A 52748-nucleotide genomic window follows, 5' to 3' on the forward strand; every position below is an offset into this window, starting at 1 on the left:
CCTGCCCGGCGTCGGTCAGGCGGACCGTGCGGCCGGACCGGTCGAGCAGTACCACGCCGAGGACCCGCTCGAGCTGCTTGATCTGCTGCGACAGCGTCGGCTGCGAGATGTGCAGGGACTGCGCGGCGCGGGTGAAGTTGCCGTGGTCGGCGACGGCCAGCAGATACCGGATGTGGCGCAGCTCCATCGACCAACTATAGGTCGCACCAATGGCACTGATGGGGACAGTGTCTTGGACACTATCGCTGCTGTTCGGCGTGGGGGAGGAGGCGCTGGTCCCGTTTCGGCGTTATGCCGAAACCGTCGGCCCGGCAACGTCGTTCACGTCACTGCCCACTCCACCCAGTGGCGATCCGCGGTGAAGACCACCGATGTCGAGTGGTGGTAGTTCCGGGCGTTGAGCTGGGCGTCGATATCGGCGCGGATGGCGTCGAAGGATTCGACGGTGCGTTCCGGCGTCCGGGGACCGAGGACGAAGGCGAGTTCCAGATCGAGGCGGCTGCCCACGGTGGAGGCGCGAACGAAGGATTCGGCGAAGCCGTGGGTGGTGCGGACGCGGTCGCACAGTCGCTCGACGTCGGTGACCACCGAGCGCGGGGCGGCCATGGTGAGAATTTCGCGAAAAGCGGAGCGGAACAACCGGATCGGGATCCAGAGATAAGCCAGGGACACGATGATCACGAGCGTGGGGTCGACGTAGCGGGCGATGTCGCCGCGACCGGCGGACTCCAATGCCACCGCCGCGCCGAATCCGGCCAGGGTGACCAGGCTGAAGGCCGCATCGCCGCCCCATTCGGCGGCCTCGGCCCGCACCAGTCCCGGACCGGAGCGTGCGGCCCGCCACAGCACCAGCGCCACCAGCACACTGAGCAGTGACGCGGTGATCGCGTACGCCAGCGCGGAGACCGCCGACACGGCCCGGCCGCCGTGCAGGATCTCGCGCACCGCGTTCACAGATCCGTAGACACACAGCCCGCCCAGCGCGGTCGAGCGCACCACGATGACGACCGGCTCCCAGGTCTCGCGCCCCCACGGATACGACGCGTCGGCCCCCTTCGCGACGGTCCGCTGCGCCGCCACCGACACCGCCGAAAGTGCAATGCCCACAAGCGAATACAGTCCGTCGAACACGATCATCTGCGATCCCGCGGCCAGCCCCCACGCCAGCGAGACCACCACGAACACCACCGAGGCCCACATCGAGAACACGAGCGCGCGCATGCGCTCACGCTACGACCCGGCCGTCGCCGACGGACCGATTCCGCCCGTGAACCGGTGGGTGTCGCGGCCCGCGTTCGTTCGCCGAGGGCCGTGTTGACCGAGTGTTGTTAGCCGCCTAATGTTTGTCGATAGGCGGCTAACGATTAGGGGTAGGAATGATACTGGTGACCGGCGCGACCGGACATATCGGCCGAGAGCTCGTGGCGCGGCTCGACAGCGCGGGTGCGGCGATGCGCCTGTTCGTGCGCGATCCGGCTCGCGCCGTCGACCTCCCGGCCTCCGCCGAACGTGTGGCCGGCGACCTGGCCGATCCGGCGGCGTTGCGAGCGGCGTGCGAGGGGATCGACTCGCTGTTCCTGCTCGTTCCGGGGCTGGCGGTGGAGCCCGCGCGGCATGCGGTGGCGGCGGCGCGGCGAGCGGGGGTGCGACATCTGGTCCTGGTGTCGTCGTACAACGTGCTGGGCGATCCGATGCCGGCCATGGGGCGCTGGCACCACGAACGCGAGGAAATCGTCGGTGCCTCGGGCATTTCCGCGACGATCCTGCGTCCCGGCGGATTCATGACCAATGCCCTCGAGTGGGCGCCGGATATCCGCGCCGGCCGGCCCGTGTTCGATCCGACCGGCCCCGGCCGCTATGCGCCGATCGACCCCGCCGATATCGCGGCGGTGGCGGCGATCGCACTCACCGAGCCGGGGCACGACACCACCTACTGTCTTACCGGCGAGCAGACCTTCACCATCGGCGAGCAGGTCGAGGTGCTGGCCCGCGCGATCGGCCGGCCGATCCCGGTCCATACCGCCACGACGGCCGAGGAGGCCGTCCGGTCCCGCTATCCCCAGGGCGCGCCCCCGGCGCTCGCGGCAGCGATTCTGGAGGGATTCACGGTGATGCGCGCCGACACCGTCGGCCTGCGGACCGATACGGTACGGCGGCTGCTCGGCCGCGCACCGCGCACCTTCGCCGAATGGTGCGAGCGTCACTGCGACCAATTCCGCTGATACGCAGATATTTTCGCCGCGACGGACCCGCGAGCGCTATGACTGCGAGCTCGTTCGCGACCCCGAGGCGATCGGGCGCAGCCGTCCCCGCATCTCATTCGTGAGGACTGCCGCGGCATCGCGCAACGCCTCGATGAACGCCCGCGTCGCCGCCGAGGTCGCGGCGTTGCGCGCCGAGCTGTGGACGACGCGGGTGGGGCGCACCGCCTCCGGGTGATCGATCCGGAGCAACGCGATATTCGCGGGTACCGCCGGCTCCGCGATACCGGGCACGACGGTGATGCCCGAACCCGCCGCGACCAGACCCCATTTCGCGACCCAATCCCGCGCGACGAAGGCGATATCGGGTTCGTGCCGCGAATCGCGCCACGCGCCGAGCAGGGTGCTGCCGTGCTCGGTGCTGCCCGCGATCCAGCGCTCGCCGCGAAATTCCGCCGGCGCCGCACTGATCCGCCCGGCCAGCCGGTGGCTCGGCGCGACCGCGACCAGCAGCGGATCGTCGAGCAGCAATTCCACCTCCACATCGTCGGCGAGCGTGCCGGTTTCGGTGACGACGGCCAGGTCCAGCCGGCCGCGCGCCACCGCGGTGAGCAGCCGAGGACTGGTGCCCTCTCGCAGCGGCACCCGCGCCGACGTCGCCGCCACCGCTCTCGGCACCAGCGCCGCCATCGCGGTCGAGAACGCGCCGACACGCACGGTCGCGGGCGGGCCCGCGGTCAGGCGATCCAATTGCTCGCGGATGCTGTCGAATTCGGCCAAGACCGCTTCCGCGTGCCGGACCACGATCTGCCCGGCCGCGGTCGGGGCGGCGCCGCGAGCGTGCCGCTCGAACAGGGGATGCCCCGCCGCCTGCTCCATCAGCGAAATCTGCCGGGAGACCGCGGATTGGGTGTAGCCCAGCCGGTCCGCCGCGCCCGAGAACGAGCCGCAGCGGGCGGCTTCGCGGACGACACGCAAGCCGAGAACGGTGAACTCACCCATGCGAAATACTGATACCAGAGATGCGAGATCGTCGCTTGTCGCATAGGTCGGCCGTGTTTAGCGTCGGCTGAGTGAGTGTGAACGAGAACAGAGCGCTGCTGCAGAACATCTTCGAGCGGATGGCCGCCGGCGAGACCCGGGCGCTGAGCGATGCGATGGCCCCGGAGTTTCGCTGGACCTTTCCCGGGCACTGGTCGTGGTCGGGCAGTTGGGAGCCGAAAACGACTGCGGTACAGGGTCTTCTGCGTCCCCTGATGGCGCAGTTCACCGATTACCGAATCAGCGCGGACGCCGTTCACGCCGACGGTGATCGGGTGGTCGTGCAGGCCCACAGTGCGGCGACGACGATCCGCGGCGAGGCCTACGACCAGTACTACTGCTTCGTATTCCGGGTCGACGCCGGGCAGTTGCTCGAGGTGACCGAATACTGTGACACCGCATTGGTGGAGCGGGTTCTCGAACCGCTGCGGTGAGTACCGGACATCCCCCGAGAAGCCGGGCGACTCGGGGCCGTGACCACCATCGGCTGTTCAGGATCCGATCAACGCGTATATCGACGCCGGTGATCCCGACCCGCCCTCGGTGACGAATCCGCCCACGACGACGGTGAAGTCCCGAGCCGGCAGATCCGCCAGGTGGGCGAGGATTTCGAGGCTGAGGCGGTGTTCGCGGTACAACAGCTTCGATACCCGATAGCTGTCGTCGGTGCCGATATCGGGGCTGAAGGCGTCGGTGCCGAGGGCGCCGCGCCGGCCGAGTACGCCGTGGTCGAGCAGCCAGTGCACCGCCGCCACCGAGAACCCGGGGTGATGCATGCGGCCCTGCGCATCGACCGACGCGAAAGCGTCGGTGCCCCAGTATCTTTCCCAGCCGGTGCGCAGGAGGACAGCGGCCTCGGCGGGGAAGGGGCCGTGCCGTTGCTGCCATTCGAGCAGATCGTCGACCGTCACCGCGTAATCGCGATCGTGTTCGGCCCGCGCGCTGATATCGATCCGGACGCCGGGCAGGACGAAATCCTCGGGATCGAGCCGATCGGCCGTCGCCGCACCGGCGGTGAAGTGGGCCGGTGCGCCCCAATGGGTTCCGGTGTGTTCGCCGACGGTGACCGCCTGCAGGTGGAAGCCGTGGTCGTCGAGTGTGGCGATGGTGTCGATCCGCGGCGCGGGATCGCCGGGGAACACCGATACGACCTCGGCGGACAGTGGATGCGACAGGTTCCGCACGTCCGAATACGCCATCGGTTCGCCTCCCGGTGTGGCACTGCCCGGTCCTACGCCGCCCGCACGAGATCCCACAGTAGGCGGTTCCGCGCCGACGAGCGCCGGCGCGGAACCGGCCGAACTATCGCAGGTATACCGGAACCGAGATGTGCCCGTTGGAGATGAAACTGCCCAGCGGCTTCAGCTCGGACGGATCGACCGCGAGCCGCAGATCCGGGAAGCGTTCGAAGAGCGCCGGCAGCGCGATCGCGGCCTCCATCCGTGCCAGGGGAGCGCCCAGGCAGTGGTGCGCACCGTGGCCGAAGGCGAGGTGCTCCTTGTTCGCCCGATGGACGTCGAACTCGGCGGTGGTCTCGCCGTGCACCTTCGGATCGCGGCACGCCGCACCGTAGGAGGCGAGAATCGCCTCACCCTTCGGAATCCGGATCTCGCCGACCTCGATGTCCTCGACGGCATAGCGCAACGGCAGATGCGCGACCGGCGCCTGGTAGCGCAGCGTCTCCTCCACCAGCTCCGCCCACGGCACCCGGCCCTCGATCACATCGGCGCGCTGCTCCGGGTGGGTGAGCAGTGCCACGATGGCCTGATCGATCAGGTTGAGCGTGGTCTCGTGGCCGGCGTTGATCACCAGCATCAGGGTGTCGACGAGTTCGGTCTCCGAGAGCTGGGCGCCGTCCTCGTTGCGGGTCGCGATCAGCACACTGGTGATGTCGTCGCCCGGGTTCTCCCGGCGGAACGCCACCAATTCACCGATCAGCCGGCCCATTTCGATGAAGTTCGCCTGCGCCTGCTCCGGTGTGAACGAGGTGTCGAAGAAGCCGTCGACACAGGCGTGGATGGCCGAGTCCAGATGATCGGGCACCCCCAGCAGTTCGCTGATCACCCGGATCGGCACCGGGTAGGCGTAGTTCGGGCGCAGGTCCACGATCTCCCCGGGCGCGGTCGCGCTCAACCGCTCGAGCAGATCCGCCACGATCGCCTCGATCCGCGGGCGCATCGCGGTGGTGCGCCGGTGCGTGAACGCCGGCGCGACCAGTTTGCGCAGTCGCCGATGCTCGGTGCCATAGGCGGTGAACATGTTCTGCGCCGCCACCCACGGTTGCAGCGGCCACGACTCGTTGATGTCACCGTTGATATAGGCCGACCAGTGCCGGCGCGGATCCTTGGACACGCGCGGATCCGACAGCAGATTCTTCAACACGACCGCATCGGTCACCGACCAGGCCGGCACCCCGCCCGGCAACTCCACCAGCGCCACGGGACCGCGTTCCCGGATGCGCTCGTTCTCGGCGTGGATATCGGCGCCGGTCAGATCGAGCACCAGTGGTTCCTGCTTCATCGGAAGCTCCTTACAGCAAATTCAACGGAGGAGATGCGGGGAAGGTGACCGGTAGCGCTGCCATCGCACGGTGGAACGGGCCGGGGCGCCAGGTGATTTCGCTCGGCTCGATGGCCAGGCGCATCTCCGGCAGCGCGTCGAGCAGCTGGTCGATCGCGTCCTGCACCACCAGGTAGGCCACCGAACGGGCCGGGCAGGCGTGCGGTCCGGCGCTCCAGGCCAGATGCGAGCGGTTGCCGGTGCGGTCGCCGCCGGCGATGACCGGATCGTTGTTGCACGCGGACAGGCTGATGACCACCGGCTGATGCGCGGGCAGCCAGGCGTTGTCGATCAGGATGGGCTGGCGCGGATAGCTGATCGAGAAGTTCGCCATCGGCGGATCCTTGAACAACACCTCGTCCAGCGCGTCGCGGGTGGAGAGGCTGCCGCCGAGCATGCCGCCGCCGAACCGGTCGTCGGTGATCATCAGCAGCAGGGTGTTGGCGATCAGGTTCTGCTGGGGCTCGATGCCGGCGCCGTAGAAGCTGATCAGGTTGTAGAGCATCTCCTCGTCGCTGAGGTTGGCCGGGTGGTGGGCCAGCCGCGAGGTGACGTCGTCGCCGGGTTCGGCGCGGCGCAGGTGGATCAGCTCCATCAGCGCCTGGCTCAGATGTTCCATACCCCAGGCCGCGTTCACGGTGTCGAACAGCGCCGCCATACCGGTGGCCACGCGCTGACCCAGCTCGGCCGAACATCCCACCATGCGATTCAGCGATTCGAAGACCAGCGGGAAGGCATACTGCGACACCAGATCCGCCGATCCGGCCTCACAGAAGCTGTTGATCAGCGGGATCGCGATCTTCTCCACCGTGCTGTGCAGCGCGTGCAGGTCGATACCGTCGACGGCCGCCGTATAGGCCTGCCGGTAGCGCAGGTGGACGTTGCCCGCGTTGCGCAGCGCGTTCGGATACCACTGCATCATCGGCCGCACCGGGCAGTCCTCGGGAATCGTGTCCTGCCACGCCCGCGGGTCGGCGGGGAAGTGCTCGGGATCGTTGAGGATCCGCAACGCGGTGTGGTAGCCGATCACCAGCGTGGCCGGGACGCCGGGGGACAACTCGATCGGGACCAGCGAACCGTAGCGCCGGCGCATCTCCCGATACTTGGCGTGCGGATCGGCGGCGAATTCCGGTGTGTCCAGCAGGATCCGGGGGCCGTCGGTGTCGACCGGGGAACCCATGTGCTGGACCGGGCAGGTGGCGGGACCGCCCGCGCCGGGCAGTGCGGACAGTGCAGAACGTGGTGTGGTCAAAAGATGTGACTCCAGAGAATGAACTGTCGAGCGCGACGAAGAATTCCGCTGTCGGTATGGTCCTACCTGTCGGTATGGTCCTACAGCGTCACCCCACATCTGTTGTAGGACAAGAGGCTTGGTTAGCCGCCCGGCCGGACATCCGTAACCGGACTGTCGACCAGGGTAGCAGGAACGTGCCGAACTCTCTGTCCGTCTTCCACTCTCGGTTCGCCGGGGCGGACCGGGCCGGTGAACCACGGTGAAACACCTTGTGAGCGGGCATATTCACACCGGTTCCACCGAACTGTCGGTGTGATGTGCTTGCATACCAGCATGACGAGCACCGATCTGCTGGTAGACGCCTTCGGACGGATCAAGGAGAACGTGCATGGCGCGGTCGCCGGGCTCACCCAGGAGGAACTGGCCGCGCGGCTGGATCCGGGGGCCAATTCCATCGCCTGGCTGATCTGGCATCTGACCCGCGTGCAGGACGACCATGTCGCCGACGTGGCCGGCACCGAACAGGTGTGGACGGCGGCCGGCTGGGTTCGCCGCTTCGATCTGCCCTTCGACGAATCAGCGACCGGATACGGCGATGGTCCCGACGCGGTGGCGGCCCTCGACGGTGTTCCGGCCGAGTCGCTGCTGGGCTATCACGACGCCGTCCACGACCGCACCGTCGAGTACGTCCGCACTCTCACCGACGCCGACCTGCCGCGGATCGTCGACACCCGCTGGGATCCGCCGGTGACCCTCGGCGTGCGGCTGATCAGCGTGGTCGACGACGACATCCAGCATTCCGGGCAGGCGGCGTTCATCCGCGGGGTGCTGCTGCGCCGTCGCTAACGCCGGTGCAGGGTCACCGGAATCGCGGAGGGTGAGAGGACGAAGTCGCGGTTCGAGGCCCGCACGACGTAGGCCGGATCCGGCTCGGGTTGCCACCGGGCCAGCAGTGCCGCCGAGGCCAGCGTGATCTCCAGCAGCGCGAAATGATCGCCCAGGCAGCGCCGGCGACCGACGCCGAAGGACAGGTTCGCCTGCTTGTCGATCTCGCCGGTGCGGTCCGGCGACCAGCGGTCGGGATCGAAGGCCTCGGGATTCGGGAAGTGGCGCGGGTCGTGCTGGACCAGATACGGGCTGAACATGATGGCGGTGCCGTCGGGAATGGTGAGTCCACCGACGGTCACCGGCCCCGACGCGTTACCGGCGCTGATCCACGGCCCCCAGAACCGAAGAGTCTCCGAGACAACCTGTTTCAGGTAGGTGAGCTCGGCGATATGCTCCGCGCGCACCGGGCCGGCGCCCACCACCTCGTCGAGTTCGGCACGTATCCGCTCGGCGATATCGGGGCGCCGCATCACCTCGTGCCACAGCCAGCCGGTGAGCGAGGCCATCGACCCCACCCCACCGGCCAGCATCAGGATGGCCTCGTCGATGATGTGCTCGTCCGACAGTCGCGCGCCGGTCTCGGGATCGGTATGGCGGATCAACGCCGACACCACGTCGTTGAAATCCTCGTCGCGGCGGCGGTACTCGGCGATCGCGGCGCCGATCGCGGCACGCAGATGGTGTGCCTTGCGTTGCCAGCGTCGATTCGCGATCACCCGGAGGCGGCGGATCTGCGGCGGCAGCGCGGTGCGCAGAATGACCTGGCTCAGCAGCCACGGCACGTTGTCGCGAATCCGGCGGCGGGCCGTCTCGCTGAATTCGGCGGTGAACAACGTAGAGGACACCGTATCGAGGATCAGTCCGTGCGCCTCGTCCATCAGGTCGACCCGGCCACCGGCGGGCAGTGCGGCCGACCAGGTATCGGCCAATCCGGCCGCGGTGACCGTATATTCGGCGAGCCGGCTCTGCCGCAGCGCGGGCGCGATCATGCGCCGGCGCAGTTTGTGTTCGGCGCCGCGCAGCACGTTCACCGAACCGCCCGCCACATCGGCGATCGCTTCCCGCAGGTCGTCGCGATTCAGTTCCGCGTCGCCGAGGCCGACCTCGCGTACCAGCTCAGGAGTGGTGAGCACATAGCCGGTTTTGCGGCCGAACCGGATGCGCACGATCGGGCCGAGGTCGGCGAGCGAGGTCACGAAACCCGGTGCGTCGCGCAGCGCGCGCAGGCTGTGGCCGATCAACGGCAGGGCGCCGGGCGCGGTGGGGACATCGGAGAGTCGTCGCGGCACCGGCGGCTGCGCGGCGGGCTCGGTATCGGCCCGTGCCTGCCGGTAGACCTCGACGATCGCGCCGATGCGGCCGGATTGTCGCACCGAATCCCGATGCCCGGCCATCTCGGCGCGCATCGCGAGCAGCTCGGCGCGATCTGTCGCCAGCCGGGCGATCACATCCGCCAGTGCTGCGGGGGAGGTGTCGTCGGCGCGCAGACCGCCGCCCGCCGGGATGGATTCGGCCAGGTCCGGATCGCAGTACAGCACGGGCAGCCCGGTGGCGATCGCCTCCAGCAGGACCATGCCTTGGGTGTCGAAACCCCACGACGGAAACAGCAGGGCGTCCGCTGCGGCCATGGCGTCGAGGCATTGCTCCTGAGAAACCCTGCCGTGCAGAGTGATTCGGTCCGCGAGGCCGTATTCGGCGACCACCGCGGCGGCGCGATCGAACAGTTCACCCTCGCCGTACACGTCGAGGGTGCAGTCGGGGACGCGGCGCACCGCGTCGATCGATTCGAGCAGTCGCTTCTCCGCGGAGAGCCGGCCGCACCAGATCAACCGCAGCGGGCCGTCGGCGTCGCGCTCGACCGGGCGCCGGTTGTCGACGAGTGTGTCGTCGACGCCGTTGGACACGACCCGGATCGGCCGGGTGAGGCCGTGGCCGAGCAGCAGATCGGCGAAATGGCGGGTCGGTGCGATGACCCGGTCGGCGGCCTGCCCCTGACCCACGATGGTGTGCCACGCATGGCGGGCGGCCCGGCTCTGCGCGCCACGCGGCATCCGTGCGGGGTGGTTGACGAAGCGGCCGTGCAGGATTCGCAGCGCCAGCGCGGAGAGGTAGGGCGCCGGTGCGGTGTGCTCGATGAAGGCGTCGTCGCGGCTCTGTGCGGTGTGTACGAGCGGAATCCGGTGCCGCCGTGCGGCTTTCATTCCCGAGATGGCGACCCCGTAGGTGGTGTGGGTGTGGACCAGATCGACCGGGCCGCGGGCGGCGAAGGCGGCATCGATCAGTGCGGCGTTGCGTGCGGTGGGCAGCACCATCGGGAAGCCGTTCACCACCGCGCCGGCCAGCGGAGCCAGTTCGATCACCCCGTCGTCGGCTTCCGTAGCCGGGGACGGAGTGCCCGACAGTGGCGCCACGAACAGTGTCACCCGGTGCCCGGCGCGTTCGAGGCCGCGGCGCAGTGCCGCCACCGCGGTCTGCACCCCGCCCAGCGTCGCCGGGTGATAGTCCATGAACATGGCGATGTGCACGCCCGGCACGTTACCCACGCGCCCGTTGGTTCGATATCCCATAGTGTCCCCATCGGGTTTCTCGGCCGAAAGTGTTGCGCTCTCGGGAAAAGGGGAGATAACTCGACATGAGAATCGCCATTCCGCTGACCGGCACCCGCGGCGACGTGCAACCGGTGCTGGCCCTGGGGCTGGAATTGCGGCGCCGCGGCCACGACGTGGTGCTGGGCGCGCCGCCGAATCTGGTCGATTTCGCCTCCGCGGCCGGGCTCGCCGCGCGCGCCTGCGGGCCCGATGTGCAGCAGCTCTACAGCTCGGAGGCAGGGCAGCGCGCCCTCGCCGCGGGCAATACGCTGCGGCTGATGCAGCTGGTCGCCCGGCAGATGGCCGACTATGCCGATCGGATGAACCGCGAGGTGGTCGAGGTGTGCGCGGGCGCCGACCTGATCGTGGCCAGCACCGTCACCGAGGACCGCGCGTGCTCGGTCGCCGAGGCGATGGATGTGCCGCTGGTTAGCCTGCACTACTACCCGGCCCGGGCGAACGGGGCCTATCCGTTTCCGGGCGCGCTGCCGGCGACCTGGGCGCCGCCCGCTCCGGTGAATCGTGCGACGTGGGCGGTGGCGGAGAACCTGCGGCGGATCGTGTTCATGCGCTATCTGAACGATCTGCGCGGCATGCTCGGGTTGCCGAAATCGCGGGCGAGTATCGCGGCGGTGCTGGCCCGGCGGCGGGTCCCCGAGGTGCAGATCTACGATCCGGCACTGGTGCCCGGGCTGCCGGCGCAGTGGGACGGCCGGCGCCCGTTCACCGGCTTCCTGACGCTGGATCAGCAGACCCGGCACGCGGTGGGCGAACTCGGCGACGACCACACCGACATCCTGTCCTGGGTGCGGGCGGGGGAGGCGCCGGTGTTCTTCGGATTCGGCAGTATGCCGATCAGCGATCCCGCCGCCGTCCTGGCCATGGTCGGTGAGGTGTCGCGGCGACTCGGGGTGCGAGCATTGGTGAGCGCGGGCTGGAGTGGTATGGAAACCGCTCGTACCCAGGGTGATTCGAGGGTGAAAGTGGTCGGCCCGTTCGCCTACGACCTCGTGTTCCCGCACTGTGCGGCCGCGGTGCATCACGGCGGGATAGGCACGTTGTTCGAAAGTCTGCGGGCCGGTCTGCCGACACTGGTGTGTTCGGTGTCGTTCGAACAGCCGATGTGGGGCGGGCAGGTGGATCGGCTCGGGCTCGGCGCACGCCTGCGTTTCACCGAGCTCACCACCGAACGACTCGTTCGCGGCGTGACCACGCTGCTGGAACCCGAACGTCGCGCCCGTGCACGGCAATTCGCGGCTACCCTGCGCACCGAGGGCGCCGCCGCCCATGCCGCCGATATCGTCGAGGCGGCAGCCCGGTGAGGATGATCGCCGCGGATTCGGCGGTGATGTTCCGCCGGTGCGCCCGGCACACCCTGCGCAGTCCGGACACGCTGATCATCTCGCTGCTCATGCCGATCCTGGTGATGCTGCTGTTCACCTACGTCTTCGGCGGCGCGATCGACGTCGGTGGTTCCTACCTCGACTACGTCGTGCCCGGAATCATGCTGTTGTGTACGGGTTTCGGTGCGTCGATCACCGCGACCGCGGTCTCGGCCGATATGACCCGGGGCAGTATCGACCGATTCCGGACGCTGCCGATGTTCAGGCAGGCGATCCTGGCCGGACACGTCGGGGAGGGGGTGGCGCGCAATCTCGCCGCCATCGCGATCGCGGTGACCGTGGCCGTCCTACTCGGCTATCGCCCGCGGGCGGACGTACTCGGCTGGCTGGGGGCGCTGGCCATGATCGTGCTGTTCGTGGTGGCGATCTGCTGGATCGCGGTCGCGCTCGGGCTGGTGGCGAAGAATCCCGAGGCGGCCGGCGGGATGACCTACGCGATCATGTTCATTCCCTACATCAGCAGCGCGTTCGTGCAGACCTCCACCATGCCCGCCTGGCTGCGCGGCTTCGCCGCCTACCAGCCCGCCACGCCCGTGGTGGATACCGTGCGCGGTCTGCTGAATTCGAGCGGAACCGGCGCAAGCGCGGCACTGGCCCTGGTCTGGTGTGCGGGGCTCGGGGTGCTCGGTTTCGGCGCGGCGAGCGCGGTGTTCGATCGGCTCTCCCGGCGATAGCGGACCACGACGTCTCACCGCCGCGGCGGCGCGGTCAGATCGAGCTGGGCACCCGCGGTGGCGTCCAGGGTCGCCATGCACATCCGTAACACTTCGTCACGCGAAATGCGCTGATGGGCAAGCCATTCGATGGCGACCTCGCGAATGAAGGCGATCCATCCGCTCAGCGCCGCGGCCGCCACCTCTCGGGTGTGCCCCGTGGCGCCACACGCGTCGAGGACGCGCTCGCACAGGGCATTCAGGTCCTCGACCACCGGTCCACGCACCGCCGGATCGGTGGCCGGCGTGGTGCGGTTGGCGATGAGAACCAGCGGAACGTGGGCGCGATAGAAATCCAGATGCGCCACCAGGCTCCGATAGACGGCGGTGCGAACCGGCTCCTCGGGGTCGATGCGCAGTTCGGCGAGCAGTCGATCGTGAGCGCGCTTCCAGATGGCCGCGAAGAACTCGCCCTTGGTGGGGAAGTAGTGGTACATCAGGGCGCGGGAGGCGCCGGCGTGGGCGGCGATGTCCTCCATCGCGACCTCGTCGAACGAGCGTTCGCCGAACAATCGCGCGCCCACATCCATCAATTCGTCGCGGCGCTGCTCGGGGGTGAGGCGGCGTCGGCTCGGCATCTGCTCATCGTAGGCGTGCGGTGGTTGACGTGAGCGGCGGCAGCGGCCTACCGTGGAGCTTATTCAACAACCGTCTAATAGGGGTCGGCATGCGACGAGTGCTGCAGATCTGGCTACTGGTGTTCGGGCTGGTGTGTGCGGGAATCGCGTTGGCGCACTTGTTCTTCGGTACCGCCAGCGTCATCGGCGCGGGACCGGTGAACGCCACCATCGATTCCGATATGCGCTTCTACGCGGTCGTGTTCGGCGCTTACGGACTGGCCGTGGCGTGGTGTGCGCGCGATGTGGAGCACCGAGGGCCGGCGATCAACGCGCTCGGCGCCGTGTTCTTCGCCGGCGGAATCGCCCGGCTGCTGGCATGGGTGGTGAGCGGGGAACCCAATTGGTTCTACGTGCTCATGACGCCGGTGGAACTGCTGATTCCGGTCCTGAACTGCTTCCTGGTGCGGGCGGTGTGCGTCGACCGTGCGCCCCGCGACGGCAGTGCATCCGGCGTCGGCATCCTCGGCACAGCGCCCGCGCTGCGGCAGGGACGGATCGGATAGCGTGCGGCGGCTCGCGCGGCTCAGTGCGTGCTGCGATTGTCGCCCGCGAGACGGCCTCGCCTGATCAACGCCCGTTTGGCGCCCGGCGCGATCGGCGGCAGCGGTGCTTCCGAATCCCGTTCCGGCTCAGCGGGATTGGGCCGGACGAACAGGGTGACCGAGGCGGCCGGACTGAATCCGCTGCGGGTCATCAGGGTGGCCGAGGCGGTATTGCTCTGCTCCACGTCGGTCACGATGCGGCGCGCTCCCCGCGCGAACAACGCTTCCGAACAGATATCCACCAGTCGCCGCGCCAGCCCGCGCCCCTGCATATCCGGCGCCACCGCGACCCACTCCAGATATCCCCAGTCGTCCCGCAATTCGAATTCCATGGACCCGAGCACGAATCCCACCACCCGATCCGAATCCAATGCCACCCAGCACGCGTTGTCCGCCGAATCCAAATGTTCGGCCACCGACGTCAACGACCACGAGGTGTAGGGCTTGACGCTGGTGTCGAACACTTCGTGACCCAGATCCAGCACCTGCCGCAAATGCCCCAGACCCATGGGCACGATCACCGCATCGCCATCCATCCGCCCAGTTTGCCAGAGGTGTGCCGACCGTCGGGCGTTGTGGATTCCGCCGGTGGGGCGCGTCGCGCCGCGCATGCGTGACGCGCCGCGAGTCGGCGGGCATGGACCCGCCGACGTTCCTGCGATCAGCCGTTGGGCTGATTCGGAGCACCGTCCATCGGCGGTGCCATCCCGGGTCCGCCGCCCTGTCCGGGCGCCGCGCCTCCCGGTCCGGGACCGTTCTGCCCCGGATCGCCGCCCTGCGCCATTCCGCCGAAGCGGCCCGACCGTCCGGTGCGACCACCCATCTGCCCGGATTCGGTGCCGCTCGTGATCGCGGTCGCGGTGGCGGCCCCGTTCGCCTCCGTGCCCTGAATGCGCACGGTGTCACCGACTTTCACCGCCGAATGCTGGGTGCTGCCGGAAATCGTGTAGGTCTGGGTGAAGTTGTCGGCGCTCTCGGCGGTGATCGAGGTGTCCGATACCGCGGTCACCGTGCCCGTCTGAGTGATCTCGGTGGTGTAGCCGCCGTTGCCGTCGCTGATCACGAACTGGCCGTGCAGGCTCTGGCCGGTCATGCCCATACCGCCCGGGCCCGCGGTGTTGTGCCCGCCGCCCCAGCTGGTCCCGGCCCCGCCCGGACCACCGTGCGCACTGCCATCGGAATGTGTGGCCGCGTAGACGACGCCGCCCCCGGCCGCCGCGATCACCGCGGCGATACCGACCGCGGCCAGCGACTTCTTCGTCGACCAGGTGGCGGCCGGCCGGGTCTGCGGCGCGCCCCAGGTGTGTTCCGGCTCGGCCGGAGGCTGTGGGGTGGGCTCGGTCATCGCGTACTCCTTGTCGTCGAATGCGATCGCGGGCCGTCGATGCCGCGATCGCGTTGCTCGGTCAACCCTGCGGTGCGAAGCTGGGTCTGCGCTGTGGACTCGTTCGGTACCCGCTGTGGTGAACGCGCCGCGACCGCCGCACTCACAGCCGACCCCCAGACACGGCACAGCGGACACCTAGCCGCCGTTCCCAGACTGGGGTCATGACCACCACGAACACTCCGGCCGAGCGCGTCGTGATGCGCCGCGCGGACGGCAGCCCCGTGACCGTCCTCGTCGTCGACGACGAACCGGTGCTCGCGGAAATGGTGTCGATGGCGTTGCGCTACGAAGGGTGGCAGGTCGTCACCGCCGCCGACGGCCGCACCGCGGTCACCGCGGCCCGCGAGAACCGCCCCGACGTGGTGGTTCTCGACGTGATGCTGCCGGATATGACCGGGCTCGAGGTGCTCGCGAAGCTGCGCCGCGATCTGCCGTATCTGCCGGTGCTGCTGCTGACCGCGAAGGATTCGGTCGAGGATCGCATCGCCGGGCTCACCGCCGGCGGCGACGACTACGTCACCAAACCGTTCAGCATCGAGGAGGTGGTCCTGCGCCTGCGCGCACTGCTGCGCCGCACCGGCATCACCACCGTCGACAACGACGCTCAGATCGTGGTGGGCGATCTGATGCTCGACGAGGACAGCCACGAGGTGACGCGCGCGGGCGAGCCGATCACGCTGACGTCCACGGAGTTCGAACTGCTGCGCTATTTCATGCGCAATCCCCGTCGCGTGCTGAGCAAGGCGCAGATTCTGGATCGGGTCTGGAGCTACGACTTCGGCGGCCGCTCCAACATCGTCGAGCTCTATGTCTCCTATCTGCGCAAGAAGATCGACAGCGGTCGCGAACCGATGATCCACACCCTGCGCGGCGCCGGATATGTCCTCAAACCCGCCGGCTGAGGCCCTGGCGAGCGAGCCGCGGTCTCGCCGTTGGTGGTCGGCGCGTGGTTGGTCGCTGCGCGCGCGACTGCTGGTCGGACAGTTGCTGTTGCTGGTGGTCGTGGTCGTGGGTATCGGCGCCGCAACGGAATTCGCGCTGCAGCAGTTTCTCGTGCATCAGCTCGACACCGAGTTGGTCGATGTGCAGAAGCGTTCCCTCGGCGAGGCCGGCGGTGGGCCAAGTCTCGGGCCGCCACCCGGCGATCCGGACCACGGCTATCGGCCGCCGCCGAACCACGGCGGTCCCGGGCCGGATTTCCTGGACCGGCGCGGCATTCAAGCCGATACCGTCGGCGCCAGTATCGACGGCGCCGACGTCACCGCCGCCAAGATCGATGCCGACGGGACCCAGACCAGTTTGTCCGCGGCCGCCCGGCAGCAGTTGGCCCGGGTGGCGTCGGACGGCGATCCGGTGACCGTCGACCTCGACGGGCAGGGCTCCTATCGCGTGGTCGCGAATTCGACCTGGTCGGGTGCCACGGTGGTGACCGGTATGCCGTTGACCGCGGTTCGCGCCACGCTGATGCGGGTCCTGCTGATCCTGGTGGTGGTCACCGCAGTGGTGCTCGTCGTCGCGATCACCGTGGGCATCTGGGTGATCCGCCGCGCGCTGGCACCGCTGGACCGAGTGGCCGCCACGGCCTCCCGGGTGGCCGATCTGCAGCTCGATCGCGGCGAAGTGGCGTTACCGGTGCGGGTTCCGGCCGACGACGCCGATCCGCGTACCGAGGTCGGACAGCTCGGTTCCGCGGTCAACCGCATGCTCGATCACATCGACAGCGCGCTGTCGGCCCGCCATGCCAGTGAGACGCGGGTGCGGCAGTTCCTCGCCGACGCCAGTCACGAACTGCGCACCCCGCTGGCCGCGATTCGCGGCTATGCCGAACTGGCCCAACGGAAACGGGCCGAGGTGCCCGGCGACGTCGCCAACGCGATGAACCGAGTGGATTCGGAATCGCGGCGGATGACGGCGCTGGTCGAGGACATGCTGCTGCTGGCCCGGCTCGATTCCGGGCGCGGCCTCGAACACGAGCCGGTGGATCTGACCCGGTTGACCGTCGACGCCGTCAGCGACGCCCACATCGCGGGCCCGGACCACCGGTGGAATCTGGATCTGCCCGGCGAACCGGTCGTCGTCACCGGTGATGCGGCGCGACTGCACCAGGTGCTGGCCAACCTGCTCGCCAACGCGCGGGTGCATACGGGCCCCGGCACCACGGTCACGGTCTCGCTGGAACGCGACGGCGCCGGCCGCGCGATCTGGCAGGTCGCCGACAACGGTCCCGGTATTCCCGCCGCACTGCAGCCGGAAGTGTTCGAACGCTTCGCGCGCGGCGATTCCTCGCGCTCGCGGCGGGCCGGAAGCAGCGGTCTGGGGCTGGCGATCGTCGCGGCGGTGGTGAAATCACACGGCGGCGCGATCAGCCTCGACAGTGCACCAGGACATACCGTTTTCACCGTCCGGCTGCCGGAGGAGACCTCACAGCGGGCACACAGCGAAGCCCAAGGCAGCAACCACCTCGGTCGATGACGATCGACATATGACGACGACTGTGCTGGAAACGCCCCCGGTCGCGGTGACCGAACCGCCGCCGCCGCGGACCGCGAGCCCGCGGTGGCGGCAGCTGTCGCTGGTGGCGCTGCTGGCGGCCACCGCGCTGCTGTACGTGTGGGACCTGGGTGCCGCCGGCTGGGCCAACGAGTTCTACGCCGCCGCCGTACAGGCCGGATCGCAGAGCTGGAAGGCGATGCTGTTCGGATCCAGCGACGCCGCCGACGCGATCACCGTGGACAAGACGCCCGGCGCGCTGTGGGTCATGGATATATCCGCGCGGATCTTCGGCCTCAACTCGTGGAGTCTGCTGGTGCCGCAGGCGCTCGAGGGCGTCGCCGCCGTCGCCGTGCTGTACGCCGCGGTGCGCCGGGTCGCCGGGCACTGGCCGGGAGTTCTCGCCGGTGCCGTTCTGGCGCTCACACCGGCCGCGGCGCTGATGTTCCGCTTCGACAATCCGGATGCCCTGCTCGTGCTGTTGCTGACCGCCGCCGCCTACTGCGTGCTGCGATCCGTCGAAAAGGACAGCGCCGCGTGGTGGTTGCCGCTGGCCGGGGTGGCCGTCGGATTCGGATTCCTGGCGAAGATGATGCAGTCGTTCATCGTGCTGCCGATTTTCGCGGTGGTGTATCTGCTTGCGGCCCATGTTACTTGGAGAACGAGGATTGTCCGCGCGGTGGCGGCTGTGCTCGCGATGGTGGTGTCCGCGGGCTGGTATCTGGCCGTGGTCGCGCTCTGGCCCGCCTCCTCGCGGCCCTTCATCGGCGGCTCACAGCACAACAGCGTGCTCGAATTGGCGTTGGGCTACAACGGTTTCGGGCGGCTCACCGGTGACGAGGTGGGCGGTCTGGGCAATATGAACTACGACGTCGGCTGGGCGCGGCTGTTCGGCTCCGAGATGGGTGGTCAGATCTCCTGGCTGATCCCGGCGGCGCTGATCATCGGCGTCGCCGGTCTCTGGCTCACTCGTCGCGCGCCCCGCACCGATCCGACGCGGGCAGCGCTGGTGCTGTGGCTGGGCTGGCTGATACTCACCGGCGGAATCTTCAGCTTCGCGAGCGGCATCCTGCACCCCTACTACACGGTGGCGCTGGCTCCGGCCACTGCGGGCAGTCTGGCGATCGGCGCCTGGCAATTGTGGTTGCGGCGCAACGACCTTCGAGCCGCGGCGGTGCTGTCGGGCACGCTGGTGGTGACCACCGTTCTCGCCTGCCTCCTGCTCGCGCGCACCAGCGATTGGAATCCGTGGCTGCGGCCCGTCGTCGCGGTGGTGGGTGTGGGTGCCGCGGCACTGCTGCTGGTGGTCTCCCGATTGCCGCGGGCACTGGGTGCGGCGGTGGTGGCCGTGGCGCTGGCCGCCGGCCTGGCGGGGCCGACCGCCTACGCGTTGGCGACCGCGTCGACTCCGCACACCGGAGCGATTCCGTCCGCCGGCCCGTCCAGCGGGCGCTTCCCAGGCGGGATGCCGCCCGGCGGCGGTCCCGGCGCGCATGCCGGTGGTCCGATGGGCGGCCTCCTCGGCGGTATTTCCGTCGGCTCGAATCTGTCTGCGGCACTGCGCGACAACGCCGCCGCCTACACCTGGGTAGCGGCCGCGGTCGGCTCCACCAGCGCCGCCGCCTACCAGCGCGCCACCGGCGACCCGGTCATGGCCGTCGGCGGTTTCAACGGCACCGACCCGTCACCGACCCTGTCCCAGTTCCAGGAGTACGTGGCCCAGCACAAGATCCACTACTTCATCGGCGGTGAAGGTATGGCGGGAATGCGCGGCGCCCCCAGCGGCGGCAGCCACGAGGCCTCCGACATCGCCCAGTGGGTAGCCGCGAACTTCACCGCCCGAACCATCGACGGAGTGACGGTCTACGACCTGACCAAGTAATTTCCGCGTGGATGGCGCGATTCGGCCGACCACAACGTCCTCGCAATCGACAATCGCCCAGTGCGCGCCTGTCTCCGCGCCCCATGCGCTCCGCCAAGCGGCGATCATCTCGCTGGCCTCGGCGAGATCGGCCAAGGTTTTGCAGTGCCAACGCTGAATGTCCGGGTCTGCGTAGACGTCCAGCAGGAGCGGCGCATCGTCAGCGTCCCACGGCCGCAACGCAGTACCGCCCTCGACATCCACAACGGGCTGTTCTGCACCCGAGAACGATCCCGGCGGCACGGTCGGCGGCGTGAGACTCGACATTTCCCTCCCTTCGAGCTGGATCAGCTACATCATCGTCGCCGTCAATAGCGATCGAGTTCGGCCCGCCGGTACAATTCTTGCCCGAGTGGACAGGATCGAGTTGTCCATTGACGGCCCGATCCAGCCGGACTACGGGAAGCCGTTGGTTACCGCTGATGGGACAACCGTGCGCACGTCGGAAGCTCCCGAGTTCTGCAGCGCCTACGTGCCGTTCGATCGGAAGCAGGGATTCGCGATCCGGGTCTTCACAGCAGGTAGCCTTTTCGGGGAACCGCACGTGAACCTGTGCTCGGAGGCGGCGGAGATCGCCGCTGCGTCAGCGAAACATGTCAGCTCGCGACCGTTGTGGGCGCAATCCGGATACGCGCACATGAACTCGAAGCTCGCCACTTTGGACCCATGCGAAGTGACAGGTGCCATGCTCGCCGACCACCCCGGCGCTCGCGTCGGTCCGGGACTCGACCCGTGGATTTGCGGTTTCCTACCCGACGCCAGTGATCCGGACGCCAATTTGGTGGTCGCCTACCTGTTCGCGCCGGATTCGCTCCTCTCGCCGATTGATGAGGACGAACGGGCGTACCGAATCGGAGGCTTTCCGGCCCACGAGAAGTTCGATATCCCACTACCCGTCGGCTCGCAGCCTGGCGGCTATTGCCAGATGTGGGTCGGCACCGATCCGCGATGGCAGCCGTTGCCGAAATCCGATCCGCGTAGGTTGGTGGACCGCAACGCCGACATAATCCGAATCATCGATCACGCGGATAGTTGCGGGCGCGCTCAGACCGTCGCAACGGAACTCGTGAGGCTGTTCAAACAACTTCCGTAGCTCCGGCGGATTCGGCCGGCCGGGATAGTCCCGGAGGGAATCGTCCAGTCCGCGGCGCTTCGCTTCGACCGACGTTCACATGAGCTCTACAGCAGTGACAGCGCCACGACGATGATGACGACGCCGACGAAAAGTAGCCCGCCGGCGTTGCTCAGATATCCGGTCTCGCTGGGCTTGTTCGCATCGGGATTGTCGTACTTCCACGCTTCGGTCTTCCGCCAAATCTACTCGGGGTAAAGCAAACTCGCGAAGCCGAACAGGATGAAAGCAACGCCCGCGATGATCATGAACCACTTCATGCGCTCAGGCTATGGGGTGGGTGCCGACGGCGTCCGTCGGATACGTGAGGGCTGGGCGTTGCGGAGACCGGCGCTGATTTCGAACGCCAGATCCGTGTAGCCGACGGCGAGTTCGGCGAGACGTTGCCAGAGGAAGTGGCAGTCCGGTTCGGGCACAGCGTTATTCAGTGCGGCGTGCGCGTCGCCGCGGTATTGGGCGATGCGGTCGATGACCATGCCGACCGACTCGGTGTGAAGGTAGGACGCCCGGCGGGCCTGGGGGAGGTGCGTCGTTACCCAGCGGTCGATCGAGCGGACGAGTTCGGCTCGGGAGCGTTGTACTGCGCTGGTCTCCGCCGGTAATGCGGCACTGCGGGCGGAGTGGAGTTCTGCCAGTTCGCGTGCGGCATGCAGCACGGGATGGTTCAGTCGAACCGTTCCGTTGCATGCTTCCAGAAGTTCGTCTATCGGTGGCAATTTGACCATCACCGGGGTGGCCTCCAGTTACGGATCGAGTTGGTCGGATGAGGAGTCGGCTGCTTCGCCATGAAGTCTGTGAGGCCCGAATGGGCTGGTAACGTGGCGAATTCGATCGTCGGATCAGGTCTCTTCGATAAGCAAAAGGTAGGCCGCCTCGAGATGGACGACGCATTCGTCCGGACAGTGGGCCGCGTGGATCGTTCGTAGTTCGCGGGCGCGTGCGGGGGTCAAGCCGAGCAGATGGACCTGGCACATGAACTCGGCGAGCTTGCCGTCGGCATGGACGAATGCTCTCTGCTCCGACGGGTCCGGAGTATTCACGGCGTTTCGCTCGGTGGCGGTCCCGTGGTCGAGAGACGATTTAAGGCACGGCACAGGCAATCGGGCAGCATAAGGGTTCCTTCGGAGGGCGGTCGCTCAGGTTTGCCGAGCAGACCTCGAATCGGAAGTGACGTAGCCGCAGTGTCTTTCGGCTGGCTATGCCGAGATCGCTAACGTCTTCCGGGGAGCCACAACGGCATTCGCCGATGCCGGCCGGTGGAGCCGGGCGTACTCGGAGCCTCGGGGATCTCGTATTCCACGCCGAGAAAGCCTGCGAGGTCGCGAATGCTCAGGCCGAGCAGTCGGGCACCTTCGCCGATCTCCATCCACTGTCGCTCGCCGGCTGCCGGACGCTGAAGAAGCATTTCGGCGACGATCGTGCCGATCACGGCCTCATCCGTGGAGAGCCTTCGTCCCGGCAACCAGCGCGCGGTCCACCACTGTTTATCGCCGCACCCTCCGACGTACAACGCCGAGAGCGGATCTGTCGCTGCTGTACCTGAAATGAGCTGCATCGCATCATCACCCCTCGGTCGGATGCTTGAAGTCCTGATGATCAATTGGCGGAGGCAGGAGATCTTCCGCTCGGCACGTCCGTGCCGTGGTCGAGGTCGTCGGCTTGGTGTTGTGATTGCCGACACTGCCGAGGCTAGATTGCCGAGAGCTGTGCAGTCAAGCTGTCTAGGACATGGGCAGTTCAGCTAGAATGACAGCTGTCATTCTAGCTGAATGCTAGGGTGTCGCTGGCAGACAACAGGAGAGGAACAGCTGCGATGGCACCGACGTCACCGGTGGTAGCTCGTTGGGAACTGTCGTACCGAACCCGGAAGCGGAAAGATGAGCTGGGTATAACCGGCCCGCAGATTGCGAAGGCCCTCGAGTTTTCGCCCACCTACTGGCCGAAGGTCGAGCGTGACCAGCGAATCTTGAAGGAAGACAAGCTAATCGAGCTGCTGCAATTCCTCGGATTCGGTGAAGACGAGCAGGCGGACCTGGTGGAGGCCCGCCGACTGGCGGGGCAACGCGGCTGGTGGTCGGAGTATGAGGGGCTGTTCAGTGAGCAGCAGCTGCGTCTATTCGGGATGGAATACGGTGCCGAGGAGATCAGCACCGTCGAGAGCGTCCTGATTCCGGGACTACTGCAGACGGAGGAGTATGCCCGGGCACTGATCACCGGTGACACGGCGTTCATCCGGCAGATCGAGGTGCAGCAGCGGGTTGAGGCCCGGCTGAAACGACAGGAACGCCTTACCGGCGAGGATCCGCTTCGGCTGAATGTGGTCGTGAGCGAGGCGGCTCTGCGTCAGCAAACCGGCGGCCCGGAAGTCTTGGGCAATCAGCTGCGGCATCTGGTCTCGATGATCGAGCAGAATCACGACACGATCGACTTCCGTGTGCTGCCGTTCACGAGCACCGTCGGAGCCATCCGTGGCTGCTCGACCTTCCACATCCTCGACTTCGCTCGGCCGCTGCTGCCCACGCTCGGTTGGAGCGAAGTACCGGCTCACGATGAACTCGTTGAAGATCAACAGCGCATACGGAACATGACCATCGTGTTCGGGCACCTGCAGAAGGAATCGCTCAGTCGCGAGGATTCGCTGGAGCTCATCAGCAAGATCGTAGAGCTTGGCACGTGAGTAGGATCGTCAGCATGAATGCCAGCACCACCGCAAGTCTCCATTGGTTCAAGGCGACGCGATCCAGCTCGTCATCGAGCTGCGTGGAAGTTGCCCTGGCAGGTGCGTTTTGGCTTATCCGCGACAGCAAGTACCTGCGCGATCCTCGCAACGATGCGACCGCGCAGCCGATCATCGCGGTCTCCGTCGGCAAGTGGCGCGGATTCCTCGATGCGGTTCTCGACCGTAGTGCGGCCGGCTGTGACGGGCTTCCGTCGATCGGCTACCGCAAGGACGGATGGGTGTCCATCGTTGCGGGCTCGATCGCGCTCACCTACACGCCGTCCGAGTGGGATGCGTTCTGCGACGGCGTCAGGAAGCACGAGTTCGATCGGTTTCCGTCTGTGGCCTGAGCCGGGCGGTTGCCGGAGGGAATGCGAGTTCGCTGCTGCCCCTCAGTGTCTCGACGCCGCTTCGGGCCGCGGATTCCTCTGGGCGCGAAGGGCGTTTGGTAGTCCGTTGTGCTGCAGAACAATTCGACACGGCAGATGTTTCGCCATGCCCGATCATGCGTCGCCGCCGCCCGGCCATGCTGATCGCGGAATCCCCTGCCGCATGACGAATGTGCGGTCATAGCAATCGGATTCGGAATGTGTCGGTGGTCACCGATACGGTGAGGTCCGTGCCCGCCGACCCCACCAACTACCACGACGCCTTCTTCCGGGAAGTCATGTCCATCCCGGTCAACGCCGCATCCGAACTCCGCGCCGTCCTTCCGGAAACTCTGGCGGCGCAAGTGGATTGGGACCACCTCGAACTGCAGTCGACCAGCTTCGTTACCAGCGAACTGCGGCCCCGCTACGGCGATCTGCTCTTCCGTACCCGGATCGGCAGTCATCCCGCTTACATCTATTTGCTGGTGGAGCATCAGAGCAGCCCCGACCCGCTGATGGCCTTCCGGATCCTCGAGTACATGGTCAGCGTCTGGAACCACCACATCGGCCACCACCCGAAAACGCGCACGCTGCCCGCTGTCGTCCCCTTGGTGGTCTACCAGAGCCCCAGCGGACGCCGCTGGACAGCACCCCTGGACATCGCCGAACTCATCGATCTCGACGAAGCCACCCGCGAGGCCGCCGGGGCCTACATCCCCCGCCTGCGCTACATCCTCGACAATGTCACCCTGACCGACATCCCATCCCTGTTCGAACGCGAACTCACCACGCTCACCCGGATCATGCTCACAGCCCTCAAAACCGCCCCAGGAAACACCGACATGTTCGTCGTGCTGGAAATGCTGCGTGAGGACTTCGAGGACATCCTCTCCCGCCCCGGTGGTGTGCGTGACATGCAACTTGTGCTCACTTACATTATGAGTGTGGGTGAAACCGACCCCGCCGACATCGAAAAGTTCGCCGACCAGCTCGGACCACGCGCCAAGGAGGCATTCGTGACTACGGCAGAACGCCTGAGCGCTGAAGCTGAAGCGCGCGGAGAAGCGCGCGGGGAAGTCCGCGGCCGGGTGGCAGTCCTGCTCGAACAGCTCACCGCGAAGTTCGGGCACGTCCCCCAGCATCTCGTTGACACTCTCCGGGCGGGGAACATCGAACAGTTACAAGCCTGGAGCGCGCGAGTCCTCGAGGCCGAGCGGATCGACCAGGTCTTTTGCTGACCACCGTCCATGACCGCTCGAGCCGGTCGGGTGCGTATGACGGTCGGCGGCGGGGCGTAGAGGCCGTTCGGTGAAACCTGTCCCCGGCCTCCGATAATCTCGTCGGCATGATTACTGGGGAACTGCGGAGCAGGATCGATCGGCTGTGGGATGCGTTCTGGTCCGGGGGAATCTCCAATCCGCTGGAGGTGATCGAGCAGATCACCTACCTGATGTTCCTCAAGCGGCTCGACGACATGCAGATTCTCAAGGAGCGCAAGGCCAATCGCAGTGGGCGGCCGGTCGAGAGCCCGATCTTCGACGCCGATACCGAGAGCCTGCGGTGGTCGCGGCTCCGAGATCTGGATTCGGAGGCGCTGCTGCGGACGGTCCGTGATGATGTGTTTCCGTGGTTGCGGCTGCTCGGGGGCGAGGAGTCGACCTACGGCGAACATATGAAGGATGCGCGGTTCACCATCCCGACCGCCAGCCTGCTGACGAAGGCCGTCGACATGCTCGACGAACTGCCGCTGAGTGAAGGCGGAGACGTCAAGGGCGATCTGTACGAGTACATGCTGTCCAAGATCGCCACGGCAGGACAGAACGGGCAGTTCCGGACGCCGCGCCACATCATCGAATTGATGGTCGCCATGATGGCGCCGGGGCCGAACGACGAGATCTGCGATCCGGCCTGTGGTACGGCCGGCTTCCTGGTCGGTGCGGCGGAGTACGTCCAGCGGACGCACGGCGAGGCGCTGCTCGTGGAGTCGCAACGGGATCACTTCCACCACAGCATGTTTCACGGATTCGACTTCGATTCGACCATGCTGCGGATTGCCAGCATGAATATGCTGATGCACCAGGTGGAGCACCCGGATATTCGCTACCGTGACTCGCTCGCCGAGTCGGTGGCCGGTGAGGCCGGGCGCTACTCGATGATTCTCGCCAATCCGCCTTTCGCCGGCAGTCTCGACTTCGAAACCACCGCGAAAGATCTTCTCCAAGTGGTGAAGACGAAGAAGACGGAGCTGCTGTTCCTGGCACTGTTCCTGCGTCTGCTCAAGACGGGTGGACGGGCCGCGGTGATCGTGCCCGACGGTGTGCTGTTCGGTTCCACCAAGGCGCACAAGGATTTGCGGAAGCTGCTGGTAGAGAAGCATGGTCTCGATGCGGTCGTGAAACTCCCTTCGGGAGTCTTCAAGCCGTACGCGGGGGTGTCCACGGCGATCCTGTTCTTCACCAAGGACGACGAAACGGATCAGGTGTGGTTCTACGACGTCTCCGCTGACGGTTTCAGCCTGGACGACAAGCGCAATCCCCTGCTGAGTGATGAAAAGCTCGGTGCCACAGCTACTCTCACCGAGGACGAGCACGCCAAGAACAACCTGCCCGACGTGCTCGCCCGCTGGTCCCAGCGCACCACCACCGAGCGCGATCGCGCCCGCACCGAACAGAGTTTCTGCGTGCCGAAGGCGGATATCGCCGCCCAGGACTACGACCTGAGCCTCAATCGGTACAAGGAGATCATTCACGAAGAAGTCGAGCATCGGCCGCCGCTGGAGATCATCGAGGAGTTGGAGTTGATCGAGGCGGAGATCCAGCAGGGGATATCGGATCTGAAGGGGATACTGGGATGAACGCCTGGCCGACTGTGCCGTTGGAATCTCTCTGCGAAATCAATATTGGTAGAACGCCGTCAAGGAGTGAGCGCGAATATTGGGGGCCAGGCTACCCGTGGTTGTCAATTGGTGATATGAACCAAGGTAGGGATCTAATCTGGACAAAAGAGCAGATCACCGAGCGCGCGTCGCAATCTGTCATGGGAAGTATGGCGCAACCCGGTACTGTCGCGCTCAGCTTCAAATTGAGCATTGGCAAGGTAGGCATTGTACGGAAGCCGATGTATACGAATGAAGCAATCGCGGCCTTGCCGATTAGAGATCAGTCCCGATTGCTGCCAGAGTATCTGCTGTGGGCACTCCGAACGATCGATCTCTTTGAGGAGTCGGATGACGCGGCAATGGGAAAGACTCTCAATAAGAAGAAGCTTGCTCGGTTAAAAATCCCCGCACCTGGTCTGGCTGAGCAGCGGCGGATTGCGGAGGTGCTGGATCGGGCGGATGCGCTGCGGGAGAAGCGACGGAAGTCCATCGCCCTCCTCGACGAGCTCACCCAATCGATATTTCTGGACATGTTTGGCAATCCAGTGGCGAACCGTCATGGGTGGAGTGTAAAGAAATTCGGCGATATTCTGGATGCGATAGAAAGTGGACGCAGTCCAAAATGCATGGATCGTCCTGCGTCCGGTGACCAATGGGGAGTGCTTAAGCTAAGCGCTGTAACTTCGTGCGAGTATATTCCTAAAGAGAATAAAGCACTTCCATTGGAATCTGTTCCTGATGGCAAGTTGGAAGTGCGGGTTGGTGATCTTCTATTTACCAGGAAGAACACTCCCGAACTGGTAGGTGCATGCGCATATGTGCGGGAGACGCAATCACGGCTGATGATTCCCGATCTGATTTTTAGGTTCAAGTTCCTCCCGGGGGCTCCCGTAGAGCCGCAGTACATACACGGGTTATTTACTAACCAGAGTAAGCGCTCTAGAATTCAAGCGCTGGCTGGTGGGAGCGCCTCTTCGATGTCGAATATCTCGAAGAGTAAGCTACTTAGCCTTCCCGTCGAGCTTCCTCCCGTTGATCTGCAGACAAAGTATGTGCAGAGGATTGAGCAGATTGCGGCGATGAAACAGCAACAGTCCGCCCACCTAGCCCGTTTGGACACCCTCTTCGCTTCCATACAGTCCCGCGCCTTCCGCGGCGAACTCTGGCAAGATGAACTGAAAGATCTGTAAGGGGAGGAACTTTCGTGGCCGAGAACAACCACGGCACCGACGCCGAGAGCAACTTCGATTTCCTGGCCGCCGAGTGGCCGGAGTTGTTCGCCGAGGCGCGGCGGGCGGAACGGTCGGCGGTGGGGGATCCGCGGGTGGCGTGCTTTTTCGCGCGGCGGGCGCTGGAGTTGGCTGTCAACTGGTTGTATCAGGCCGATGCCTCGCTGCGGATGCCGTATCGGGACGACTTGAGCGCCAAGCTCAAGGAGCCGACGCTGGTGCAGGTGGCGGGGTCGGTGATCGTCACGAAGATGGATGTGGTGCGGCGGCGGGGGAATGTCGCGGTGCATCGCAATGGGGATGTCGCCGTTCAGGATTCGGTGAGTACGGTCGCCGAACTGTTCCATGTGCTGTATTGGCTGGGCCGCACCTATGCCCGCACCGAGGAGGGCAAGCCGTTCGACGGGCAGCGGTTCGATACCTCGCTGATTCCACGGCCGCTGCCGGAGGACGTGCGGCGTAAGAAGCAGGCCGAAATCAGGCAGATGGCAGACGATTTCGCCGCGCAGCAGGCGGAGCTGGCCACCGAGCGCCGGCGCCGCAAAGAACTCGACGACGAGCTCAAACTGCTGCGGGCGCAGGTGAAGGCGGCGAAGGCGGCCAATGCCACGGTGCCCGATCATCACGACTACAGCGAGGCGCAAACCCGCACCCAGCTGATCGACCTGCTGTTGCTCGAGGCCGGGTGGGCGCTCGACGGGCCCGACGACCGTGAGTACCCGGTGACCGGTATGCCCGCCACGGGCGGCAACAGCACCGGCAAGGGCCGCATCGATTACGTGCTGTGGGACGACAACGGCAAACCGCTCGCGGTCGTAGAGGCCAAACGCACCTCCAAGAGTGTCGAATCCGGCAAATACCAAGCCTCGCTCTACGCCGACGCGCTGGAACAGCAGCACGGGCAGCGGCCGGTCATCTTCTACACCAACGGCTACGAGACGCAGATCTGGGACGACACCTACTATCCGCCCCGGCCGATTCAAGGTTTCTACACCAAAGAGCAACTGCGGCTGCTTATTCGGCGGCGCGCGGGACGGCGGCCGCTGACCACCGAGCCGATCAACGAGGCGATCGCCGGTCGCGGTTACCAGAAACAGGCGATCGAGCGCATCGACGAAGCGTTCGAGAAGGACCGGCAGCGGGCGGCACTACTGGTCATGGCGACGGGGACGGGTAAAACCCGTACCGTGATCGCGCTGGTCGATCAGCTGATGCGCGCCGGTTGGGTGAAGCGGGTGCTGTTCCTGGCCGACCGGCAGGTGCTCGTGACGCAGGCGACGAATGCGTTCAAGCAGCATCTACCGAGCGCGCCGACGGTGAACCTGCTCACCGACAAGGACAGCAACGCCCGCGTCTACGTGTCCACCTATCCGACGATGCTGAACCTCATCAACGAGGTCGACGATGCCAACCGGCGGCCGTTCGGGCCCGGCTTCTTCGACCTCGTGATCATCGACGAGGCGCACCGGTCGGTCTATCAGAAGTATGGGGCGATCTTCGAGCACTTCGATTCGCTGCTGGTCGGTCTGACCGCGACCCCGAAGAACGAGATCGACCGCAACACCTACCGGCTGTTCCACCTCGAAGAGGGGGTGCCGACCGACTCCTACGATCTGGAACAAGCCATCGCCGACGGCTGGCTCGTGCCGCCGCAGGCGAAAACCGTGCCGCTCAAGTTCATTCGGTCCGGTATCCGCTACGACGAACTCTCCGACGAGGAGAAGGAGTACTGGGAGGAGCTGGAGTGGCGCGACGACGATGATATCCCCGACCAGGTGGATGCGCACGCGCTCAACCAGTTCCTGTTCAACCACGACACCATCGATCAGATGCTCCTGGTGCTCATGGAGAACGGCGACAAGGTCGCTGACGGTGAGCGGATCGGCAAGACGATCATCTTCGCCCGCAACAACCGTCACGCCGAACTGATCGTGCAACGGTTCCGCGTACTCTATCCCGATCTGCCGGGCGATTACATCGAGATGATCACCCACAGCGTCAGCCACGCACAGAGCCTGATCGATAAGTTCGAAAACCCGGACAGCGCACCGCATATCGCAGTCTCGGTCGACATGCTCGATACCGGCCTCGACGTGCCGGCGGTCGTGAACCTGGTCTTCGCCAAGGCGGTGCGCAGCAATACCAAGTATTGGCAGATGATCGGTCGCGGCACGCGGTTGTGCCCGGATCTGTATGCGCCGAACCGGGACAAGCAGCGATTCCTAATCTTCGACCTGTGCCAGAACGTCGAATACTTCAATCAGGATTTACCCGTCGCCGATGGGCGCGCGCAGCCGTCCATCAGTGAGAAGCTGTTCGCGGCCCGCGCGGATCTGCTGCGCGATCTCGACCAGCTGCAGCCGCCCGGTGATCGGCCCGCCGATATACCGAACGCCGAGCCGGCCGACCGCGCCGATGTGCGATGGCAGTTGGCCGAACGCCTGCGGGTCGAAGTCGCGAGCATGAACACGCAGAACGTGGAGGTTCGCAAAGAGCTGCAGTATGTGGAGAAATTCTCCGAGCGCAACAACTGGGATGTCGTCACCCCGGAGGTCCGTGTCGAGGTCGGCAAGCTCGCCGGACTGCCCACTCAATTCCGCGACGACGACCCGAGTCCGGCAGCGAAGCGATTCGATCTGCTGGCGTTGCGTCTGCAACTCGCACACCTCACCGCCGACACGGGCTACGACGGGCTGCGGGAGAAGGTGCAGGAGACCGCGCAAGCACTGCTCGACCCGAACCTGAACAACATCACGGCCATCCGTCAGCGGCACGAATTCATCGAAGACGTGGCGGGCGACGCATGGTGGGAGGACGTCACGCTCGCGATGTTGGAGACGATGCGACGGCGACTACGCGGGCTGGTCAAAGCTATTCCGCCCAAGGGCACCCAGAATCCGCTCTACACCGATTTCCGGGACCAACTCGGCGACATCGACGACATCGAGATGACCGTACTGCCCGGTGGGGGGAAAGGTATGGCACGCTTCGAGTCGAAGGTTCGCACCTATCTGCGCAGCCACGAAGACGTCCTGGCCGTGCAGAAACTTCTGCGCAACAAGCAGATAACCTCGACCGATCTGAGCGAACTCGAACAGATCTTCATCGACAGCGGCTTCGGCACGGCGGAAGACATCGAGCATGCCGCCAGCACCTACGGTGGTCTCGGTCTTTTCCTCCGCTCGCTCACGGGTCTGGACTCGACCGCAGCCACTGCCGCGTTCGAGGAGTTCCAGGCCGGGCGCACATTGAGCGCCAATCAACTGCACTTTCTGAAACTACTCATCACCTACATCACCAAGAACGGTGTGATCGAGGTAGGCGCCCTCTACGAACCACCGTTCAACTCGGTGGCGCCGACGGGTCCGGAAGACATCTTCTCCGAAGACGATGTGGACCGAATTGTGGCGGTGGTGAAGAACATTCGCACCACGGCCGTACCGGATTCGGTGGAATCGGCGGCGGCGAGCGGATAGGACGGTGTCGTTCCGGCTCAGCGTCGGTGACCGGCCTGCCCCGGCGAATCGGAGGCAGAGGTGATTGCCGTTGCGGCTCTGCCCATTTCATCGAAAAGCTCACGCCGCCAAACTTCCTGCTGGTCCGCTGTCCCGACGTAACCACGCGGCCCGGTGCTCCGGTGCCAAAAATGTTTGAGGCTCCGCGCTGTCTTGGGATAGGACTGCCGGAAGAAGTTCCACCCCCGTTCGGGGCCGTGGCCGAACACGAATACAGCCCGCAAGTAGGGGAGGCGTGCAATCACCTGGATGAGAAGATCTACGCCTTCACGCAGCAAGGGATCTCGAACGCTCGCATTGGATTCTCCGAGTCCCTTCTCGTACCAGGGATACATGTTCCAGCCGAAACAGTCTGTTCGGGCGATCTCAGCATGATCGAGGGCTGCAGCGATACGTTCCGCTGCCGGATCACCGTTCTCGACCGACAGCATGCCTGAGCCGCCGGGCACGTCCAGTCTCGTCTGCTCGCCGGGCGAGAGGGTCAGCAGCAGCAATCGCGCGGCGGATCCGAACTCCGGCGAGATATGAGGGACGAACCTGTCCGGCTTCCGAGCCCGCAACTCATCGACGTATTCGTTCAGTTCGCGGATGTGCGGGTCGTAGATCCGCGACCGATGATCATCGCGAAAGCCACCGGTCTTCATCCGTTGGTACATCCGAGTCATCCCCCTCCACGTCAGCAAGTCACGCTGCAATGACAATGCCACAGCAGCCTGACACTGTCGGAGAGTTTCGGCTGGAGAGAGTAGACCAGGCTGAACGCGAACTCCTGGCGCATCGAACGCGGCCGGCCGAACTAGCAGAGAAGGTGGGCCACCGTCACTGCCCGGTGGTGGACGACGAGGTCGAACCATTCGCTCAGGGAGCCGCCCGAGAGGTGGAACGCGCCGTCGTTCTCGGGGTCGTACACGGGGCCGATCACGCGGGTCTTCGTCGGCGCGGTGAGCCAGGTTCGCACCGAGTCCGGGCCCGGGGTTCGTAGATCCAGCAGGTAGGTGGCGAGATCGACGCGGCCGAGTACGGCTTCGGCGAAGTCGGCCGGCGGGGAAGGGAAGGTGTGCGCGGTCGAGCCGTGGTCGAACGTCAGGCCGACGGACAGATAGCCGGAACCGAAATGCTCTCGAAGATGGCCGCCCGCGCTGCGATGAGTGACCCGCTTCTCGCCGAGGAGCACATTTCGTGCCGCGGCGGCGACCGTATGCGTCGTGCCGCCCCAATAGACGACCTTGTGCCCGGTGCGCTCGTGCCAGCGGATCACAGTGTCTGCCAGCATCTTTTCGATATCGCCGAGGTCGCCGTATTCCGCTGTGACCCGGCGCTCGGGCTCCGGATGGGCGATACGAACCGGATCGTCGGGGTGCTGCCGGTTGTATCGGCGTATCCATCCGACGACCTCGAGTATCTCCTCGGTTCGCCAGAACGATCGGGCCCCGGCCAGCAGCGCGCGCGGGTCGCCGGCCCCGGTGCGCACGTACTCGTCGAGCGCGGCGCTGGTCGCATCGTCGCCCTCCAGGACGAGGCTGCGAAATCCCGAGTGTTCCACGAGGAAACGCAGGATCCGATGGGCGGTCACCGACAACTCTTGGGTGTCGCGGGTCGCGGCGCCCAGCGCGACGACGCGTGCGGCGCCGGCCGACCGGCGCAGTGGCGCCAGATCGGTGAGTGGATGCTCCGGGGCCGAGGCGGAGAGCGGATGAGCGTGCTGCTCGACCCATGGCGTCACGGTGTCGATCGAAGTGGTCATGCGGCAACTCTGGTACCCCAACTATGGTTGAGGTCAAGAAGTCTCCTCACAGTCGGCGCATAGGTTCGGCAAAGAGCCGACCCACCTCCGGGCGCGATCCTCGATGCAACGGCCGCGGCAGACAGCCCGGCGACCGAGGCGGAGGAGAACCGTATGACGATCACAGAGGCGCCGCGTCGGCAGGCCGGGCCGACCGGATCGCCGCCGCAGCCGGCGCGGTGGGGCGCGTTCCTCTCGGGACCGCCCGACCAGCCGCGATGGGCGCGGCCCGGGCTGCTGGTGCTGCTGGTCGCGACCGCGTTCCTGTATCTGTGGGGACTGAGCGCCTCCGGGTGGGCCAACGACTTCTATGCCGCCGCGGTACAGGCGGGCACGCAGAGTTGGAAGGCGCTGCTGTTCGGATCGCTAGACTCCGGTAACGCCATCACCGTCGACAAGCCGCCCGCCGCGCTGTGGGTGATGGGGCTGTCCGGGCGGCTGCTCGGATTCGGTTCGTTCTCGCTGCTGTTGCCGCAGGCATTGATGGGTGTGGCGTCGGTCGGGCTGCTGTACGGGGCGGTGCGGCGCTGGAGCGGTCCGGCGGCCGGGCTGATCGCGGGTGCGGCGCTGGCGTCGACTCCGGTCGCGGCGCTGATGTTCCGGTTCGACAACCCGGACGCCCTGCTGGTGCTGTTGCTGGTCGCGGCGGCGTATTGCACGGTCCGGGCCACCGAGAAGGGGAGTGGCCGCTGGCTGGCGGCGGCCGGGGTGGCGGTCGGCTTCGGCTTCCTCACCAAGATGATGCAGGCGTTCCTGGTGCTGCCGGCACTCGGCCTGGTGTTTCTCGTCGCCGCGCCGATCGCACTGCGCGCCCGGATCCTGAAACTCCTGGGAGCCGTTGTCGCGCTGGTGATTTCCGGTGGCTGGTTCGTCGCGCTGGTGAGCCTGTGGCCCGCCGATTCGCGGCCCTACATCGGCGGCTCCACGGACAACAGTCTGCTCGAACTCGCCCTGGGCTACAACGGTCTCGGCCGCGTGATGGGCGGCGAAGGCAACGGCGGCGGCGGTGGTCCCGGTGGGGGCGGCAACACCGGCTTCGGCGGCAGCACCGGAATCACCCGCCTGTTCGGCGACTCGATGGGCACCGAAATCTCGTGGCTGCTCCCGGCGGCGCTGATCGGGCTGGTGGCCGGCCTGTGGTTCACCCGGCGCACACCCCGCACCGGACGCATCCGCGCGAGCCTGATCCTGTGGGGCGGGTGGCTTCTGGTCACCGGCGTGGTCTTCAGCTTCATGCAGGGCACGATTCACCCCTACTACACCGTGGCCTTGGCGCCGGCGATCGCCGCGCTGGTCGGCATCGCGGTGGTGGAACTGTGGCGCGGACGTGAATTCGCCTCTGTGCGTGCGGCCTTGGGTCTCATGCTGGCGGCGACCGGGGTGTGGAACTTCGTCCTGCTGGACCGCACGCCCGACTGGTACCCGGCGCTGCGCTGGATCGTCCTGATCGGCTCGATCGTGGTCGCGGCGGTCCTCGTCGTCGGCGCGCACGCCCTCGGCCGGATGACCGTGATCGTCGCGGCCGCCGCACTGCTGTTCGGCTTCGCCGGCACGAGCGCCTACGCCCTGGAGACAGCGGCGACCGCGCACAGCGGGTCGATTCCGACCTCCGGCCCCGACACTGGCCGCGGCATGGGCGGATTCGGTGGCGGGCCCGGAGGCATGTTTCCGGACGGAAATGCCCCGGGTGCTTCGGTATCCGCGTCCGGCGGCACCGCACCTGATGGGACTGATTCGGGCACAACGGATTCGACATCCGGCGTCGCGACGAACGCGCAACCACCGGCGAATGCCGACTCGACCGGCACCCGCGACGGCGGTCCCGGCGGAGGCAACTCCGGCAACACCGCCCTGCGGGAACTGCTGAAGAGTGCGAACAACCGCTGGGCGGCGGCCACGGTCGGCTCGCAATCCGCGGGCAGCCTCGAATTGTCCACCGGCACAGCGATCATGGCGATCGGCGGCTTCACCGGCAGCGACAACTCGCCCACCCTCGCCCAATTCCAGGACTACGTGAAGAACGGCGACATCCACTACTTCTTCGCGGGCGCCGGCCCCGGCGGCCGCGGTGGGTCGGGCGGTGGCTCCGGCAGCGCGAGCGAGATCACCAGCTGGGTCGAATCCCACTACACCGCAATAACAGTGGGCGGAACGACGGTCTACGACCTGACTCAACCCATCGACTGACAACCGAATCGGGGCCCGGCGATAGATGGCAGGGCCCCGATTCGCGTGCGGGAGTCCACGGAGTAGCGGCTGCTACGAAAGACCGGCACAGCTCATCCGAATTCGAGTTCCGACCAGGGAATGTCGATCGGAAACGGATGGTCTATGCGAACCGATTCCGAGGCGGTGGGTGACCAGGCGCCCGCCAGGACGTAGTTCGCCTGGTGCAGCACCGATACTCCGGGCGGCAGCGGCCCCACCTGCGAGGCCAGGACGTACGCGTGCACGTGCGCGATGGCGCTGCGTTGCGTGGCGAGGGTGACCTCCCAATACCAGGGGATCCCCGCCTTGGCATAGCGTGCCTTCTTCAGTTCCATATCCGCATCCGAATTCGATGGCGACAGCACCTCGCCCACCAACACGACGTCGGGGGAGCGGACATGCTGGTACGGCTGTTCGAGACAGCGGTGAACCATGAAATCCGGTGTTACGAAGTCGGACTTGCCGGACTTGCCGAAGAACACGTTGGTTTCCGTGCGCACACTCCAGCACTGTTCGGGATCGTCGGACATCTGTTTCCGAGCGCAGCGTCGAAGGCCGCTCCACAACAGGTTGGTGAACTCCTGGTGTTCACCGGGGCCGCGACGAAGCCACACCACCCGGCCCTCCCACAGCTCGATGCGAGCTGCGATGTCTTCGGGCAACTGCTCCAGCTCTTCCCAGGTCATGTACTCGGGAAGATCCGGTCGCGCGACATCCGGGCAGGACATGATGCCCATCGTAGCGGGCCGAACCGTGCTGTTCAGTGGCTCGACGTGCGGATTCGGAGGGCGGTCGTCCAGCGGGCAGGGGCGTGGGCGGTGGTCCGCCCACGCCCGAGTTCCGTCCTCAGTCGCTCTCGCTGTCGTGGGTGTGCTGTTCGTAGGGCTGGTTCATGGTGTGCTGGAACTTGATTGCGGAGGCGATGCCGACGGGGATGCCGAGGAGCGCGGCGCCGAGGATGGCGCCCATACCGCCCAGGACGCCCGCTCCGGCCAGGCAGCCGGCGATGAGGGTGAGTCCGGCGGCGTCGAGGACGGGCGCGCCGAACACCGCGCCCGCTACGGCGCCGACTCCGCAGCCGACGGCGAGGCCGATGAGACCACCGGTCATCGTTCCGACGCTGGTAGCCAGGCCGAATTCGTTGATGGCGGCCTGGATCGCCGCATCGAATCGCTCGGTCTGCGGGTCGCCGTCGATATTCTCCAGGTGCAGTTGCGGCGTCGCCGCGCGTGCCGCTGCCCGCACCTCGGGTGCGGCGTGGACGGCGGTCAGGGCCTTCGGCTCGGTCGGGAAGGCCGGGACACCGGCAACCGTGGCGCCGGAGGCGTCGCGCACCTGGAATTGCCCGCCCGCCGCGACCAGCGTGGCCGTCGCGGTCTCGATCACCACGGACTGATCCGCGGTGGAGCTCGTGTACTGCACGCCCGGCATGATCTCGGTGCTCAGGACGTGATCTGCCGCCGTCGTGGGCGCGGCGGATGCGACAGCCGAACCGGCGCCCAACGCGCTCACCACCGTGATCGCCGTGACGGTCATGCGGGTGATCTTGTTCATCTGATCTCTGTTCCGTTCTGTGTTCTGCGCAGCGCTCGATGGAGCGGCATCAGACATTAACGGAAATGATTTCCATTTTCCATTCGGCGGCCGAGCCGAGTGGTGTGAAGTGGGTGAGCTCGCAATCAGCTGGAACGGCGGCTCCGTTCGGAAGCGCCGGCGGGCGCGTGCGTCAGCGCGGGCAGGAGGTAGGTGCGCAGATGATGGGACACCGCGGCGGGATCGTCCGGGTCGAAGGTGTCGCCGGGGACGGTGCCGAGGCTGATGAGGACCCGGGCCACCCACTCGGCGACCTCGGCCAGATCGTGGCCGGGGTGCACTTCTCCGCGTTCGGCGGCGCGGTCGATATAGGGCCGCCAGAACGCCGCGAGCGCGGGGACCAGGGCGGTGACGCCGGCGCCGGCGCAGGCCGCGAACTCCTCGGGTTCGGACGAGCGCAGGCGCATGAGCAGCGCGCCCGGATCGTCGTAGGCGCCGCGACCGATGCGCACGCCGATGGTGAGCTGTTCGGCGAAGGTGTCGATGCGGTCGAGTTCGGCGCGGGCGTCGTTCCACCAGGTGTCGGTGAGCCGCACGATCGCGGCGCCGATCAGCGCGGGCTTGTCCGGGAAGTGCCGGTACAGCCAGGCGCGCGAAACCCCCGCCTCCTCTGCCACCTCCATCATCGTGGTGGCGCGAATTCCCTTGGCGGCCAGCAATTTCTGTGTCGCTTCCAACAGCCGGTCGACCACCGTCGTGGTCGTCGTGTCGCTCATCCGCCGCCCCTTTCGCCGCACACCCGCACCGGTTCGCTGTCGACCGGTTTCGGGAAAACCCTAGCAATGTGTGGACAGATCTGAGAATGTGTCTACTAGTAGACACTATCGAGAATCTGTCTACACGCCCATGGCGTGAAAGGAGTGGTGATGTATCAACCGCGTACCGCGGTCATCGGCGCCGGAATCAGCGGTCTGACCGCCGGCAAGATGCTCGGCGACTACGGGGTGCCGTATGTGTGCTTCGAATCCTCGGACCGTGTCGGCGGCAACTGGGCCTTCGGCAACCCGAACGGGCACAGCAGCGCGTATCGCTCCCTGCACATCGACACCTCCAAACATCAGCTGTCGTTCCGCGACTTCCCGATGCCGGAGGAATTCCCCGACTTCCCGCATCACACCCAGATCAAGCAGTATCTCGACGATTACTGTGCCGCCTTCGACCTCTACCGTTCCATCGAATTCGGCAACGGTGTCGAACACGCGCGGCGTCTGCCGGGCGGCGGCTGGGAACTGCGCACGCAGCGAAACGAGGTGCGCCACTTCGATTTCCTGGTCGTCGCCAACGGGCACCACTGGGACCCGCGCTATCCGGAATTCCCGGGCGAATTCACCGGCCGCACCATGCACGCCCACCACTACATAGACCCGCGCACCCCGATGGACTTCTCCGATCAGCGCATTCTGGTGGTCGGACTGGGCAACAGCGCCGCCGATATCGCGGTCGAGCTGTCGTCGAAGGCGCTGGGCAACAAGCTGACGCTGTCCACTCGCTCCGGCGCCTGGATCGTGCCGAAGTACATCGCCGGTAAGCCGGCCGACAAGTACTACCGCACGAGCCCCTACATCCCGTTCTCCTGGCAGCGCAAGATCGCGCAGTGGGGACAACCGCTGACCGCGGGCCGTCCGGAGAATTACGGCCTGCCCACGCCGAATCACAAATTCTTCGAGGCGCACCCGACCCAATCGGTGGAACTGCCGCTGCGGCTGGGTTCCGGCGATGTGATCCCGAAACCGAATATCGACCGATTCGACGGCGCCACCGTGCATTTCGCCGACGGCACCGCCGACGATTTCGACATCATCATCTACGCCACCGGCTACAACATCACCTTCCCGTTCTTCGATCCGGACTTCATCAGCGCTCCGGACAACAAGATCGATCTGTACAAGCGGATGTTCCTGCCCGGTTTCGAGGATCTGGCCTTCGCCGGATTCGCCCAGTCCACCCCGACCTTGTTCCCGTTCGTCGAATGCCAGGCGCGACTGATCGGGGCCTATGCGGTGGGCCGCTACCGGCTGCCGTCGGCGGACGAGATGCGGCGGGTGATCGTCGCCGAACAGCAGCACTACACCGGGCATATGGTGCCCAGCGCCCGGCACACCCAGCAGGTGGACTACTTCCTCTACGAACACGATATGCGGGTGCGTGAGATTCCGGCCGGCGCCGAGCGGGCGCGGCTGTCGGGGCCGCCCCCGTGGGCGCGCGTGGCGGAGACGGATCGACCGGTGGGAGTGGCACAGTGACGACGTATCGGCAGGTCGAGTTCACCTCGTCCGGAACCACCTGTGACGCATGGTTTTTCGAGGGCACGCCGGACGGGCCGTTCGACGGCCCCGGCGGCCGTCCGGTCGTGGTGATGGCGCACGGATTCGGCGGGACGAAGGATTCCGGGCTGGAACCGTTCGCACAGCGCCTCGCCGCGGCCGGACTGGCCGTATTCGCCTTCGACTACCGGGGTTTCGGCGCCTCCGCCGGTGAACCCCGGCAGCGGGTCTCGATGGCCGCACAGGCCGAGGACTACCGTGCCGCGCTGTCCGCGGCCGCACGGCAGCCCGGCGTGGATCCGAATCGACTGGTCGCCTGGGGCATCTCACTGTCCGGCGGCCACGCCCTCACCGTCGCCGCGGACCGGACCGACATCTGCGCGGTCGTCGCGCTCGTGCCGCTGGTGAACGGATTGGCCGCGGGCCGAGTCGCTTTCGGGCAGGTCGGCGCCGCGGCGATCGCGAAATCCACGATGTCGAGTGTGCGCAGCGCCCTGGCCGGACGGTTCGGCGGTAATCGGGTGATGATGCCGCTGGTGGGCAAGCCCGGCGAACATGCCGCCCTGACCGCCGACGGCTACTACGAGAGCTATACCGCACTCGCGGGCCCCACCTGGCGCAACGAGGTGGACGCGGCGATCGGTCTGGAACTGGGCAGCTATCGCGCCGACCGGCGGGCCGCGCGCATCACCGCGCCGGTGCTGATGCAGATCGCCGACTTCGACCGCGCCGCGCCCGCTCACGCCGCGGCCAAGGCCGCGTTCGCCGCACGTGCCGAGGTTCGCCACTACCCGTGCGACCACTTCGACATCTTCGCCGGCAACGACTGGTTCGAGCCCGCCGTCGACCATCAGGTGCACTTCCTGACCCGCCATCTCGCCGCCGACCGCGCGATCGCCGAGGGGGCACAGCGATGAGTACAGCCGGTGAAGCGGCGAACGCCCCGGAGGCAGCGCCGACAACGCGGGGCGCGATGGTGATCGGCGGTGGCTCGGGCATCGGCCGCGCCACCGGACATGCGCTGGCGCGCGACGGTTTTCGCGTCGTGGTCGCCGATGTGAATCTCGAGGCGGCGCGGACGGTGGCGGCGGAGATCGGCGATTCGGCGAGCGCGGTGGCGCTCGACGTCACCGACGAGGCGTCGGTGGCAGCCGGCTTCGAAGCGAGCGGCGACCTCCACGCGGTGGTGAACTGCGCGGGGCTGTCGCTACCCGGCCCGATCACCGAACTCGAACTGGCACACTGGAAAACGACGGTCGACGTCTGCCTCACCGGATCGTTCCTGGCGATCAAATACGCGGGCCGCCACCTGGCCGACGGCGGATCCATCACCTGCATCGCCTCCCTCAACGGCCGCCAGCCCGGAACCGGGATGGCCGGTTACTGTTCGGCCAAGGCGGGTGTGCTGATGCTGGTGGAGGTCGCGGCGCTGGAGTTGGCCGAGCGCGGCATCCGGGTGAACGCGATCAGTCCGGGCCTGGTCGACACTCCGCTGGTCGCCGGTATCGCCTTCGTTCCGGGGCTGACCGAGGAGTACCTCGAGAACACCCCGCTCGGACGCAGCGGCCGACCCGAGGAAATCGCCGAGATGGCGGCCTTCCTGGCCTCCGACCGGGCGGCGTGGATGACGGGTGCGGCCATCGATCTCAACGGCGGCGCACATCTGAAGCGCTATCCCGACGTCCTGGCCCGAGTGCGGGCGCTGGCCGAGGGTTAACGCGCCGCGTGCGGGTAGGTGTGCTGATGCAGGCGGTGCAGGAGCGCCTGCATCAGCCCCGACTCGAAGGCCGACGCCAGTGTCCCCTCGGTGAAGCGGTCCGCGCGCACCAGCAGGGTCAGGTATTGCAGGCACTGCTGTGCGGTGCAGGTCGCCAGCGCCGCGCGGTCACGGCGCTGAATCGCCTGCTGTCCCTCTTCCCAAGCGCCCCAATTGAAGTGGGTCAGCAGCAGATGCCTATCGACCAGGAAGCGCACCACCTCGTCGACGAGCGGCGCCTTCCGCGACCAGGCCGAGCTGGAGGCCGTTTTGTCGACTCGGCACACCAGATCGGTGAGCACGCCGCGATCGTGGGCGGTCAGCCGCGCCAAAGCGGCCTCGGCCGATTCGACCGTCATGGGGTTGGCCTGCGTCACGATCCGACACCTCCGTCATGTGAAAACTAGGAATTTCATACCATGAGGTGTGTACTTCTTCTCGGCGCAGTCTCCGGTGCCGGCTAGCGGCGGGGCTCCGCATCACCGTCGGCAACCAGGAACACCGGCAGTGTCGAAGGATCGCCGATGAACTCGAATTCCGCACCGCGCGTGTCGACTTCGCCGTCGGTGGCCAGTGAGATCGGCGGCCCGTCCACGCGTACCCGCAACTTGTCCGCATGCCGGTGGACGTAGGTGGGCGAATCGCCGAGGGTGCCGGTGAGCGACGCCCAGATCAGCCGCAATCGGGAGAACCGCCGGTCCGCGCGCAGATACCGGATGTCCAGACCGGCGCCGTGCAGATCGGTTCGGGCAGTGGGCACCTGATCGCGGGGGCGGTAGGCTCCGTTGCCCACGAACAACATCCACACCGAGGCCGGAACGCCGTCGATGGTGGTGCGCAGCGGCTGGGCGCGCACGAGCACGCACACCATCGCCACCGCCGCGGCCGGCCATTTGCCGATGCGATGTTCCCAGCGTTCACGCAACCGGACGAAATCGGGATAACCGCCGAGGCTCGCGGTGTTCACCAGGGTGCGTTCGCTGCCGTCGTCCAGGCGCACCCGCGCGGTGTCGGCTAGCGCGACCTGTCCGGAGGACAGTGCGGCGAGGGTGGCCGCGATATCCTCGACACCTATGTCCCGGGCGAAGTGGTTCAGGGTGCCGCCCGGGAAGACGGCCAGCGGAAGTCCGTGCCGCACCGCCGCTTCCGCGACCGCCGAAACCGTGCCGTCCCCGCCCAGGACGCCGAGCGCGCGGATCGATCCGGATCTCACCCGGGTGTCTATCTCGGCGTCCAGGTCGATGTCGTCGCCGAGTTCGAGCAGCGTCGCGGCCGGAAGCTTGCGGATCAGATCGGCCAGCAGTCCGCCGCCGTCGCCGCTGCCGGAGTTCGGATTGGCGACCAACAGCAGGCCGTCGCCGCCGATCAGTGGTTCGATCCGCTGTGCCGGGCCGACCGTCGCGGGTTCGTCGCGACGCACCGCCCACCACCGCCTGGTGCCGACCGCGACGGCGCCGCCGAGTGCCGCGCCGGCGAGCACGTCGGTGGGCCAGTGCACGCCCACGTGAACCCGCGAGTACGCGACCGCGGCTGCCACGGGCGCCACCGCAACCGCCAGTGCCGGTGATTCCAGCGCCACGCCGGTGACGAAGGCCGCCGCCGAGGCGGCGTGGCCGGAGGGAAACGACGACGAGATCGGCGGCGAGATCAGGCGCCGCATCTGCGGCACCGCCTCGGCGGGTGGCCGGCGCCGCGGGAACAGCGGTTTGCCGACACCGTTGGCCAGCCCGCTCGCGATGCCGACGGCGACGAGTCCGCGCGCCGCGGCACGGCGGTGAGTCGTGGTCCCGACGGCGATCGCACCGACACCGGCCGCGATCCACAGCCGATTGGCGTTGGCGGCGTGGCTCAGCGAACGCAGCACGGTGTCGGCGGTACTCGGGCGCAACCGTGCGCTCCGGTCGACCAGTCGCCGATCCAGAGTATTGATTCCGCGAACCCGCCGCGGGACGAGAGGCCTGCGCATTCACCCGAGCGTACCGGCACGGCGCGCCGGGCACATCGAACAACCGGACTTATCGGGCAGCCTCGTTGGGAGCGGGCAGTTCGGCATGCCGGGCGAAGGCCTGGTCGATGAGCTCGGAGGCCGCCCGGGTGACGATCAGGCGGGCGATGGCCACCTCGGTTTCCAGCCGTGCGCGGTCCTTGCTGTCGCGCTGCGAGCGCTCGTAGGCCTGCCCGGCCAAGCAGTAGAACAATTCGGTGGCGTAGCGATCGGCGATCTGATTGCAGTCCGCGCGCAGCCGCTCCACGAGCTGAAAGGCGGTGGCGTCCGGCACCCCGCTGTCGATGAGGCGCGCGGCGAGATCGCCGCAGCGCGGATTGGCGACCCGGTAGGCCTCCAGCGGGTCGGAACTGCCGGCCAGCGCCTGTTTGACGTAGTCGGGCAGATCGGCGAGCGGATCGTCGCCGACCGGTTTCTCCTGTGCCGCAACGGGTTCGCGCTCGCCCGGACTGTCGCTGACCCCGAGGACGTCGGCGAGCCCGTCGCCACGATCCCATGCCTCGAGCAGTTCGCGGATCCCGTTGAGCTTCATACCTCGGCTGAGCAGCCGGCTGATCGTGTGCAGCCGCTCCAGATGATCGGATCCGTAGTAGCCGATGCGCCCCCGGACTTCCGGTGACGGCAACAGCCCTCGTTCGTGGTACACGCGGACACTGCGCACGGTGGTGTCTGCTGCCCGCGCCAGCTCGTCGATCGTGTACTCCGAGTGCACAGCCATACCTCTTAGGAAATCACAACTTACCCCGTAGAAAAACGGACCGTACAAAAACGTCCCGTTAAGTGACGATACATCCGTGCAACGACTTGGTCAATGTGCCGTTAAATAGCGGCGAAAGTGGTTGCTGACAGCCAAATCGTGGGTTAACGTGCCGAGTACAGCAGTTCGCTGCTGGTTGCCGGGGACTGTTGAGCAGCCCCGATGCCCGCCCGACCCATGGGCCACGTCTGCGAACCACACGGTGACTGCACACGTGTGTCCTCGGCATCCCCGGAGACGGAAATGAGCACAATTCACTCGCGTCGGCTACCCCTCGGATCCCCTGTGGCGCCGCCGCTTTCGACTGTTCCCACGCCCGCCGTCGCGACCGTCGCCGTCGCGGCCGCGCACCGCCCGCCGTGCGCCGACGGACCCGACGACTGGGACCTCGACGTCGGCACCCCCGACTCCTGGCGCGCCGCGGTCCGGATCTGCGCGAGCTGCCCGCTGCTGACCGAATGTTCCCAGCTCGCAGAGGCTTTGATCGCTCGTGGCGACGGTCCCCGGGCCATGATCTGGGCCGGAGTCGCCTACGACAGCGCCGGCAAGATCGTGGAGAACCTCGATCGGCATCGGACGGCCCCGCTGGATCACAAACGGCCGCTGCGGATCATCCGGACCGGCGCCCGGCCGGTCTGTGTGGAACCCGCGCCCGCGACGCCGCGTCGTCGTATCGTGCTGGGGCGCCGGTTGCGACCGGCAGCGACCGGTGGCTGCTGAGAGCCGTCACCATCGACAGGCGAAAACTACTGTGACGGTGGGTAATTCATGACTGTGCTGGCGTTGGAAATCGGCCCGGCGGGCTTCGCGGCGACTCGCGTGGCAGACGATGTCGGTACGGACGATATTCGCCGGGCTCCGATCCCCGCCGCCGGCGCCTGGGAAGCCTGCCGGACACTGCTGCACGAGACCGCCGGCGGCGAGGATGTGGCGGCGATCGGGATCGGATCGTCAGGGCCGATCGACATGACCGCCGGCGTCGTCGCGCCGACCGCGGTCAAGGAGTGGCAGACCGGTTTCGAGCTGGTCGATTCCGTGAAGAAGGCGTTCCCGGGCGCCAGTGTGCAACTGGGGCTGGACGGTGTGTGCCTCGCGCTGGCCGAACAGAATTTCGGCGCGACGGGTCAGGTGATGGACGCGGTGTCGATCGCCGTATCGGATCGGATCAGTGCCGGGGTGATGGTCGGCGGCCTGGTGGTCGTGGGGCGTACCGGCAATGCCGGTCATCTGGGCCATCTGCTCGTTCCCGGTTACGACGAACCGTGTGAATGCGGTGGTCGAGGCTGTCTCGAAGCCGTCGCGGGTGGCCTCTCCGCGGTGCGGTGGGCTCGGGGCCGGGGCTGGCCGGGAGCCACGGTGGCGGAACTGGTTTCGGCGGCGCAGTCCGGCGATGAGGTTGCGGTCGCGGCGTTCGAACGGGTGGGTACCGCGTTGGGACGGGCCATCGCTTCGATCGCGCCGCTGCTCGATGTCGGTCTCGTCGTCGTGGGCGGTTCGATGGCCACGGCCGGCCCAGCGCTGTGGAAGCCGCTGAACACGGCCGTGGCCACCCATGCCCGGGCCGGCTTCCTGGCCGCACTGCGAGTGGTCCCTTCGGAATTGGAGGATCTCGGCGTCCTGGCCGGGGCGGGGGTTCTCGCCCTGATCGCGGCCCAGGACTAGCGGCACCGTCGTCGATCACGGCCGAAGGCGCGCAGGATGCGGGCGTCGGCCGTGATTTCGCATGTTCAGCGTCTGTTTACGAAATGGGCGTTCGTTCAACATGGTTCACTTGCAGTGGTCGGACTGCTGACCAGTGCAGTTGTTCTTCTCCTATTGATCGCACCGCTGGATAACGGTACATTGTCTAGGTCACGATGATCGTCTGAACCCGTCGGTCATGAGTGCGGAGGAACGGCTGGTGCAGGGCAAGTGCGATGAGTGACGCGGTGATCGGATGGACGACGATCGAAACATTGACGCCGGAGACGATGTCGGTCGCCTCGGTCGGGGAAACGCCCCGCGAGTTCGCGGCGTGGCAGCGTGTGCTGCAACGGCAGCTGGCGAAGATGCCCGCGATCTACGACGGCCTGACGACCGCGCGGATCGCCGAGGCCATGATCTCGGCCCGCGATCACGCGCAGGAGGTCGATCTGCGGATCGCGACCCGCTCGGGTCCGCATCGGCTGCTGATCAAACCCGTCTTCGGTCCCGCCGGTGACGTCCATGCCATCCGGCTGTGGCTGGGTCCGGCGACCGCGGAGGTGCCGGCGCTGCGTCCGGCGGTCGGAGCGATCTGGGATCTGTCGACACAGACCATCCAGCTGCCGGGCGGTATCGCGCGATTGTCGGGAATGTCCGCCGAGGAGTACGTGCCGCGGATATCGATCGCCGAACTGTTCCACCGAATGTCGGGATTCGACCGGCACACCGAGGTGCTCGATCTGCTGTACGAGCCGACGGCCGGCGCCAAGATGCAGTTCGACGTGACCGTCCGCGCCGACGGTGAACGTCCCGGCCGCTGGCGCATCACGATGCGCGCACGGAACGACGAACGATCCAGGGGCGCATGGCTGTTGATCGAGGAGATCGGCGCCGAGCGGGCGTCGATGTCGTGGTCGACGCTGGAGCAGGTCGGTCTGCGGGAAGCGCATCGCCGTGCCGGCACTCATCTGGCTGTGGTGCAACTCGAATACACGAGCATTTCGCACTGGCTGACCGATCCGGCGCCCTGGATCAGGTGGGACTATCTGTTCCGGCCGATCGACGTCTTCCATCCCGACGATCGCCATCGCCTGCTCGCCCTCGACGAGCGGTTGCGCGCGGGCGACACCGCCGGGGTGACCGTCCGGGCTTTGAATTACGGTGGCGGGTACACCCCGACCTCCCTGCTGCTGTACCCCTACCCGGGATATTCGGCGCGGCAATTGGCGATCGCCCAGATGGTTCGCGTCGCCGACGATCTCCCGGTGATGGAGCCGCAACGGCAGTCCTCGGGGCTTCCGCATCTGCACACCCCGATCGGCTACGACGACCAGCTGCGGCATCGTCTGGCCGGCCGGATGAAGCGCAGCCCCGTGTACTGATCGCCTTCCCACGGCAGGGAACAGTCCGAAGGGTGAATGCCCTTGTCCTCTCTACCATTCCGAGAGTGCGGGCAATTGCTGGTAGATCGGCGGATTCGGGCGAAGCACTGCTTCGCCGGATGGCCGCGCGACGCCGCCGCGACAACATCCTCGTCGCGGTACTGGCCGTACTAGCCGTCCTCGGCGGTGGACATGCCGTCCTGTCCTGGTTCTCGGAGCCGCCGCAGGGGCCGTCCGACGCGAACACGACGACCCTGATCGGCCATGCTCAGCTGGCGGCATCGTTCGCCGAGGACTTCGTGGTGAGCTACCTCGGTTCGAGCGCGGGGCAGCAGGATCGGATCGCCGACTATGTCGATCCGGGCCAGCAGATGCGCTTGCCGGCCACCGCGCATCCGGTGAGCGACCCGATGGTCGTCCACGTCAGCCGCACCGAATCGACTGCGAGCGTCGAGATCTGGGCGGTCACGATATCGGTGCACCCGGGTCGGACCGGCAGCGTGACCGACGCCCGCCAGTACTACCAGGTCGCGGTATCGGTGACACCGGACGGCCGCAGGCGCGCGCTGTCGCTGCCGGCCGCGGTGGAGCCGCCGGGGCGTGGCCCGGATATCACCCTCGCCTACGGCACGCCCTGCCCCTCGGATACGCCGCTGGCCGATGTCGCCACCGGCTTTCTGACTGCCTATCTGACCGGGTCGGGGGATGTCGCCCGCTATACGGCCGTCGGCGCCGGGATCACGGCATTGCGCCCGGCTCCGTTCACCGGCCTCGAGAGCGTCTCGGTCACGGCGGACGAATCCAGTTGCGGCAGTAGCGGAAACGCCGCGAAAGTGCTCGCCACGGTGGCGCCGAAGGGAAGTGGTGGCGCCTCGGTCTCGCTGTCCTATCCGCTCACCATGGTGCGCCCCTCCGGACAGTGGCAGATACAAGCCATCGATCGTGTTCCGGCGCTGACGAATCCGCTCACGGTCGTGAACGGCACAGGTCCCGGCGGCGCCGGCGCACCGGCGCCGAGCAGTAGCCAACCCGCCGCACCGACGACGACCGTGCAGATCCCGCCGGCGACGCAGAACTGATCCGAGAAGGGACGCTCATGCACAATCTCAACGCGCTGCTTTATTACATCCTGCTGGTGGTCCGCGCGCTCGGCATCATCGTCATCACGATCCTCGCCATGGGCATCCTCATCTCCGAGGCGGCCAAGTCGAAGTTGTCGCCGACGAAGGTGCTCGGCGTGGTCGGCTCGGCGATCCTCGCGGCGGTGCTGTTCTGGATGCTGCCGACACTGGTCAACTACGCACGATCCGATGCCACCAGCGTCGTGCCCGATCAACCGGTCGGGCGATACCGATGACTCAGCTGATCAAGGTGTACACGCCGATCAAACGGGTGCCCACCATGATCGGCAAAGCGCAGAACGGGCAGAAACTGCCATTCGGGCCGTACACACTTCCACAGGTGGCCGGCGGTATCGCGGTCATTCTCGTTACCTCGGTCCTCGCCATGATCCTGCCGGTGAATCCGGCGATCACTTTCGTGGTGGGGCTGATCCTGACGATTGTGGCGGTGTTCGGCCTGGGGTTGCTGCCCTATACCGGGGTACGGATGATCTCGCGGGCCATGTGGTTCGGCCGTTTGGTCTTCGTCCGTAAACCTGTGTCGGCCTCGGGTTTTCCGGTCACCGCCGAATCCGCCCGGCACACCCTGTTCATCGAGGAATCCGTGGTCATCATCTTCCCGGACGGGTCGGCGCCCGAGGCCGCGCCGGTCGGCCGGCCGGGATCGGGAAATGTCGCCGAGTTGCTTGCTACCCAGTCCACTTCGCTTCGTGCCGAGGGTAGCCGCGCAGTGGCAGGAGGAGTGCACTGAATGGCGTTCGAGCGAGATATCCAGCCCACCGCGGCCATTCGGGGCAACCTGCAATTCACGCACGCCGGATTGGTCACCGCGACCTATTTCATCAATCCGCTCGGTTACGGATTGCGCAAGGCCGGTGACAAGTTCGACGTGAAGGCGGCCCACCACGCGCTGATCAACAACCTGCCCAACGGCTCGCTCCTGCTGGGAATTCAGGCGCGGCTCAACACCATCGACGTGCTGGGCAAGATGGTCGAGGGCGTCGATCTCGACGAATGCGAGGATTACGCGCTCGAGGTGGTCGCCGCCTACGAACGGGTGCGTGCCATCGTGCCGCAGACCCGGATCTTCCTGCTGTCCATACCCGTCGGATCCAGCGGCCCGGCACTGTCGGGACTGTCGCGGATCTGGCGCGGCAGCACCACCACGATCGATGCCACAGCGCTGTCACGCGCCGATCTGGAGGCCTACGACGACACCGCGAACGAGATCCTCTCGCGAATCGGTGGCGATTTCGAACCGGTGCCGGTGCCGGCGGCGTTGTTCCAGTGGCTGTGGGAGCACTATCTGTCCCGGGGTGCGGTCGGCGATCCGGTCGCGCCGACCCGCGCGGGCGTTCTCGACGATGCCACCGCCGCCGTCTTCCGGTCCGCGGCCCTGGACGAAGGCGCCCAGGCCGACAGCAACCGCCGCCTGCGTCCGTCGTTCGTGCCGGTGATCAAGGTGGTTCAGCCCGACTTCGAATTCCGGCCGTCCTATCAGGCGATCCTGACCCCCCATTCGTTCCCGTACTCCGGGATGAATTTTCCCGGCGGCAGCGAATTCCTCAGCGTCCTCGACGGTATGGAGAACGTCACCATCGACTGGGCGATGCGAATTTCGACGCGCCCCGCGGACGCGGTGCTGAAGAACAACGAGCAGAATCTGCGCCGTCTCGGTGAGCAGATGGATCAGCGCGATCAGGAGGTGTCGTTCGCGCAGAACACGTTGATGTCGAAGGTGCAGATGCTCGGTGAATACAACAATCACTTCGAGGTCAACGGTGGCGAATCGGAGGTGTCGTTCACGACCGTGATCGCGGTCGGCAGCTCCTCGCACGACACCACCATGGATGCGGTCAATACCCTCAAACGCCGATACAAACGCTTTCAGGTGGAGATGACGGCACCTGTCGGCGCTCAGGTCGACCTGTGGTCCATGATGATTCCGGGCAGTCCGCCCCGGCGCGCCTACGACGACTTCGCCCATATCGTGCCGTCGGATATGTGGTCGGGTTTCGTTCCCTTCACGACCAGTCAGATCGGTGACGACAGCGGTCCGGTGATCGGCGTCAATTTGCTCTCCGGCCAATTCGAGCCGATTCACTTCGGCATCATGGAAGCGGCGCTGCACGACCTGTCGGCCTCGTTCGCGGTGACCGGCGAACTGGGTTCGGGTAAATCGTATTTCCTGAAACTTATGGCGGTGCTGGTCCACGATATGGGCGGGCAGTTCCTCGCCATCGACCGCAGTCAGGTCGGGGAGTGGGAACATTTCGCCTCCTCGATCGACAACGCGGTCGTCATCGACCTCAGCAATCCGACCGTGTCGCTGGATCCGCTGCGATTGTTCGATCCGCGTGTCGCCGGTGAGCGTGCGCTGGACTCGATCCTGCCGCTGCTGGACCTGTCGCCCACCAGCGGTGCCGGTGCGCTCATCGGCAGCATGCTCACTCCGAAAGGTATTGCCGAGCACGGCATTCGGAGTCTGCTCGATCTCTATCGCGTGGTGTGCCGGTTGCGCGACGAGCACGGCAGTGCCGAGGAGTACGCCGATCTCGCCGCCCGGCTGGGAGCCATCGTGGAGCGGGTGCCGGTCCTGTTCGATCCCGGCCTGCGACCGCTGCGACTCGACGCCGCGGCCACGGTCATCCGAAGCCACAACCTGGCGCTGCCGACGGCGGAAGAACTGGTCACCCCCCACCTGTACAACCGGTTGCCGCTGACCAAGCGCCTGGGCACCGCGCTGTACGAACTGGTGGGCGTCACCGCGCGAGAGGCGTTCCTCTCCGACAACGGCCGGTTCGGGCTGCTCGTCGGCGACGAGGCGCACCACTTCACTCAGACTCAGGTGGGATCCGCGGTGACCAGCGACTTCAGTCGCGACGGCCGAAAGCATCTGGCCGCGATCGGTTTGGCCTCACACGATCCGGCCACCGACTTCCAGGGCGCGGCGCACAATCTGATCCCGAACCGGTTCGTCTTCCGGCAGCGCGACGAGACGCTGGCCCGCAACAGCCTGGAATGGCTGGGCGTGGACCTCGACGAGGCGCCCTTCCTGCTCCAGATTCTGCGCGAGGAGACCTCCCCGCCGATCGGCCCCGGACGGCAGGTGCCCGAGGAGCGGCGCGGCGAGATGTTCATGCGAGACGCGTTGAACCGCATCGGTCGCGGCAAGGTGCTCGGGCCCGCCCGCCCCGATCGCGCCGAGGCCATCAGCAGTACGCCGAATGCCGCACCCAAGCGCGCGATACTGGAGAGACAGGCGGTGCCATGATCGGCGATACGGGCACCGTGCACGGCCGGTTCGGTCCGGACTGGGAATTCGAATTCTTCGACCCGGCTCGGTGGCAGCCGCGCGCGGTGGCCCGCCGATGCTGGAATTTGATGTCGGCCACTCGGCGGCGGCGTTGGAGTGTCTCGGCGCTGGCCGTGTTCGTCGTGATGGTCGTGCTGCCGGTGGTGCTCGGTGCGGTGGCCACGGCACAGACGGGGGAGGGGGATGCGGAGGGGTCCTCGGTCAACAGTGGACTGAGCTGGATGCATGTGCGCGATTCGTCCGGCGCGGAGTTGTCGAGCTACATCTTCGCGACCAACCACGGCGGACTGCTTCACCCGGCGAATACCGCGCTGTCGCTGGTGCTCAGCCTCGAATTCGCGGGCTGGATGGTGATCGTGACCACGGCCATCTGGTTGATCGGATACGCTCTCAGCTTCGCATGGCTCAATTTGTTCAGTCGCGCTCTGGAAGGTGTCGCGCACAGTCTCAGCGGCCAGATCGCCACGCCGATGATGTTGGCGGCTGCGGTCACGATCGGAGCGTTCTTCGTAGCGTGGTTCGTGGTCCGCGGTTTCCACGCCAAGGCCACCATGCAGGTGGTCTCCATGTTGTTGATCGCGGTGGCAGGGCCGATATTCCTCGCGGAGCCGCTCGCGGATGTGCTGTCGTCGGACGGCTTACTGGCCCAAGGCCGCAATATCGGGGTGTCGGTGGCTGCCGGCTTGAACGGCAACAGCAACCCGAACGCATCGGCACTGGTGCCACAGATGCAGGCCGATCTCGCCGACAACTTCGCCCGTCGCCCGCTACAGGTATGGAATTTCGGCCGCGTCGTCGACACCGATTCGGCGTGCAAGGCGGCGTGGACCTCGGCGGTGATGAACGGCAGTGAGAATGCCGTCAAGGAGGGTATGAAGAACTGCGACAGGACTGCCTACAAAGCGACCCAGAATCCGACCGTCCCCCAGATCGGGGCGGGATTGATCCTGTTGGTCGCCGGCACGATCTTACTGCTGTTCGCGGTCTATCTGTCCCTCAAGATCATCAAAGCCGCGCTGGACACGATCTATCACGGGTTCATGTCGATCTTCGGATTCGCGGCGGGCGGTTTCGTCTACGGGCCCACCCAAACCTTTCTGGTGCGCAATATCGTCGACGGTTTCATCGCGGGCGCGCGGATGGCCTGCTACACGATCTTCCTGGGCGTCTATGTGCTGTTCCTGGGCAACTTGTTCAAGGAAGCGGAGAACGACGTCATGGCGATCTTCGTCATCGGCGCCATCGTGGAAATCATCGCGATCTTCCAGTTGCAGCGTTTGAGCGCGGGGCTGACCAGTGGGAACGAATGGGTCGCCAACCGCTTCGCACTGGCGATGCAGGGCGTATCTCGCGGAAGCGGCGGCGGCGGAGGTTCCGGTACGGCATTGGGCATGGGACAGGCCGGAGCAAAGCACAAGCTGGGCGGCGCCGCGATGCTGGCGACCCTGG

49 protein-coding genes and 2 pseudogenes (1 of these 51 cut by a window edge) are annotated in these 52748 nt (G+C 66.5%); 28 read left to right on the forward strand and 23 right to left on the reverse strand.

Annotation, left to right across the window (positions count from 1 at the left end; all coding sequences use genetic code 11):
- Nucleotides 1–187: pseudogene (locus NN2_RS03845) on the reverse strand (LysR family transcriptional regulator); its annotated part reaches 305 nt to the left of the window's first position; the annotation flags it as partial.
- Nucleotides 188–321: 134 nt separating this feature from the next.
- Nucleotides 322–1221, reverse strand: a complete 900-nt coding sequence (locus tag NN2_RS03850) for a cation diffusion facilitator family transporter (protein WP_063010379.1) — start codon at nucleotides 1219–1221, stop codon at nucleotides 322–324.
- Nucleotides 1222–1376: 155 nt separating this feature from the next.
- On the opposite strand from NN2_RS03850, the gene NN2_RS03855 reads away from it, so the two are divergent.
- A complete protein-coding gene (locus NN2_RS03855; protein WP_063010381.1) occupies nucleotides 1377–2222 on the forward strand; it encodes an SDR family oxidoreductase in 846 nt (281 codons plus the stop codon).
- 36 nt (nucleotides 2223–2258) lie between these two features.
- Here the strand turns inward: NN2_RS03855 and NN2_RS03860 are convergent, their stop codons facing one another.
- Nucleotides 2259–3203 (reverse strand): LysR family transcriptional regulator, encoded by a 945-nt coding sequence (locus NN2_RS03860; RefSeq protein ID WP_063010383.1) that lies wholly within the window; start codon nucleotides 3201–3203, stop codon nucleotides 2259–2261.
- Between the two features lie 71 nt (nucleotides 3204–3274).
- On the opposite strand from NN2_RS03860, the gene NN2_RS03865 reads away from it, so the two are divergent.
- Complete coding sequence (locus NN2_RS03865) at nucleotides 3275–3676, forward strand: nuclear transport factor 2 family protein (RefSeq protein ID WP_063010385.1); 402 nt, start codon at nucleotides 3275–3277, stop codon at nucleotides 3674–3676.
- A 57-nt stretch (nucleotides 3677–3733) separates the two neighbouring features.
- On the opposite strand, the gene NN2_RS03870 is transcribed toward NN2_RS03865, so the two are convergent.
- From NN2_RS03870 to NN2_RS03880, 3 genes are all read right to left on the reverse strand, one after another.
- On the reverse strand, nucleotides 3734–4441 hold the full coding sequence (locus tag NN2_RS03870) for a cyclase family protein (RefSeq protein ID WP_063010387.1): 708 nt from the start codon (nucleotides 4439–4441) through the stop codon (nucleotides 3734–3736).
- Nucleotides 4442–4544: 103 nt separating this feature from the next.
- On the reverse strand, nucleotides 4545–5762 hold the full coding sequence (locus NN2_RS03875; protein WP_063010390.1) for a cytochrome P450 family protein: 1218 nt from the start codon (nucleotides 5760–5762) through the stop codon (nucleotides 4545–4547).
- Nucleotides 5763–5772: 10 nt separating this feature from the next.
- Nucleotides 5773–6981, reverse strand: coding sequence for a cytochrome P450 family protein (locus NN2_RS03880; protein WP_051757032.1), 1209 nt, complete (start codon nucleotides 6979–6981; stop codon nucleotides 5773–5775).
- Between the two features lie 387 nt (nucleotides 6982–7368).
- On the opposite strand from NN2_RS03880, the gene NN2_RS03885 reads away from it, so the two are divergent.
- A complete protein-coding gene (locus tag NN2_RS03885) occupies nucleotides 7369–7881 on the forward strand; it encodes a mycothiol transferase (RefSeq protein ID WP_063010392.1) in 513 nt (170 codons plus the stop codon).
- On the opposite strand, the gene NN2_RS35710 is transcribed toward NN2_RS03885, so the two are convergent.
- The gene (locus NN2_RS35710) at nucleotides 7878–10490 is read right to left on the reverse strand and encodes a cytochrome P450 (RefSeq protein WP_245658533.1); all 2613 of its coding nucleotides are present in this window, start codon (nucleotides 10488–10490) and stop codon (nucleotides 7878–7880) included. The genes NN2_RS03885 and NN2_RS35710 overlap by 4 nt on opposite strands.
- A 65-nt stretch (nucleotides 10491–10555) precedes the next feature.
- Here NN2_RS35710 and NN2_RS03895 point away from each other — a divergent pair, with 65 nt between their 5' ends.
- Nucleotides 10556–11833, forward strand: coding sequence for a glycosyltransferase (locus tag NN2_RS03895; protein WP_063010394.1), 1278 nt, complete (start codon nucleotides 10556–10558; stop codon nucleotides 11831–11833).
- Between the two features lie 2 nt (nucleotides 11834–11835).
- A complete protein-coding gene (locus tag NN2_RS03900; RefSeq protein WP_030517969.1) occupies nucleotides 11836–12588 on the forward strand; it encodes an ABC transporter permease in 753 nt (250 codons plus the stop codon).
- A gap of 14 nt (nucleotides 12589–12602) precedes the next feature.
- Here the strand turns inward: NN2_RS03900 and NN2_RS03905 are convergent, their stop codons facing one another.
- Complete coding sequence (locus tag NN2_RS03905) at nucleotides 12603–13205, reverse strand: TetR/AcrR family transcriptional regulator (protein WP_063910651.1); 603 nt, start codon at nucleotides 13203–13205, stop codon at nucleotides 12603–12605.
- 89 nt (nucleotides 13206–13294) lie between these two features.
- Here NN2_RS03905 and NN2_RS03910 point away from each other — a divergent pair, with 89 nt between their 5' ends.
- Nucleotides 13295–13750, forward strand: coding sequence for a DUF4345 domain-containing protein (locus NN2_RS03910; protein WP_063010395.1), 456 nt, complete (start codon nucleotides 13295–13297; stop codon nucleotides 13748–13750).
- Nucleotides 13751–13770: 20 nt separating this feature from the next.
- Here NN2_RS03910 and NN2_RS03915 read toward each other — a convergent pair whose 3' ends face one another.
- Entirely contained in the window at nucleotides 13771–14325 is a 555-nt protein-coding gene (locus NN2_RS03915) for a GNAT family N-acetyltransferase (protein ID WP_063010397.1), read from the reverse strand.
- A 125-nt stretch (nucleotides 14326–14450) separates the two neighbouring features.
- Complete coding sequence (locus tag NN2_RS03920) at nucleotides 14451–15134, reverse strand: hypothetical protein (protein WP_063010399.1); 684 nt, start codon at nucleotides 15132–15134, stop codon at nucleotides 14451–14453.
- Between the two features lie 239 nt (nucleotides 15135–15373).
- Here NN2_RS03920 and NN2_RS03925 point away from each other — a divergent pair, with 239 nt between their 5' ends.
- From NN2_RS03925 to NN2_RS03935, 3 genes are read left to right on the forward strand one after another with little or no spacing between them, the layout of a single operon-like run.
- The gene (locus tag NN2_RS03925) at nucleotides 15374–16078 is read left to right on the forward strand and encodes a response regulator transcription factor (RefSeq protein WP_062963626.1); all 705 of its coding nucleotides are present in this window, start codon (nucleotides 15374–15376) and stop codon (nucleotides 16076–16078) included.
- Nucleotides 16056–17648 (forward strand): sensor histidine kinase, encoded by a 1593-nt coding sequence (locus tag NN2_RS03930; RefSeq protein ID WP_063010401.1) that lies wholly within the window; start codon nucleotides 16056–16058, stop codon nucleotides 17646–17648. Before NN2_RS03925 ends, NN2_RS03930 begins: the two co-directional genes overlap by 23 nt.
- A gap of 10 nt (nucleotides 17649–17658) precedes the next feature.
- Nucleotides 17659–19548, forward strand: coding sequence for a mannosyltransferase YkcB-related protein (locus NN2_RS03935; RefSeq protein WP_063010403.1), 1890 nt, complete (start codon nucleotides 17659–17661; stop codon nucleotides 19546–19548).
- A gap of 27 nt (nucleotides 19549–19575) precedes the next feature.
- Here the strand turns inward: NN2_RS03935 and NN2_RS39040 are convergent.
- Nucleotides 19576–19854: pseudogene (locus NN2_RS39040) on the reverse strand (GNAT family N-acetyltransferase); the annotation flags it as partial.
- Between NN2_RS39040 and NN2_RS03940 the strand changes: the two are divergent.
- Nucleotides 19841–20680 carry a hypothetical protein gene (locus NN2_RS03940; protein WP_156511196.1) on the forward strand — a complete coding sequence of 280 codons (840 nt, stop codon included), beginning with the start codon at nucleotides 19841–19843 and terminating at the stop codon, nucleotides 20678–20680. The pseudogene NN2_RS39040 and the gene NN2_RS03940 overlap by 14 nt on opposite strands.
- 86 nt (nucleotides 20681–20766) lie before the next feature.
- Here NN2_RS03940 and NN2_RS39250 read toward each other — a convergent pair whose 3' ends face one another.
- The 4 genes from NN2_RS39250 to NN2_RS03955 all read right to left on the reverse strand — a co-directional run bounded on the left by NN2_RS39250 (nucleotide 20767) and on the right by NN2_RS03955 (nucleotide 22148).
- The gene (locus NN2_RS39250; RefSeq protein WP_501193545.1) at nucleotides 20767–20904 is read right to left on the reverse strand and encodes a DUF6199 family natural product biosynthesis protein; all 138 of its coding nucleotides are present in this window, start codon (nucleotides 20902–20904) and stop codon (nucleotides 20767–20769) included.
- 84 nt (nucleotides 20905–20988) lie between these two features.
- Nucleotides 20989–21444 carry a DUF4254 domain-containing protein gene (locus tag NN2_RS03945; protein WP_063010407.1) on the reverse strand — a complete coding sequence of 152 codons (456 nt, stop codon included), beginning with the start codon at nucleotides 21442–21444 and terminating at the stop codon, nucleotides 20989–20991.
- 114 nt (nucleotides 21445–21558) lie between these two features.
- Nucleotides 21559–21759 (reverse strand): hypothetical protein, encoded by a 201-nt coding sequence (locus NN2_RS03950; protein WP_063010488.1) that lies wholly within the window; start codon nucleotides 21757–21759, stop codon nucleotides 21559–21561.
- 170 nt (nucleotides 21760–21929) lie between these two features.
- Nucleotides 21930–22148, reverse strand: a complete 219-nt coding sequence (locus NN2_RS03955; protein WP_063010409.1) for a hypothetical protein — start codon at nucleotides 22146–22148, stop codon at nucleotides 21930–21932.
- A gap of 384 nt (nucleotides 22149–22532) precedes the next feature.
- Between NN2_RS03955 and NN2_RS03960 the strand changes: the two genes are divergently transcribed.
- The 6 genes from NN2_RS03960 to NN2_RS03985 all read left to right on the forward strand — a co-directional run bounded on the left by NN2_RS03960 (nucleotide 22533) and on the right by NN2_RS03985 (nucleotide 31392).
- On the forward strand, nucleotides 22533–23396 hold the full coding sequence (locus NN2_RS03960; RefSeq protein ID WP_063010411.1) for a Scr1 family TA system antitoxin-like transcriptional regulator: 864 nt from the start codon (nucleotides 22533–22535) through the stop codon (nucleotides 23394–23396).
- 14 nt (nucleotides 23397–23410) lie between these two features.
- Entirely contained in the window at nucleotides 23411–23788 is a 378-nt protein-coding gene (locus NN2_RS03965) for a DUF397 domain-containing protein (RefSeq protein WP_063010413.1), read from the forward strand.
- Nucleotides 23789–24057: 269 nt separating this feature from the next.
- Nucleotides 24058–25047 carry an Rpn family recombination-promoting nuclease/putative transposase gene (locus NN2_RS03970; RefSeq protein WP_169812370.1) on the forward strand — a complete coding sequence of 330 codons (990 nt, stop codon included), beginning with the start codon at nucleotides 24058–24060 and terminating at the stop codon, nucleotides 25045–25047.
- A gap of 107 nt (nucleotides 25048–25154) precedes the next feature.
- Nucleotides 25155–26663: a type I restriction-modification system subunit M gene (locus NN2_RS03975; RefSeq protein ID WP_063010417.1), complete on the forward strand. Its 1509-nt coding sequence runs from the start codon at nucleotides 25155–25157 to the stop codon at nucleotides 26661–26663.
- Complete coding sequence (locus NN2_RS36020; RefSeq protein WP_082856697.1) at nucleotides 26660–27877, forward strand: restriction endonuclease subunit S; 1218 nt, start codon at nucleotides 26660–26662, stop codon at nucleotides 27875–27877. Before NN2_RS03975 ends, NN2_RS36020 begins: the two co-directional genes overlap by 4 nt.
- Nucleotides 27878–27891: 14 nt before the next feature.
- A complete protein-coding gene (locus tag NN2_RS03985; protein ID WP_063010421.1) occupies nucleotides 27892–31392 on the forward strand; it encodes a DEAD/DEAH box helicase family protein in 3501 nt (1166 codons plus the stop codon).
- Between the two features lie 17 nt (nucleotides 31393–31409).
- Here NN2_RS03985 and NN2_RS03990 read toward each other — a convergent pair whose 3' ends face one another.
- Together NN2_RS03990 and NN2_RS03995 are read right to left on the reverse strand one after the other, a co-directional pair.
- On the reverse strand, nucleotides 31410–32087 hold the full coding sequence (locus tag NN2_RS03990; RefSeq protein WP_156511198.1) for a uracil-DNA glycosylase family protein: 678 nt from the start codon (nucleotides 32085–32087) through the stop codon (nucleotides 31410–31412).
- 140 nt (nucleotides 32088–32227) lie between these two features.
- A complete protein-coding gene (locus tag NN2_RS03995; protein ID WP_082856698.1) occupies nucleotides 32228–33175 on the reverse strand; it encodes an erythromycin esterase family protein in 948 nt (315 codons plus the stop codon).
- A gap of 153 nt (nucleotides 33176–33328) precedes the next feature.
- On the opposite strand from NN2_RS03995, the gene NN2_RS04000 reads away from it, so the two are divergent.
- Nucleotides 33329–35401, forward strand: a complete 2073-nt coding sequence (locus NN2_RS04000) for an ArnT family glycosyltransferase (protein ID WP_063010425.1) — start codon at nucleotides 33329–33331, stop codon at nucleotides 35399–35401.
- A gap of 92 nt (nucleotides 35402–35493) precedes the next feature.
- Here the strand turns inward: NN2_RS04000 and NN2_RS04005 are convergent, their stop codons facing one another.
- The 3 genes from NN2_RS04005 to NN2_RS04015 all read right to left on the reverse strand — a co-directional run bounded on the left by NN2_RS04005 (nucleotide 35494) and on the right by NN2_RS04015 (nucleotide 37731).
- A complete protein-coding gene (locus tag NN2_RS04005) occupies nucleotides 35494–36150 on the reverse strand; it encodes a Uma2 family endonuclease (RefSeq protein ID WP_063010492.1) in 657 nt (218 codons plus the stop codon).
- 118 nt (nucleotides 36151–36268) lie between these two features.
- Entirely contained in the window at nucleotides 36269–36976 is a 708-nt protein-coding gene (locus tag NN2_RS04010; RefSeq protein WP_063010427.1) for a DUF8020 domain-containing protein, read from the reverse strand.
- 125 nt (nucleotides 36977–37101) lie between these two features.
- On the reverse strand, nucleotides 37102–37731 hold the full coding sequence (locus NN2_RS04015) for a TetR/AcrR family transcriptional regulator (RefSeq protein WP_063010429.1): 630 nt from the start codon (nucleotides 37729–37731) through the stop codon (nucleotides 37102–37104).
- A 150-nt stretch (nucleotides 37732–37881) separates the two neighbouring features.
- Here NN2_RS04015 and NN2_RS04020 point away from each other — a divergent pair, with 150 nt between their 5' ends.
- The 3 genes from NN2_RS04020 to NN2_RS04030 are packed head-to-tail and all read left to right on the forward strand — an operon-like array spanning nucleotide 37882 to nucleotide 40996.
- Nucleotides 37882–39258 (forward strand): flavin-containing monooxygenase, encoded by a 1377-nt coding sequence (locus tag NN2_RS04020; RefSeq protein WP_063010494.1) that lies wholly within the window; start codon nucleotides 37882–37884, stop codon nucleotides 39256–39258.
- Nucleotides 39255–40196: an alpha/beta hydrolase gene (locus NN2_RS04025; protein WP_063010431.1), complete on the forward strand. Its 942-nt coding sequence runs from the start codon at nucleotides 39255–39257 to the stop codon at nucleotides 40194–40196. Before NN2_RS04020 ends, NN2_RS04025 begins: the two co-directional genes overlap by 4 nt.
- A gap of 56 nt (nucleotides 40197–40252) precedes the next feature.
- Nucleotides 40253–40996 carry an SDR family NAD(P)-dependent oxidoreductase gene (locus NN2_RS04030; protein WP_063010433.1) on the forward strand — a complete coding sequence of 248 codons (744 nt, stop codon included), beginning with the start codon at nucleotides 40253–40255 and terminating at the stop codon, nucleotides 40994–40996.
- Here the strand turns inward: NN2_RS04030 and NN2_RS04035 are convergent.
- From NN2_RS04035 to NN2_RS04045, 3 genes are all read right to left on the reverse strand, one after another.
- The gene (locus NN2_RS04035; protein WP_146100963.1) at nucleotides 40993–41412 is read right to left on the reverse strand and encodes a DUF6508 domain-containing protein; all 420 of its coding nucleotides are present in this window, start codon (nucleotides 41410–41412) and stop codon (nucleotides 40993–40995) included. The two genes, NN2_RS04030 and NN2_RS04035, sit on opposite strands and share 4 nt — an antisense overlap.
- A gap of 83 nt (nucleotides 41413–41495) precedes the next feature.
- Nucleotides 41496–43001: a bifunctional phosphatase PAP2/diacylglycerol kinase family protein gene (locus NN2_RS04040; protein WP_063010437.1), complete on the reverse strand. Its 1506-nt coding sequence runs from the start codon at nucleotides 42999–43001 to the stop codon at nucleotides 41496–41498.
- Nucleotides 43002–43050: 49 nt separating this feature from the next.
- Nucleotides 43051–43758, reverse strand: coding sequence for a MerR family transcriptional regulator (locus NN2_RS04045; RefSeq protein WP_030517942.1), 708 nt, complete (start codon nucleotides 43756–43758; stop codon nucleotides 43051–43053).
- Nucleotides 43759–44040: 282 nt separating this feature from the next.
- On the opposite strand from NN2_RS04045, the gene NN2_RS04050 reads away from it, so the two are divergent.
- The 8 genes from NN2_RS04050 to NN2_RS04085 all read left to right on the forward strand — a co-directional run.
- Nucleotides 44041–44517, forward strand: a complete 477-nt coding sequence (locus NN2_RS04050) for a hypothetical protein (protein WP_146100964.1) — start codon at nucleotides 44041–44043, stop codon at nucleotides 44515–44517.
- 48 nt (nucleotides 44518–44565) lie between these two features.
- Nucleotides 44566–45459: an ROK family protein gene (locus tag NN2_RS04055; protein ID WP_063010441.1), complete on the forward strand. Its 894-nt coding sequence runs from the start codon at nucleotides 44566–44568 to the stop codon at nucleotides 45457–45459.
- Between the two features lie 254 nt (nucleotides 45460–45713).
- On the forward strand, nucleotides 45714–46862 hold the full coding sequence (locus NN2_RS04060; RefSeq protein WP_082856699.1) for a GAF domain-containing protein: 1149 nt from the start codon (nucleotides 45714–45716) through the stop codon (nucleotides 46860–46862).
- Nucleotides 46863–46981: 119 nt separating this feature from the next.
- Nucleotides 46982–47941, forward strand: coding sequence for a conjugal transfer protein (locus NN2_RS04065; RefSeq protein ID WP_063010443.1), 960 nt, complete (start codon nucleotides 46982–46984; stop codon nucleotides 47939–47941).
- Nucleotides 47942–47958: 17 nt separating this feature from the next.
- Entirely contained in the window at nucleotides 47959–48219 is a 261-nt protein-coding gene (locus NN2_RS04070; RefSeq protein ID WP_030517937.1) for a hypothetical protein, read from the forward strand.
- Entirely contained in the window at nucleotides 48216–48734 is a 519-nt protein-coding gene (locus NN2_RS04075; protein ID WP_063010445.1) for a hypothetical protein, read from the forward strand. Before NN2_RS04070 ends, NN2_RS04075 begins: the two co-directional genes overlap by 4 nt.
- Complete coding sequence (locus tag NN2_RS04080) at nucleotides 48735–51257, forward strand: ATP-binding protein (RefSeq protein WP_063010447.1); 2523 nt, start codon at nucleotides 48735–48737, stop codon at nucleotides 51255–51257. It abuts the gene before it with no gap.
- The coding region (locus tag NN2_RS04085) for a hypothetical protein (RefSeq protein WP_063010449.1) at nucleotides 51254–52748 on the forward strand (1495 nt) is incomplete at its 3' end. The genes NN2_RS04080 and NN2_RS04085, both read left to right, overlap by 4 nt.

It is taken from the genome of Nocardia nova NBRC 15556 (assembly GCF_001613005.1).
Lineage (GTDB): Bacteria > Actinomycetota > Actinomycetes > Mycobacteriales > Mycobacteriaceae > Nocardia > Nocardia nova.

Excerpts from the sequence above, each read along its gene's own strand:
- NN2_RS04010 (WP_063010427.1), bottom strand. The coding sequence starts at position 36,976 with ATGAACAAGATCACCCGCATGACCGTCACGGCGATCACGGTGGTGAGC.
- NN2_RS03915 (WP_063010397.1), bottom strand. The coding sequence starts at position 14,325 with ATGGATGGCGATGCGGTGATCGTGCCCATGGGTCTGGGGCATTTGCGG.
- NN2_RS03925 (WP_062963626.1), top strand. The coding sequence starts at position 15,374 with ATGCGCCGCGCGGACGGCAGCCCCGTGACCGTCCTCGTCGTCGACGAC.
- NN2_RS04065 (WP_063010443.1), top strand. The coding sequence starts at position 46,982 with ATGGCCGCGCGACGCCGCCGCGACAACATCCTCGTCGCGGTACTGGCC.
- NN2_RS03990 (WP_156511198.1), bottom strand. The coding sequence starts at position 32,087 with ATGTACCAACGGATGAAGACCGGTGGCTTTCGCGATGATCATCGGTCG.
- NN2_RS04050 (WP_146100964.1), top strand. The coding sequence starts at position 44,041 with ATGAGCACAATTCACTCGCGTCGGCTACCCCTCGGATCCCCTGTGGCG.
- NN2_RS04075 (WP_063010445.1), top strand. The coding sequence starts at position 48,216 with ATGACTCAGCTGATCAAGGTGTACACGCCGATCAAACGGGTGCCCACC.
- NN2_RS03905 (WP_063910651.1), bottom strand. The coding sequence starts at position 13,205 with ATGCCGAGCCGACGCCGCCTCACCCCCGAGCAGCGCCGCGACGAATTG.
- NN2_RS04030 (WP_063010433.1), top strand. The coding sequence starts at position 40,253 with ATGGTGATCGGCGGTGGCTCGGGCATCGGCCGCGCCACCGGACATGCG.
- NN2_RS04040 (WP_063010437.1), bottom strand. The coding sequence starts at position 43,001 with ATGCGCAGGCCTCTCGTCCCGCGGCGGGTTCGCGGAATCAATACTCTG.
- NN2_RS03920 (WP_063010399.1), bottom strand. The coding sequence starts at position 15,134 with ATGACCGAGCCCACCCCACAGCCTCCGGCCGAGCCGGAACACACCTGG.
- NN2_RS04020 (WP_063010494.1), top strand. The coding sequence starts at position 37,882 with ATGTATCAACCGCGTACCGCGGTCATCGGCGCCGGAATCAGCGGTCTG.
- NN2_RS03910 (WP_063010395.1), top strand. The coding sequence starts at position 13,295 with ATGCGACGAGTGCTGCAGATCTGGCTACTGGTGTTCGGGCTGGTGTGT.
- NN2_RS03870 (WP_063010387.1), bottom strand. The coding sequence starts at position 4,441 with ATGGCGTATTCGGACGTGCGGAACCTGTCGCATCCACTGTCCGCCGAG.
- NN2_RS04070 (WP_030517937.1), top strand. The coding sequence starts at position 47,959 with ATGCACAATCTCAACGCGCTGCTTTATTACATCCTGCTGGTGGTCCGC.
- NN2_RS03900 (WP_030517969.1), top strand. The coding sequence starts at position 11,836 with ATGATCGCCGCGGATTCGGCGGTGATGTTCCGCCGGTGCGCCCGGCAC.
- NN2_RS03880 (WP_051757032.1), bottom strand. The coding sequence starts at position 6,981 with ATGGGTTCCCCGGTCGACACCGACGGCCCCCGGATCCTGCTGGACACA.
- NN2_RS04045 (WP_030517942.1), bottom strand. The coding sequence starts at position 43,758 with ATGGCTGTGCACTCGGAGTACACGATCGACGAGCTGGCGCGGGCAGCA.
- NN2_RS36020 (WP_082856697.1), top strand. The coding sequence starts at position 26,660 with ATGAACGCCTGGCCGACTGTGCCGTTGGAATCTCTCTGCGAAATCAAT.
- NN2_RS03860 (WP_063010383.1), bottom strand. The coding sequence starts at position 3,203 with ATGGGTGAGTTCACCGTTCTCGGCTTGCGTGTCGTCCGCGAAGCCGCC.
- NN2_RS04060 (WP_082856699.1), top strand. The coding sequence starts at position 45,714 with ATGAGTGACGCGGTGATCGGATGGACGACGATCGAAACATTGACGCCG.
- NN2_RS03885 (WP_063010392.1), top strand. The coding sequence starts at position 7,369 with ATGACGAGCACCGATCTGCTGGTAGACGCCTTCGGACGGATCAAGGAG.
- NN2_RS35710 (WP_245658533.1), bottom strand. The coding sequence starts at position 10,490 with ATGGGATATCGAACCAACGGGCGCGTGGGTAACGTGCCGGGCGTGCAC.
- NN2_RS03875 (WP_063010390.1), bottom strand. The coding sequence starts at position 5,762 with ATGAAGCAGGAACCACTGGTGCTCGATCTGACCGGCGCCGATATCCAC.
- NN2_RS03960 (WP_063010411.1), top strand. The coding sequence starts at position 22,533 with ATGGCACCGACGTCACCGGTGGTAGCTCGTTGGGAACTGTCGTACCGA.
- NN2_RS03975 (WP_063010417.1), top strand. The coding sequence starts at position 25,155 with ATGATTACTGGGGAACTGCGGAGCAGGATCGATCGGCTGTGGGATGCG.
- NN2_RS03935 (WP_063010403.1), top strand. The coding sequence starts at position 17,659 with ATGACGACGACTGTGCTGGAAACGCCCCCGGTCGCGGTGACCGAACCG.
- NN2_RS03895 (WP_063010394.1), top strand. The coding sequence starts at position 10,556 with ATGAGAATCGCCATTCCGCTGACCGGCACCCGCGGCGACGTGCAACCG.
- NN2_RS03995 (WP_082856698.1), bottom strand. The coding sequence starts at position 33,175 with ATGACCACTTCGATCGACACCGTGACGCCATGGGTCGAGCAGCACGCT.
- NN2_RS03965 (WP_063010413.1), top strand. The coding sequence starts at position 23,411 with ATGAATGCCAGCACCACCGCAAGTCTCCATTGGTTCAAGGCGACGCGA.
- NN2_RS04005 (WP_063010492.1), bottom strand. The coding sequence starts at position 36,150 with ATGTCCTGCCCGGATGTCGCGCGACCGGATCTTCCCGAGTACATGACC.
- NN2_RS04080 (WP_063010447.1), top strand. The coding sequence starts at position 48,735 with ATGGCGTTCGAGCGAGATATCCAGCCCACCGCGGCCATTCGGGGCAAC.
- NN2_RS03945 (WP_063010407.1), bottom strand. The coding sequence starts at position 21,444 with ATGGTCAAATTGCCACCGATAGACGAACTTCTGGAAGCATGCAACGGA.
- NN2_RS03850 (WP_063010379.1), bottom strand. The coding sequence starts at position 1,221 with ATGCGCGCGCTCGTGTTCTCGATGTGGGCCTCGGTGGTGTTCGTGGTG.
- NN2_RS03930 (WP_063010401.1), top strand. The coding sequence starts at position 16,056 with ATGTCCTCAAACCCGCCGGCTGAGGCCCTGGCGAGCGAGCCGCGGTCT.
- NN2_RS04015 (WP_063010429.1), bottom strand. The coding sequence starts at position 37,731 with ATGAGCGACACGACGACCACGACGGTGGTCGACCGGCTGTTGGAAGCG.
- NN2_RS03855 (WP_063010381.1), top strand. The coding sequence starts at position 1,377 with ATGATACTGGTGACCGGCGCGACCGGACATATCGGCCGAGAGCTCGTG.
- NN2_RS04055 (WP_063010441.1), top strand. The coding sequence starts at position 44,566 with ATGACTGTGCTGGCGTTGGAAATCGGCCCGGCGGGCTTCGCGGCGACT.
- NN2_RS04000 (WP_063010425.1), top strand. The coding sequence starts at position 33,329 with ATGACGATCACAGAGGCGCCGCGTCGGCAGGCCGGGCCGACCGGATCG.